Genomic DNA, 57,671 nt, shown 5'->3' with positions numbered 1-57,671 from the left:
CTTCGCCGTATTCAGCAAATAATAAGTATTGTTTTAAGAATCTTACTCCACGAGCTTCAGTTTTGTTTAAGTCAATATCATCCTGTGTAATTGATGAAACTAAAATGGTACATTCTTTTGCACGAGTAGCAGCAACGTTTAAACGTTTATAACCTTGTTGTTGGTTGATTGGTCCAAAACGCATTGCAAAATGTCCGCGTTCATTTGGACCATAACAAATACTCATAATGATGATATCTCTTTCATCACCTTGTACTGTTTCGATATTTTTTACAAAGAAAGGATCTTTAAGTTCTCTACTGAAAAATGGTTCTAAAGAACTATCTTTTCTTCTAAGTTTATTAATTTTATTTTCAATTAACATTTGTTGCTTTTTGTTAAATGAAACAACACCAACGCTTTTTGTTGTTCCGTATTTTTGGTAAATTGTTTTGATTAATTCAATTATTGTTTCTGCTTCAATTTCATTTTGATTATCAACAAATTTTCCGTTTACTTTAACAAACTTAACTCCTTCAAATTCCTGTGGTTTACGAAGTGAAGGGAAAGTTATTAAGTTATCGTTATAAATTTCAGCATTAGATGGTTGAATAAGCTCTTCGAATTTACTACGGTAGTGTCATTTTAATCTGATAGTTGGTAAAAAGTTTTTTACAGCATTAAGAATTGATTCAAAATCATCTGTTTCACCACGTTCATCTTCAGATAAATTATCATCTCCGTCAGCATTAAAGAAGTTTGTAGGTGGTAATTGATGTTCATCACCAACAATAATTCTTTGGTTAGCTCTAAATAATGCTCCAACTGCATTTTCTGGGAAAACCTGTGAGGCTTCATCAAAAATAACTGTGTCAAAAGTAATATCACTTGTTTTTAAAAATGAACTAACCGTTAAAGGAGACATCATTAAACAAGGTTTAATCATGAGAATTAATTCAGCAATTCTTTCAAAAAGCAATCTAAACGGAATTACCCTTTTATCTTTAGTTGCTTCTTTAGCTAAGATTTTGATACTTGAATTTAATCCTTCAATTGAATTTACGTTCGGCAAGCTTTCATAAAGTTTTTGAGCAACTTTTAATTCAGCAATTTTTTGAATAGATTTTTCAACTTCACCAAACTCTTCTTTCATAACTTGGATTGCTTCACCATTGAATCCAAAGTTTAAATTATCTTCTTCTAAGTAATGTTCAATTAATAAAGTGTAAAAACGCTTCATGAAAATTTCGTAATAATTTGTAGTAATTTTGTTTTCAATTAATAAATCAGCAAAATCTTTTAAATTAAGATCTACCATATCTGAGTAAGCTGTAATAAATTCAGAATAAGAATTTAGATAGTTAATATTTGAAATGTAAGAAGCAAGATTAAGTTTTAAGTTATTTAAAGGTAATAAACTAAAGTTCACTCTATTTTTTTCAAAATAAGATTGTAATTCTTCGAAGTTGTTTAATAAAGTTGTTGAACGAGCAATGCTTTCATCAATAATTGGGAATACATTATCTTTATTAAATAATCAACTAATTACTAATGAAATTTTATCGTTATCATAGAATAAAACATCTTTAGAAAGGTATAAAAATTTTTGATATCACTTTAAGTCATAAAGAGCATTTTCGATATCCGCTAAAGTTGTTGTATTTTTTGTATAAACCGCTCTATTGGTTAATTCTTGAATATTTGAATTTTTCTTTTGAATTTTTTCAATTAATTGAATTTCTACTACTAATTCTTCATAATTTGGTTTATCGTTTATACGATATAAACTTAAATCGTTTTTAATTTTACGGTACTCAGGTGAAAAAGCACGTTTAGCACCATTTTGTAGTTTATCTAACATTAAACGATATTTTTCGGCCGGAACATTATTAACTACTTCAACTTTATAAGTTTGAGCTAATTGCACTTTTAAAGCTTGTGCAACTTTAAATTCTGAAAGAATATTTTCAAAAATGTGAATTTCGTTATCTAGTTCATAAATTCTTTTAATTCTTTCATCAACAGTTCTAGCTTGCTTAACATGCTCTAAAAGAGTAACCAAACTTTTTAAAGTGTCTAAAAAAGGTGCGTTATCTTTAAAGTAAATATGTAATTTATTTTTTAAATTGCTATCAAGATATTGTTCTAAACTTTTAATATCTTTTTGGTTTATAGCTATTAAACTTTTAAAATGTTCCTTTTCTCTACTTGAATGAATAGCTTTAGTAAATCCAAATCAAGGATTATTATTAATATCTAAATCAATGTTGTTTGCTTTATTTTCAAGAGTTTCAACTTTCTTTTGAATTTCAAAAAGTTGATCTTGATTAATTTTTTCTACATCTTGAATGTTGAAAAATAAATCTTTGACTTTATCTTTTTGAGCAAATAATCCATAAAGTTGATATAAGCTTAAATTTAGTGGTTGACGTATTTGAGTAATTTTTTCATAATAGTCATTTAAATCAGCTTTTGTATTTTTATAACGATGAATTTTATCTTGAGCATAAAATTGCGGAACAGTAGGGATATCATCGGCACCTTTAAGTAAAGTTGTATATAAGTCTTTAATTACACCTTTTTTGTCAAATTCACTATCATGAATAGGAAGTGCAAAGGAACCTAAACCAATTTTATTTAAGTTACGTCAAACAACATCTAACGCTGCTTTTTTTTCTGCAACGAAAAGAACTTTCTTACCACGTGCAATTAACTCGGTAATAATGTTAGTAATTGTTTGAGATTTTCCGGTACCTGGAGGACCTTCAAGAACAAAGCTTTTTCCTAAAATAGCTGATTGAATTGCAGCTTCTTGAGAAGAGTCGGCATCAAGTTTATGATAGTAGTTTTGTGGATCTATATATTGATCTACTTCGGATTCACGTACTAATTCGCTATCAACTGGTGTTTGTTTGCTTGAAGTTAATTTTTGATAAAAATCACTTTCTAAAATTTTCTTTTCATTATCTTCTAAATCTTTAACTAAATTGATTTTGCTAAAACTAAATGTAGCTAATTCTAAATTATCTAAAATTTCTCAACGCTTATCTGAATGTTTTTCTAATTGAGCTAAAATTTGATTTTTATATTCTGTATAAACTTCATAACTTGATAATTCTTCGCTTCAATTTTTAAATTCAAAGTCTAAATCAAATTCAACTTTCATTTTTCTAATCAATGAGTGATTAAATAAAATTTCATCATCAACTATTTTAGCTGTAAATGTAGAATCAAAAGTTGTTTGAGAAAGTTCGGCATTTAAAAACATTAAGGGTGCATAGTGAGGTTTTTTGTCATTTGCATCATATCATTTTAGAAATCCGATGGCAAAGAAAAGCACATCGATTGCATTTTCTTCTTTAAAAAATTGTGAATTTTTCATCAAACTTCTTAAAACTTGTGTTTGTTTAGAACCACTTGCATTAGTAAAAAGTTCAATTTTTCCTTTATTTGCTTTTTTATTTTTGTATAAATCAATTATTGGTAAAAGTTCTGACTTATCATAATAATCTTTACGCGGTAAAACTTGACCTAAAACTTTAATTTCTTCTTTAACAGTTTTCTTAGATTTTGGTTCATCTTCTAAATCATCTTCATTATGATCGAATAAACGAGCAAAATTTACTGATTTATTAGTTACGACTTTACTAAAAAAATCTTTTAAGTCAGGAGCAATTATGCTGATAGTCCCTGACTTATTTTCTTTATGATTTAATGCTTTATTGTTTAAAGATAAGTCTAATAACTTTTCTTTTCAACGGTTTAAAGTAGTTGTATTTTTAGCCATAAATCACCTTTCATTTTGTTTAGTTTTTATATTATTTAAATTATATAAGTTTACTGATTAAATTAAGGTAAAAGATACTGAATTGAAAAATTTTTTCACTTAATAAAGGATTTAAATTTTTTCTTAAAATTAATATTCATTATTTTGAAAAATAAATTACCAAAATGTTTAAAACAAACAAATAACGAAAATTATTTAGTTGATAAACAAAAAATTGTAATTTTTTAATAAACAAGGTAAAATATAAGCGATTACATAAAGAGTTAATACTCTGGCAATCTAGATTAAATTTATAAATATATTTATAAAAGGGAGAAAAATAATGTCTGCAATTAAAAAAATTCATGCACGTGAAGTTTTAGACTCACGTGGTAATCCAACTGTACAAGTTGAAGTTTACACAGAAATGGGTGCTTACGGATCAGCTATGGTTCCATCAGGTGCTTCTACAGGTTCACGTGAAGCTCTTGAACTTAGAGATAAAGGAACAAAATACGAAAGCAACTGATTTGGTGGTAAAGGTGTTATGACAGCTGTCGATCACGTTAACAACGATATCGCTCCACATGTTGAAGGTATGGAAGTTACAGATCAACGTAAAATCGATTTATTAATGATTAAATTAGATGGAACACCAAACAAAGAAAAATTTGGTGCTAACGCAATTTTAGGAGTTTCACTTGCTGTTGCTCGTGCTGCTGCTGATGAATTACAATTACCACTTTACAAATACTTAGGTGGATTTAACGGACACCAATTACCAGTTCCTATGTTAAACGTTATTAACGGTGGAGAACACGCTTCAAACACAGTTGATTTCCAAGAATTCATGATTATGCCAGTTGGTGCAAAAACATTTAGAGAAGCTTTACAAATGGCAAACTTTGTATTCCACAACTTAGCTAAATTACTTAAAAAAGCTGGACACGGAGTTCAAGTTGGTGATGAAGGTGGATTTGCTCCAGATTTCAAATCACACGAAGAAGCTCTTGACTTCTTAGTTGAAGCTATTAAAGCTGCTGGTTATGTACCTGCTAAATCAGGTGAAAAAGCTGTTGCTATCGCTATGGACTGTGCTTCAAGTGAACTTTACGAAAATGGTGTATATACATTTGGTAAATTAAAAGCTGCTATCGATGAAAAAAGACCTGGTTTTGAAAACTTAACAGATGTTAAATTAACATTTACATCTGAAGAAATGGGTGAATACCTTAAAAACCTTGTTGCTAAATACCCAATTATTTCAATCGAAGATGGATTTGCTGAAGGTGACTGAGCTGGATTTGAAAGATTTACAGCTGAAATGGGAGATCAATTACAAATCGTTGGTGATGACCTTACAGTTACAAATACAGCAATTCTTAAACGTGCTATTGAAGAAAAAGCAATGAACTCAATTTTAATTAAAGTTAACCAAATTGGTTCATTAACAGAAACATTTGATGCTATTCAAATGGCTCAAAAAGCAAACATGACAGCAGTTGTTTCACACCGTTCAGGAGAAACAGAAGATACAACAATCGCTGATATTGCTGTTGCTATGAACGCAGGACAAATTAAAACAGGTTCAATGTCAAGAACAGACCGTATTGCAAAATACAACCGTCTTTTAGCTATTGAAGAAGAACTTGAAGATGCTGCAGAATTCAAAGGTATTAAATCATTCTACAATATTGTTAAATAATACAAACGAAATATAAAAAAGGCTTTTGCCTTTTTTTATATTGATTTAAAAAGTTAAAAATAATAAAGATAAAATTTAAAAGTTGTATATAAACTTTTATAATTTATTCATTCTTTTAGAAAGGAGTTCAATGCGCAAAAAAATAATTTGAGATTTATTTGGTGGTGGTTGCAACTCTTTGTCTAGAGCAATCATAGAATATGGTTTAGAAGAAAAATATCAAGTTTATACTTTCGATGTAGTTGAAACGCATAAAGAAAGTTTCAGAGGACAATTAGATTGTGATTTTCAAAAATATATAAATATAGATCTTAGTTCCAGTCATATTGTTACTGATTTTAGCAAACTTATAACTTTAAATGAAATAGAGTTACCGGATATTATTGTGAGTTCAACTTTATGTCAGTCTTTTAGCAAAGTTTTATCAATGACTGGTGGTGGAACTTGCTTTTGAAAACAATCAATTAGAGGTGATAAAACTTCACCCTTAATTGAGAGAAGTGTGGAAGAATTTGAACGTTTAAAAAGCGGATTTACTAAAAACTTAAAAGCAGATAAGCAACTGTTTATTAAGCGTTTGGGACAAAAATGTGCTGATAATTCTGTTAAACTGATTCGTCATTTTAAACCTCAATTTTGATATATCGAAAATCCAGATAGCTCAATGCTTTTCCAATATTTAGATGTAAATTTAGGTTTAAAAGGACATTTAAATGTTGCTTGTTATGGTTCTTACGGATTTGCACAAAATAAATCTGGTGGTTTTTATTCTAATTTAGAAATTCAACTTAAAAAGGAACGCAGACCAGCTACATATGAAACACAATGAGAAGAAGTTACCAAGGAATACTACAATAATTGAATAGCTCAAGTGAAAGAAAAAGCTAAAATAGGTGGTACAAACGATACTCGACATGTAAAAATTATTAATGGAAAATATTACCGCAGATGATACGTTGATAAAGGTTATAAAATAGGTGATAAAGGACATTCTTCCCTTAAGAAAACAACAATGACTTTGGGCAAGTTGGTTCGTGGTAAATATGTATTAAAAACAAAATCAGATTTTGATACTAAACAAATAGGTGAGGCAAATGAAACCTCGCATATTCCATCCGGTGTTTTTAAAGAGATTCTAGATGCTTTTGAAAATGCAGAAGTAACACGAAAAACTAAGACAAAAGCTTCTTGTATTCTTTCTGATGTAGAAGCTTTATAAAAAATAAAAAACGAATAACTTGAGAAATAAAGGTTATTCGTTTTTTTATTCTAGGTTTTGATATTTATTATAAATTTTGATTAACTGACTTTGAATTTCTTCTGTACATTCTACATTTAAAAATTTTGCGAATCTAAAAATTTCTTTTACGTTAGAACCGAAATCAAAAATACATTCTTTTCCGTATTTCTGTTTAAAATAATACATAAATAAAGGGTATTTCTTTTCTAACTCTTTTCAATAACCAGTCAAAATAACAATAGTTTTGACTTGAAGGTTAAGTAAATCGTTATAGAAAAAATCGTGATAACCAAAATTACATTCAAGCTTTTCTCAATCACTTCCTGAAATTTGTTTAAATTTACTTTCTAAAAAGAAATATTTAACATTTTTGTAAAGCTTAGAACCTGTTTTGGAATTAGCGATAATAAAATCAGGATACTGAGAAGTCTTATAATCTATTCCATTTTCGTAAATAAATCTTTTTTTGAATAAAGATAATTTTAAATCTTCAATTTGAAGTACTTCTAAAACTTCCTTAATGAAGTTTTCACCAATTTTTTGTCCTTCTTTCGTTCTTCCACCCTGTGTTTTTCCACTAAATTTTTTTAATCCTTGTTTCATGTCAAAATTATATTAAATTTGCAAGTAAAATATTAAACCTATTTTTTACGGTTAAATGTTTAAAAATCGTTTTAATTAACTTTTTAATATATTTGTTTAGTTATAAAGTAAATTGATTTATTTTATATAATTATTTTATATTCTATATTATAAAACATTAAAAACGTTAAGGATTTTATGAAAAAATTATGATTAACAACTTTTACAGTGCCAACATTAATTTTGCCAAGTGTTGCGATATCGTGTAATATAGCTACAAATAATGGTGAAATTAAAATTAATTATAATGATGATGCAAATATTACTAAGCAGGATAAAGAGGATACTAAAAAATCTTTAAAAACAATTTATTGGATGCGTAATTTTGTATTAAATTCAATAACTAATTTTAGTGAAACTTTCAAATTAACTATTAATATTACTAGCGATAATTATGTTGCTGAAAATAAGGTTTTAAATTTGCCTAGACAGTTTTTAATGAACTTTTTTGGTTATAATTCAATTATTATTTCAGATTCAAATCAAATTGATTCTGAGAGATTAAATCATTATAAAAATCTAAATGATCGAACATATAGTGAAGATTTAAATCAACTTGAATTTAATAGTGAATTAGAAGCACAAAGACAAATTCTAAGAAAAATTATTAAAACTGTAATTGATCTAAATACCAGATTTACCAATTCAAAACAATAGGAGTTAAAATGCAAAAATTAACAGAACAAGAAGAAATTAGACGTAAAAAATTAGATGTCTATAAAGAAAATAAAATTGAAGCTTTTGCTAAGGCTAAAAATTTACAAAAAATGGAATATTCTGATGAGTTAGCTCAAAAATATGAAGCTATAAGTAAAGAAGAACTTGAAAACAAGCACATTGAAACAGCTATTTCAGGTAGAATTATGACAATGCGTGGACCTTTTATTTTATTGCAAGATTACCACGGAAAAATTCAAGTTTACTTTAACAAAAAAATGGATGAAAACTTAACAAAGTTAGTTGATACTTTTGATTTAGGTGACATTATTTATGTTGAAGGTATTGTGATGAAAACCAATACTGGAGCAGTAACGGTTAAAGCTAAAAATATTAAGTTACTTACTAAAGCCCTTAAACCATTACCAGATAAATTCCACGGATTAACAGATGTTGAAGAAAGATATAGAAGAAGATACGTTGATTTAATTACTAATGAAGAATCAAGAAAAACTTTCTGAACTAGAACTAAAATTATTAGTGCAATTCGTAGATATTTTGATAACTTGGAATACATGGAAGTTGAAACTCCATTTTTACATGATTATCTTTCAGGTGCAAGTGCGCGTCCATTTAAAACACACCACAATGCTCTTGATCAAGAATTTGTACTTAGAATTGCAACAGAAATTCCTCTTAAAAAATTACTTGTAGGTGGAATAGATCGTGTATATGAAATTGGTAGAATTTTTAGAAATGAAGGTATCGATACAACTCATAACCCTGAATTTACTTCTATTGAGTTTTATGAAGCATATACTGATTTAGAAGGTATGATGAATCGTACTGAAGAATTAATTAAAGGTATTGCAAACCAACTTGGGAAAGAAAAAGTTATTAATAAAGGTGTTGAAATTGATTTAACAAAACCATTTAGTCGTATTGATATGGTTGAAGCGGTTTCTAGTGCTACTGGAATAAACTTTAGAGAAGCAACTTTTGAAGAAGCTGTAGCTGTAGCTCAAAAATACGGAATTAAAGTTCAAAAATTCCATCAATTAGGTCACATTATTAATGAATTATTTGAAGAGTTAATTGAAAAAAATTTAATTCAACCAACCTTTGTATATGGACATCCTTTAGAAATTTCTCCTTTAACAGCTAAAGGTGATGATCCAAGATTTGTCGAAAGAGCAGAGTTATTTATTAATACAAAAGAGTATGCAAATATGTATACAGAGCTTAGTGATCCGATCGATCAACTTGAAAGATTTGAATCTCAACTTGAAGAAAAAAATAATGGTAATGATGAAGCTAGTGATATTGATTGAGATTTTGTTGAAGCTCTTGAATATGGAATGCCACCAGCGGGTGGTTGTGGAATCGGAATCGACCGTCTTACAATGTTGTTAACTGAAAAAGATTCAATTCGTGATGTTTTATTATTCCCAACAATGAAAAGAAGATAATAAGTTAAAAAAGCAATTATAATTATTGCTTTTTTATTTTTTCTAAAAAATTTGAAAAAAATTTTATTAATTTTTGAAAAAATTTTTTTGAAGTACAATATTAGTGTTATGAGATTAGAAAATGCAATGCGTAATAAGATGAATAATAAGTTTTTTCATATTTTTGATATGGAATTTTTTCGCTTGCTATTTTAGAAATAATTTATTAATATAATTAAATTTTTCAATAATAGGTAAGTGATTACCTATTATTTTTTTAGTTTAATTTCATAACAATTAATTTAAAAACACAACAAAGTTAGATAACAAAAAATAAAATTGAAAGAATAAAATTTATATTATGGAACAAACATACAAGGAATATAAAAAAATTTTAACCAAAATCATTTCTAATGACGGTAAGTGGTTAGAAACTAAAAGTGATTACTTAAATGATTTAAAAAATTTAGATAACAATAATTTTAAAATAGATTATTCTTATGCAACTAAAGCTTTTGAGAATGCAATTGATTTGTATATTTTGGATGAAAAACAATTTAAAGAAAATTGAAACGATTTTTTATTAATTGAAAAATGAAATAAATTTTGAGCTAATTCAAAAAATTCTTTTAATGTACAGTTAGGATTAATTCTACTTAGTTTATTTGTAGGAAAATCTAAATTAAATAAAGCAGATAATTTAGATAACTTAATACTTTGAACAAGATATATTTTTGCAGAAAGAAAATGAAATGCTGTTTATTTAGATATTATTGAGAGTTTAATTTTTGACTCAAAAGATAATTTTTTAAATTATCAAAAAGATTTAAAAAACTGTAAATCGCAAGATATAAACAATAATGACTGACGCTTTAGAGAAAAAATAGAAACAATTTATGAAGAGCTTCTAAAACAAAATAATAAATTTCGATTTTCTGTAAGTTATGCAAGTCCGAATGTATTTTGAGTTTCTCATCATAGAATATTTTATTTTTTAATTAAAAGAGCTTCTAAAAATATGATTTATAAAAGAGAAGAAGAAAAAGAAAACACCACTCAAATTAATGTTTTTAATTCTAAAATTACTGTTTCTGGTACTTGAGATGAATCTACTTTTTTCAAAAATAAAGAATTCAATTTAATTTTAGAAAATATATTTAGTTCTAATAAAGATATAAATAAAGAAAATCTGGAAAAAGATATTGAAAATGTTCTAAGTCAAAAATTTAAAGTTTGATCAATTGATGATTTTGATTATAGTTTTAATAGTGGTTTAGCAGGAATTATTTTTATCATGCTTTTATTCAAAATAAAATTTAAATCAAAATATTTTGATACACGAATTTTAGAATTAACAAAAAAACTAACTGATATTTACACTTTAGATTTAAGTTTTCAATATGGACTTTTAGGAATTATTTGAACCCAAAAATTAGTAAAACAAGTTTTTAAGATTAAAGATTTTGATAATTTAATTCAAAAACAGATTAATAGTTTATCTTTAGCATATTTAGCGATAAATAAAAGTTTAAGTAAAAAAGATAAATTTTTCATTTATAAAACACTCAAAAATATAAAAATAAAGTAGGTAAAATGACAATATTTAAAAAAGAAAAAGGATTAACACTTGTAGTTATTTTTCTGTCATTATTCGTAACTTGTTTAACTATTGTTGAAACGTTATTTTTGGCAAGATTAGTTGATTTTTTAACAGCAAAACAGATTCAAATTAATCAGATTTATTTTTACTTAGGATTTTTTGCCTTAGTAGGATTAGGGATTGTCCTTTTTTACTGAATTAACGGAATTATTAAAAATAAACTGAAAGTCCAAATAGAAAAACATTTAAGAAGTAAATATTTGCTTAAAATTTTAAACTTAAAGCTTTCAATCAGGGAAGAAAACTCACAAAAACAAGAGTTTTATTTGCTAACAAAAGCTTTAGAGCAATATTTAGAAGAATATTTAATGAACTTTTTTAATGTTTTAACCGCGTTACTTACAACTTTATCTATTTTAATAACAATAACAGTTTTAGCGCCGATTACAATATCTTATATTTTACCTCTCCTGCTAGGAGCTGTATTAATACCAATGCTATTTAATAAAAAAAGCCAAGAAATTGGTGAAATAATGAATGTTTTATTTGAAATTCCACAATCAAAAGATTTAATGTATTTAGAAAAACTTTTAAGTCAATCTTATAGTGGAAATAATCAAACATTAATAAATTTATTTGCTAATGATTTTAAAACAAATTATGCTCCAAAAATTAAATTAATGGGTAAAAAATATTCTAGCTATATGTTTTTCACTAGCTCTATTACGGTTTTATATTATGTTTTAACAGTTAGTCTATCTATTGTGGTAATGATTTTACAACCAACATGAATTAGTTATTCTGTATTAGCTTTAATTTTAATTAAAGCAAATTCAATTAAAGATCAAACTGGATTAGTGATGAGAACATTAGTTTCAATGATTTCGACAAAACAAATTATTAAAAATACTCAAAATGAGCTTAAATTAGAAAATTTAGGTAATTATCAAAAAGCTATAAAAGATTCTAATTATTTTGAAAGCTTAAATGTAAGTAATTTAAATCTAGGATATGATGATTTAACTGTCTTTGAAAATTTAAATTTACAAATTAATAAAGGCGACAAAATATTAATTACAGGTGCTTCAGGTTCTGGTAAGAGTACTTTATTAAAATTTTTAACAAATTTAAAGCTTAAATATAGTGCAGAAAATATTTTATTAGACAAAAAAACAGGAACTATTGAGGAATTTGCTCAAAAGCTTTTTGTTATGGGTAATGAAAATATTTTCTTGCAAGAAAATATTCTTAATAACTTGACAATGCTTGATAATAATAAAGAAGAATTAGCAAAGAATTTATTAAATAAGCTAGATCTTAGTCACATTAATTTAACAAATGATTTAGAAAGTAGTGTTAAAGAATTTTCACAGGGTGAAGGCCAAAGATTAATGATTATTAAAGCTTTATTAACAGATAAACCAATTTTAATTTTCGATGAAACACTCAGCAATTTAGATACAAAGGTAGCTAAAAAAGTGTTGGAAGTTTTTAAAGAAACAGAAAAAACAATTATCGTAGTTTCGCATACCACTAAGGAAGAAGAAGCTAAATTATTTAACAAGCACTGAAAAATTGAGGAAGGAAAATTATATGAAAATGAAATGAAATAAATACTATTGAAATGCATATAAAGTATGAGTTCCTAATTTAATTGTGCAGATTTTAGTTTCTGCTTTAGTTGTTTCAACAATGTGAATTTCTTATTTTGTTTTAAATAAAATTCAATTAGATAATTTATCAGGCGTTTTTGTTGTTATTGGAATTTATGTAGCTTTCGGTTTTCTTACTGTTATTTTAGAGTCATTAAAACAAGGGCTATTTCTTTGAACAATTTATGGTATGCACCTAGAAATTAGGAAAGATTTATTTAATGAGTTAAATAAAGTTCATCCTAAAAGTCTTAGAAAACATTCTAATGAAGAACTTATGAATTTATTAGAAAACGATGGGAACATGGTTGCTCAAACATTGCTAGTTTGAAATTTTGGAACAGAAGTTATTTTTCTTTTACTAGGATTATCAATTTTATATAGCTTTATTGCTTGACAAATTTTAGTGGTTTTCTGAGTAGTCGGAATTATTCAAGTAGTAATTAATACTTTAATTAGTATTAAAAGCACAAAAATAGCACCAAAAATCAATGAAAACTACAATGTTTTATATAACAAAACAAACAATGTTCTTACTAACGCAAAACAGTTTATTTTAGCAAATAAAAAAGAACTTTTAGTTTCATTTTTATCAAAAAAACTTTGAGGTTTTTATAAAACAGAGCTAAGATTAAATAATTGACAAACAACATACAGTTCCTTAAATAAATTTAATTATTGATTTTTTCAAATATTAACTTTTACAATTAGTGTTATCTTATTTAATTACAATTATGTTAATTTAAGTGTTGTTATACTAACTTTTTTACATTATGAAACTTTTGTAAACTATCTTTTATCATTAAGTCGTGTTAGTGATGGTTTTATGCAACTTAAACAATTTGGTTTAAAAATTACTAACTTTTTTGGAAATTTAATTTATAAAAATGTTTTAGTTAAAACAGATTTTACCAGCTTAAAACTTAACTTAGCAAGTTTTGGGTATGAAGAGAAAAAAGTTTTTGAGAATTTTAACTTTGAGATTTTAAAAGGTGAAAAAATTTACTTACAAGGTAAATCGGGTGCAGGTAAAAGTACTTTCATTAAATTGCTTTTAAATTTAGAAAACCTAACCAGTGGCGAAATTAAATTTAATGAATTACCATATTCAAATGAATTGGATTTATCAAAAAATATTGGATTTGTCGACTTAGAAACTAAATTATTAGAAAGTGATAATATTAATAGCATTATTTCTAATTATGAAATTCATGAAGAAAACGATAAAATTAGAAAATTAAAAACAATGTTTAATATTGACTTTGATTCTAAAAAGAATCTTAGTGAATATTCAACAGGTCAATACCAAAGGTTGGTGTTAGCTAATGCTTTTTATCAAGATAAAGATTTTTATATTTTAGATGAAGCATTAAGCAATCTAGACGAAGCTAATAGAAATAATATTTTTAACACCTTAATAAATACAGATAAAACACTTTTATTTGTATCACACCATTTCAATCAAAATCATATTACTCAATTTAACAAAGTAATTGACTTAAACAAGAATTAAAAGATTTATAAAAAAAGATTCAAGTGAAATCTTGAATCTTTTTTATATTAAATTTCTAAAATTGAACTAGTTGCACTAAAAATTTTATCAAAAAAGTTAATAGCAGCATCAATTTGTTCGTCATTTAGTTTGTTCATTAAATTTTCTTCAGGTACAGCTTGGATTGATAGTTTAAGTTGTAAAAGAATGGTTTTTAATACAGCAAATGATAAATCATTATTTTCTGTAAGAAAATCACTTCCAAAATCACTTGTATTTAAGTTTTTAGAAACGGTTAAAGTAAAAGCTAATTTTCTGTTTATAGTTAAAACTGCTGAATCGTTATCTTCACCCATTTTTTGTTGAATTTCAGCAATTTTTGATTTTGTCTTTGTTAAAACGCTTTCGTAATCATTGATATTAAAAGTTCCTCAATCTAAATTAATTTTTACAGAATCATTTTCAATATTTGAATTTAGTCCATTGAATACAGAATTAAACATCGGAGAGCTTTGTGACTGAGCACCAGTTCAGAAAAATAACATAATCAAATTAGCTGGTAAATTGGTAAAAGTGTCAACAAGCTTTTGCATTTTAGGTGCTGTTTCTTCTACGTTTATATTAGCAATTGTATTTAACTGTTCTTTAGAAACAAGAGTTTTTGATGTAGCATGAACTGTAGCTTTTATTTGAAATTCTGTGTCATTAGATTTTAGTAATTCATAAGTTTTTAGGTATAAATCTTTAAGAAATTCTTTTGAGCTAGCGTATTGAGTGTTTGTGCTTTCAACTCCTTCAGTTGCAGCTGGTTGTTCTGTTTGTGATGCTTTAACTGTGTTTTCTTTTTCTTTATTTTGGTTTTCTGTGTGACCACAGCTTGCTGCAATAGGTAAAGTCGCAAGACCACTAATTGTACCAAGTGATAAAAATATTTTTTTGTTCATATTATCCTTTCATTCTTTAACATAAATTATAAATTAAAAAGCATTTTATTGTGTATGAATTTTGAGTTAAAAAATGAACTTAAAAAGTTCATTTTAATTATTAAAACCACTAAATAACCCTTCAATAAATTTATCAAATGTTTGTGGATTTTTACGAGCTGCAGAAGTAACAGATTTAGCTAATGAATCAAAAGAGCTACGTAAAGCCTCTCTGTAGTTATCTGATAATTCTGATGAGGGTTCTTCGAAAACAATTATATTATCATCATCTTGAGCTAGCTTAAAGCTATCAAAGGCTACTTTTAAAAATTCGTTATTACCGTATAGTTGATTTATTTCTTCTTTTGATTGAGTGTTAAATCCTTTTATAGGAGTAATGTAGCTAAAATATTTTTGAATAAATTCGATAGGAGTTAAAGTTACTTTTTCGTTTGGTTTTTTGCTGTCTAATATAAAATCATATTTTTCATTGCTTAAAAGTCATTTCGCAAATAATTTTGTAGCAATATCTGACTCTCGGTTTGATTTAATTCCTATTAGCGAAGGTCCTTGTGAGAATACTGAACCAACACGACTATTTTCATTTCAAAACATTGGTGCTTTTAAAGTTATCATTTCCTTTTCATTTAATTGTTGTTCAGTAGTTAATAAGGAAATAATGTATCCAAGAGATTTAATAAAATCTTCAAATGGTTTAGTCATTTGATTATTTTCTAATTCATTAGGTTTACCGTCTGGAATTATAAAAATTAAAGACTGGTTTTGATTATCTTTTTGCACTAATGTTCCGGCGTAAAAATTATTTTCTTTAAATTTATTAATAATTTCATCAGCAGGAGTCATTTGATCTGTCAGCTTAATCACTAAACTTAATGTATTGTCATTTATGTTTGCTATTTTGCTTTTAAGAAGAGTAGCATCAGCATCAGAAGCAACTTTGTAATCATATTTACCTAATTTTGACTTTTCAAAATTAACATCATAAATCGGAGTGTTGTATTTTCCTAATAAAAGTAATTGATTCTCTTTTTTAACATTTTTATTTATTGTCATTACATTTTTTCAATTATCTTTTAATTCATATTTAAATTCGAAAGCAGAAAGTTTTGAATGATTAAAAGTGTAACCTGTGTCTGCGTTATTAAAAAAAGTATAAGCATATCCAGCAGTAGAACTTAGAGAAAAAGCAAATTTATGAAGTTTTTGTGCATTAGAAGAATATGCACCACCAGGTTGAATTACTAGACCACCGCTTTGTACTGCTTTACTGATTAAGTTATAAATTTTTCTAGCATTTTTTGTTGCTTGATTATCGTGTTTTAAATTATCAAAACTAACAGAAGTAACTCCTTTACTAATATAAGTATAACTATTTAATTCTTTTAAATCTCCATTTGCAAGAGAAACCATTGCTGGTTCTAAGATTGCTGGAGTATCATCAACACCAAAAATATGAACACCAGCTTTAGCAGGATTATTATTGTTAACAGAATTAACAAAAAGTTTTTGCATGAAAGAAGAAAACTCTAATATATCAGTAATATTTTTAAAATAGTTAACATCAAAAATAGCGTATGACTTACTTTTTTGCAATTCATTACTAATTAAGTTTTTTATTTCAGCAACAGGTAAACCTCAGTTGTTTGAAACTCCCTCTCAATCTTGTTTTCCTTTTTCTTGAAGTTCTTTATAAAATTCTTGTGTTTCATTATTATTAGCCAATTGTCCACCGTTATCAATTAAATTCTTTATTAAGTAATAAAGAACAGGTCCATTTATTGATAAAACATTAGTGCTTTTAAAAATAGGTAAAGTATATGTGGAAGGATTATAAACATTAGCAAAGTTGAAGTTACTGTAGATAAATTCATCAGCAAAGTTACTGATATCTAAATCGTACTTTTCTTCTTGATCATTAAAAGATAGTAGCATGTTTTTATTTGCTAATTTAGCTGCAACTGAATTGTAGTTTAAAACTAAGTTTGGTATTGTATCAGCAGCAGAACTACCCGAATTAAGTGCTAGCTCTAGTGCATTACTAGCTGCTGGATAACCAGAACCTAGTGTTTTAATTTTCACTGCTTTAAGTTCAGGATTAGCTTCTTTATGTAAGTTTACGTAATCATTATATGTATTTACGAGAGCTGTCAAAGCTTTACCTTGAATACCTGTTGCTCCAAAGCTCGCTCCTAAAACAATCTCATCTCTTTTGGATACAGCAAAAGATTGTTTAGTTGGGTTTGCTCCAACTGTAGCTGAATCTCTTCTATTTTCAATTGTTGTCCCAAATAAAGTTTCTGAATTATTTTCTATATTTGTAGATGTATCTGTTTGTGTATTTTCAACTATTTCTTGACTTTTTTCTGAAACACAGCTAATTGCAGCAAGAGGCAAAGCCGATGCTAAAGTTAAATTCAAATATTTTGTTATTTTCATTATTTCTCCTCATTTTTATTTTTTAAAAAAAGTTGTGGATACTTATTATAACTAAAAAATAATTTGTTAAGAAAGTTTTATTAATTTTTCTTTTTAAAAATTTTTATATCTTATTTTAAGGCTTAAAAGTATAGAAAATAAAAAAATCGCTTACTGCGATTTTCATTATTTAATAGTTTGAAATTCGTAAAGTGTGATAACTTTCTTAGACATTTTGTTAAGTGTTTCTAACTCTTTTTTAAAATCTGGATTTGCGGTAAACTTACCGTATTCCTCTTGTGATGATCAACGTTCTACTAATATTACTTTATCATCATTTTGAATTCCATATTCAAATGATAAGTTCATTTCTAACATTCTAGTCTTTTTTGAAAACACATAGATATAGTCTAAAAATGGTTTCATTTTTTCTGGATTAATTACATATGTTGTTGCTTTAACAAAAATCATTTGTTTGCTCCTTAATTATTTTTTAATCCGTTCAAAAAACATGAAAGAATTTACCTGATTAATGTTATCAAATTTATTAAAGTTTGAAACTAAATCAAGGAAAAAACTTTTGACACCTAGAGCTTTAGCTACTTCATCAATTTTATTAGGAAGCACAACTTGTAAATAAGATGCTACAGCATAAATTCCGTTTAATAAAATGTTTAGCACTTGATTTAAGCGGTTTAAGTCTTCTTTTAAAGTTCATGGTTTAGTTTCATCAATATATTTGTTTAGCTCACTTGATAAGTTTATTGCAACTTTAATAGCTTTATCTACTTCAAATTTATCAAAATGTTCTGTAAATTGTGAAACAGATTTTCTTATTTTTTCCTCAATTTCTACATCAATTCCAAGTGTTGATGGAACATGTCTAAGTGGTTCAGCAAAAGAATTTGACTTCATTTTTAATGTTCTAGAAACTAAGTTACCAAAATTATTAATTAAGTCCGCGTTAATAACATCTATAAAACGATCGTAATCAAAAATACCGTCCTCACCAAGAGTTATTTGTGAAGCTAGATAATATTTAATCATTTCAGGATGAAATTTTTCTAATAAAGCGTATGGATCAACCACATTTCCTTTAGATTTTGACATTTTTCCTGTTGGTGTTACTAATCAACCGTGTGCTTGAATTTTACTTGGCATTCTTAAATCTAATGCTTTTAAGAAAATTGGTCAATAAATCATGTGGAAACGAGCAATTTCTTTACCTAGTAAGTGCACAATTTCAGTATTTTCATTTTCTCAAAAATCTTTAAATTTTTGAGGCTGCTCAATAAGTGCAGGATTATAACCTAAAGCTGTAATATAATTGCATAAAGCATCTAATCAAACGTATAAAGTGTGTTTTTCATCTTCATTAACTGAAATACCTCAACTAACATTTGTCCGTGTAACAGAAAGGTTATCTAATCCTTTTATTAAAAAATTGTTTAACATTTCTTTAACAATTTTTTCAGGTGCTACAAATTGAGTATTTTGAGTTAAATAATTAATTAATCAATCACTAAATTGTTTCATGTCAAAGAAATAGCTTTCTTCAGACACAGTTATTAATTCATGATCACTTGTTGGATGATAAAATTTATCACCTTTTTTAACTGCTTGAGTTTCTGTCAGAAATTCTTCATCACTAACTGAGTAAAGACCTGTATAACTATCTTTATAAATAATTTTTTTGCTTAAAAATTTACTAAAAATGTTTTTAACACTTTCTTTGTGCTTAGAATCTGTGGTACGTGAGTAAATATCATAATCAATCCCAAAATCTACCCACATTTGCTTGTATTTTAAAGCTAATTCATCAACAAGTTGATTTGGAGTTTTCCCTAGTTCTTTAGCTTTATTAAAAATCTTTTGTCCGTGTTCGTCACTACCAGTAAGCATTAAAACTTCGTAACCTGATATTTTTTTATAATTAGCAATCACTCAAGCTAAAGTTGTTGTGTATAAATGACCAATATGCAAATTACCACTTGCATAATAAATTGGTGTAGTAATATAAAAACGTTTTTGCATGTTTACTCCTATTATTAAACTTTTATAGGTTTATAAAGTTTTTTTATTTCAGGTAAATAATCATGATCTAAGTAATTTTCTGAATCATGTAAATATAAGTTAGGTAAAAAATGTACACCTCAGCCAGCTTGATAGCGAGCTTCAATTAAAACAAATTTAGGTTTGTCATTAACTCTGGGTAAAATTTGTTGAATTCTTTTGGGTTCAAAATTATATTGACGTAAAAGAACAAAAGCGTCAACCATTCGTTCAACTGGAAGCACCATTGTAAAGAATCCTTTTTGCTCAATAATTTTTGAAGCTCCTAAAATTAATTGCTCTAAATTTAAGTGAACTTCATGAGTAGCAATTAACTTTGATTGTGAAATGTTCTTTTTATGTTTTGTTTTATCAAAAGGATAAAAAGGTGGATTACAAAAAATGAATTGATATTTTTTGTTATTTTGTTTATTAAATGCTTTTCAATAGTCATTAAAATCACTAGTGATTACCTTAATTTGTTCTTCTAAATTGTTTAATTTTACATTATACTGAGCTAATTCACTAGCTTCAGCTTGAATTTCAACCGCATCTATTTTCAGTTGCTTATTACGTGAAGCTACAAAAATACTTAAAGCTCCATTATTTGTACCTATTTCTAAACCGCGTAACATTTTAGAGTTTAAGTAAATAAAATTACCTAATAAAATGGTGTCTACCGAATAATTAAACATTTCTTTATCTTGATAAACATATAAATCAGCATCAAAACCTAGAGAATTTTTTACTAAAATTCTATTTTCGTTTGTGAGTTTTGGTTTCATGTTTATTTTTTGTGTTAGTTTTATGGACTTTATTTTCTCTAGCTTTTTTCTGATTTTCTAAGAAAGTTGGATATAAATCAGCTAATACGCAATCCACTTTTCCTTCTACTAAATCTACACCAGTAACAATTACATCTACGTAATCACCTAATGTAAAAGTACGTTTTTCAGAAATTAATTTAGTAAGAGTTTCGTTAGCTTCGTATTCTCCGTCAAAAAGATTGCTACGGTGTACTAATCCACTAGCTTTAAAATCAAATTCAACAAAGAAACCAAATTGCATAATACTTAAAATTTGAGCTCTGAATTGTTTACTAACTTGGAATTTTAAAAATTCTGCAAATTTTAAATCATTAACATTTCGTTCGATTTGAACTGCTTTTTGTTCACTTTTTGTGTTTAAATCACCAAAAATTGGTAATTGTTCACGCATTAATGACACTTTATCCATTTCTTTGTTAATTAATGCGTTTCTAATAATACGGTGAATTACTAAGTCAGGATATCTACGAATTGGGCTGGTAAAATGACAGTAATATTCACTTGCTAGTCCAAAGTGATGTACGTTATCAGGTGAATAAACAGCTTTTTGCATAGTTCTTAAGAAAAGCAATTTAACAAAATCGTCATTTCTTGTTTCTTTAACTTTATTGACTAAAGCTGCAAAATTTTGAGGATTAATATTATTGGCTGTAATTCCGTCCATTGAAATTCCAATAACTGATAAAGCATTTTTTAATCCTTCTAACTTATCTGCATCAGGTTTTTCATGAACACGATATAAAACAGGAAGTTTATTATCAAATAAAAACTTAGCCACAGTTTCGTTAGCACGAACCATAAAATCTTCAATTAAAACTTCGCTAAATCCACGCTTATTAATGATGATTTCTTTTACTGAACCATCTTCATTTAATTTAATTTTTGGTTCATCAATTTCAAAATCAATGTAACCTTGTTGCATTTTATATTCGTGCAAGATTAAACTGAGTTCACGAGCTTGGTTAAGCATATTTTTAAGCTCTTCAACAGCAGGTTTATTTTGATGTTCTTCATTAATTAATCCTGTTTCGAAATATTTATCTACTTGTTTATAGGTTAAACGGAATTTTGATTCAATAATTCCTTGAAAAATATTAGTTTTAACAGTATTTCCGTATTTATCTATTTCTGTTTCACAAGCAAGCACAAAGCGATCTTCGTTTGGATTTAATGAACAAATTCCGTTTGACAGTTCAACAGGTAACATAGGGATAACGCGGTCAACTAAATAAATACTGGTTCCACGTGCTAAAGCTTCTTCATTTATTTTGGTTTCCTCGCGAACGTAGTAAGAAACGTCGGCAATATAAACACCTAAAAAGTAATTTCCATTATCTAATTTTTTAACAGTGATTGCATCGTCAAAATCTTTAGTATCATCACCATCAATGGTAACAATCATTTTATCTCTTAAATCAATGCGTTTAGATAAGTCTTCATTAGCAATTGTGTTTGGAATTAAATTTATTTCTTCCTCAAGTGTTTCTGGAAACTTACTTGGAGCTTTAATTTGCTCTAAGTAAGACTTAACAAACACCATTGGATCAGCTTCGTTAGTAATAACTTTTTCAATTTGAATAAGTACACTTTTTTCTTCGTATTTCACAACTTTAGCAACAACTAAATCATTTAGTTTTGTAGCAACAACTGAAGAGACTATTTTATATTGAATTGTTTTAAAACGCTCTTCTACTGGTACAAAATATGTAGTTGAGTTTTTTTGCTTAATAAAACCAATAATTTCTTGGTTTCCACGCTCGATAATTTTTGTAACTACACCATGTGTTAAATCACTTTGTTTATCTTTTGGATTAACGTAAACATTAACTTGAACAACATCATTATGAATGGCACTATTGAAGTTAAAGCTTTTAATAAAAACGCTTTTTTTAGTGTTATTAACTTCATCAATGTCGTAGTCAACAAATCCAAATGATCCTTTAGTTGAAACACTAAGAGTTCCAACTATTGTTTCTTTTAAAATTGGTGCATAATATTCATCTTTGTTGTTTTTAAAAATTTTGTATTCTTTTAGAAGTACTGACAAAATGTTAGTTAAATCTTTATTGTTTCGCATTGAAATACGAAAATGTTTAGCAATTTCTAAAAATGATCTTGAAACAGCCTGCTGAATATATTGATATATTTTTTCCTTATCCATCTTAATTCCTCACAATTTTTTGTTTTTCATATTATTTAATAATATGAATATAAAAATAATCATAGCATATTTATAGCTTTATTTGGTTATTGCCTATCCATTTAATAAAAAACATCTCGTAAGAGATGGTTATTATGAATGGTTAGCTAATACAGATAATAAAACAGTTAAAGTGATTAATGTTAAACCACCAATCATCATGCTATATTTTAAAAACTTTTTAAATCCTCTTTCTTTTGAGTTTTTAAAAAGATCTAAGTCATTTGAACCAACCAAAGCACCAGAAAAACCATTTGAATCTGGTGACATTAAAAACGAAATAACAACAAGAAAAAATCCTAAAATAATTAATAAAGTTACAATGATATACATGTTTTCCTAATCTAGATATTGTTTTAAGTAGTGAGCAACTGCACTTTCGTCGCAAGTTCTTTCTAAAACTTCATCTGCTTGTACTTTTAAATCGTCATGGGCGTTACCTACGGCGATTAATTTCCCAATTTTTCCCTTAGTTGATGCATCATTTAATGAATCACCAAAATGTATTGCTTTACTTGGATCTAAATTTAAATAATTACATAAAAATAATTCAGCATTACCTTTTGAAATTCCTTGAGGTGTAATTTCAATTGCATTATTTTTATCACCTGCTAAAGTAAGTTCTAAAACATCTTTATATTTTTCTTTTAATTTTGGAAAAGCTTTTTGTAATTTTTTAGCACTTCAAGGATTAGTAGGTAAAACAAATGCCTTTTGCATTTCAAAAGAATTAAAATCAATTTGTGAATAACTTTTTGCTCATTTACGGTAATGATTACTCATGAACATACGAGTAAAAAAGTTAGGTGTAAAACTAAGCTCTTGATTTTTAGAGTTAAAAATAACGTTTAAACCGAATTTTCTTAAATCATTACTTAGTTTTTTAACCACATCAGCCGGTGCTGTTGTTTTGTGAATTAATTGATTGTGTCAGTAAATTTCTGCACCATTTCAAGTTATATATGAATCTAATCCAATTTTTTCTACAATTCTACGTGTATTATTATTTGCACTACGTCCAGTACAAATCACTACTGGAAAAAGTTTATTAACTTTTGATAGAACATCACAAGTAAAATCACTAGGATCTTTCATAAATCATTTTGGAGCTGGTCCGTCTAATGTTGTTCCGTCTAAATCTAAAAAGACAATTGATGGTTTGTTCATTGAATTCCTTCCGTTTATTTTATATTTATTATTTAAATTTTAAACTATTTAATTTTAAAACTTAAAACTGTTTTCAAAAGCTTTAGAAAACTCTTTATGATTTTCTGTTTTTATTTATATAAAATTATAAACTATCTTAATTTTTAAACTTAGGTTTATTTATAATATGTAAAAGTATAAAAATGAAATATAATAAATAATATGAACTTAAGTAAGATTTTTGAAATGCAAAAAGCATTAGATCAAAAAATTAATTTAAAAAGACTCAAGAACCATCCTGAACTTTCAAAAAAAGATGTGGAAGTTCAAAAAACGCTAGCATTAATTATTGAGGCTGGTGAATTTATTAACGAAGTACAAAGCTTTAAATATTGAAAAGTTCATCGTGAAATTAAAAGCAATAATGTGACTGAAGAATTTGCTGATTTAATTCATTTCTTAGTTAATTTTGGTTATGAGTATCAAGTTAATCCTGAAATTGAGCCTGTGTATGTTAGTGATGACATTAATCGTCAATTTCAAGAATTATTTATTAGCATTACTAATTTAATGCAAAATATTTGTGCAGACACCATTTACCGTGCTTTTCAAATTGCGATAGGTTCATTTTTAATGCTTGGATATGGTTATGAAAATCTTTTTCAAGCTTACTTTTATAAAAATCAAAAAAATTACAAGCGTTATTACAGTAATTATTAGTTTTGATTATAATTTATTTATGCCTCAGTGGTGGAATGGTAGACGCTGCGGACTCAAAATCCGCTGGAGCAATCCGTGCAGGTTCAAGTCCTGTCTGAGGCACCAAATGTTAAAAAATAACACCAAAAGAAAGGTAAATAGATATGGATAAAAAATATGAAACATTAGCAAGTAGACTTGATAAATACATGTCAATCGAAGCTATTTCTAGATTTGAAGAACCAGTTGTTGATGAGTTAAAAGCAAACTTAGCATCTGATTACGAGGTTTCTCGTGATAAATTAGGTTCAGTAATTTTCTTCAAAAAATCAAAAGTAGCTAACGCACCAAAAGTGATGATTGCTGCTCACATGGATGAAGTTGGTTACATGGTTAGAGAAGTTAAAGACAACGGTAATATTTTAGTGACAACAATTGGTGGTGTATGACCAAATGTAGTAATTGGTACAAAAGCAATTGTTGTATCAGCAAAATTAGGGAAAAGATATGAAGGTGTTTTTGGACACACATCAATTCACATTTTAGATAGAGATAAAATGGGAAAAGCTATTACAGCTGATGAGCTTTTTGTAGATTTAGGTTTCAAAACTAAAAAAGAAGTTGAAGAAGCTGGAATTCAAATTGGTGACAAAATTTTTATGACAGGTGAAACAATTCACTTTGCAAACAATATCATTGGTGGAAAAGCAATGGATAACCGTGCAGGTGTAACTTCACTTGAAACTATTGGTAAAAATTTAGCTAAACTTGACTTACCTTGTGATTTATACTTAGTTGGAACAGTTCAAGAAGAAGTTGGAACACGTGGAGCTAAAACTTCAGTATCAATTCTTAATCCTGATGTTGCTTTCGCTCTTGATACAGGAGCAGCTCACGATACAACAGGAGCTAAACCAGGTACACCAGTATTAGGAAATGGTGTAAGCATTCTTGTTAAAGATGGTGGAACACTTCCTGATCCAAAATTAGTTGAAATGTTAATGCAAATTTCAAAAGAAAAAGAAATTCCTGCATATAAATATGTAGCTGGAGGTGGTGGAACTGATGCTGCTGAATTACAATTTGCTCCTGGTGGTGAAAGTGTTACAACAATTTCACTTCCGCAAAGATATCTTCACAGTCCAATTGGATTATGTTCATTAGTGGACATCCAAGCTGCAATTGATTTACTTACAGAATTTGTTAAATCATTTGACGCAAACGCATATGACTCAATTTCATATAAATAAAAAGTAGTGCCCTTTTAAAGGCACTATTTTTTTTATTCTAATATTCTATTTAATTCTTTTTTAAAATCATTTCCATGTCCCTGAGTATTAACATGAGCAAGCTCATGAGCTACAATACTTTTTAAAAAGAATTTGTCATAACAATATAATGCAGAGCTATATATAATAGTATTTGTTTTTTTAGAATGCGAAGCATAAGAGGTAGTTTTATCACGCATTTTTGACTTCTGTGAAGGAATATTATATTTATTTTCAATTTCTTTTTGCATTGTTTTTAGCAAGTTTAAAACATAATTACATACTTGATCTTTGATTGTTTCATGAAGGTTCTTTAAAACTTCAATTTCTAATCAAGATAAAGTATGTCCTAAAAGAACTTTATCATAAGATTCTTTCGCTACCTGTTTAAATGTACTGTTACTTAATTTTATTTCTAAAAAAACTTCATTACTGATAGTGCTTTTTATTTCTCAAGTATTACAGTCCAGGTAAGAAGGTATACCTAAAAAGTAAAAGCTATATTTGAAATAATTAAACATTAATATTTGTGAATTTATTATTTTTTGAGCAAATTTTTCTAAGAAGTTTCGAAGCTCAAAATCATTTCAGTTTATATCAGTGATTTTTCTCGCATGAATATACATTTTAGGAATATTTACATCATTTTTAATTTTATAAATTTTATTTAAAGTAGGAATAACTTCAAAAAATAACGTTTGATTGTTAATTATTATTTTATAGTAATTTGAGTTTTCATAAAAACTGGATAATTTCTCATGCTGATATAATAAAGGCTGAATTTTTAATTTGTTTATCATTATAAAAAAAGTAGTTTACACTACTTTTTTTCCTTGTCATTTTTATGCATTTGGGTATATGAATAAATTTTTTCAGCAAGTTCTTGTTTTGACATAGTTTCGTAACCGTAAATTTTTAACATTTTTGCTATTTCAAAAAGTTGTTCGTTAGGTAATTCTAATAATTTTTTAATTTCAGTTTTTTGTTCTTCGCTAACAGTTTGAGTTTCTTGAGCAGTAGAGCTCTCTTCTGTTTCTTGGTTATCACTAAATCCATCTTCTGTAGTTTGGTCTTGATTCATTTGACTAAAATCAAAGTTAAAACCAGCATTATTTTTTTGAAAATCATTTAAATATTGCATCATTTGACGTTGTTGCTCAATGATAGAATTTCTAATATGCACAGCATTAAATTGTTTTCTAATTCTTGAAACTGGAATTTGTACGCCTAATCAAATTAAGACTGTAAGAATAACAAAAACAATTTGAATAATTCAGAAAATTTGAAGAGTAGGAGCATCATCACTAAAATTATATGTTTGTCCACTTCCACTATTGAAAATAGCGTTTCAAAGAATTTGAAATAAATTGTAAAAACCTAAAAATGAAAGGGTAAGTAAAGAACCATTTGATAATTTAGAAAAATCTTTTGCTTTATAAGACGAAATAACACCTTTGATATAAAATGCAATAACTAATGAAAGTATTACTAAAATCGCAAGTGCATATCCAATTATATTAAAAATAATTTGACGAATAATTTGAGAGCTTTCAGGTTGAATTGCAAGTATTGTTTTGTAAGATTTCTCTATTTCAGCATAAATACTTTGGTAGTTAATTGCTGGATAAATTACCATTGCTATTGCAAAAGCTAAAAGAATCAAAATACCAATACCTAAAGTGATAATTCAAGGTCTATATTTTTGTTTTTCTGATTCTCAAAGCTGTGCGATAGTTGTATTGTCGTTAACTAAATTAAACATATTTCTCCTATTCTGAAGTTGCTAGACTTTGCTCGTTTTGAATAAATTCATCAAAATCAAAACCAGAAACTTCGAATTCTTTTGGCATTGGTGAGTATAATGTAATTCTTTTATTTAAAATTGGGTGAATGAATGTTAATTTATAAGCATGTAAACGTTGTCCGAAATCATCAATTTGCTTATTATAAATAGGGTCACCATAAATTGGATTTTTAATAAATGCCATATGTACACGAATTTGGTGGGTTCTTCCCGTTTCTAATTCACATTGAATTAAAGTTTTTGGAAGACCGTCTAAATAAAATGTTTTTAATAAAGTAGCGTAAGTTACAGCGTGTTTAGAATTTTGGTTAGTAACTGCCATTTTTTGACGATCTTTAACACTTCTTCCGATAGGCAAGTCAAGTTTGATTTTTTTATCTTGTAAAATACCATCACAAATAGCTAAATATGAACGATGAATGTCATGTTTAGCAAACATTTCTGAAAGTAACTTATGAGTATTATTATCTTTTGCAATAATTAATAATCCACTTGTATCCTTATCAATACGGTGAACTATTCCTGGACGAAGTACTCCGTTTTCATTTGATAAATTATTTTTAAAGTGATATAAGAGTCCATTGACTAAAGTATTTTCACTATGTCCAGGCGCCGGATGAACAATCATTCCACTTGGTTTATTAATTACACAAAGATAATCATCTTCATAAACAATATCTAGTTGCATTTCTTGTGGTTCGATATTAATTTCTTTATCAATTACTCTTTCAATTTTAATTTCTTGTCCCTCACGAACTTGAAATTTTGGTTTATTAACTATCATTCCGTCTACAGAAATTACATTTTCTGCAATTAATTGCTTAATATCATTTCTTGAAATTTCAGTATTATTGGCAATATATTTGTCAATTCTGTCTTTGTATAAAACTTTTAATTCAATCATATCTTAAATTATATATTATAAAGCGATATTTTAGTCGCTCGCAAATCATTTGAGAATAGCTTATTCACGGAATAATTTGTTTTGTTTTTTATATTCGTACTCTTTGACAGTTTCTTTTAGCATTTTAATGCAATATTCATCACTAAAAGGCATAACTTTTTGTGCATGTAATCATAAAATTGTTAAGTAATAAACAAGAATTTTTTGTTGAACTAAGTATTCTTCTCAGTAACTATCATATTCATTTAAAAAGATTTCTTCTTGTTCCTCAGTTAAAAATGATCCACAAATAAAGTAAGCTAAATCAAAATGTTTGTCACCCATTGAAGAATATTCTCAATCAATAAAAAATACTTTATCATTTTCATCTACTAAAATATTACCTAAGTATAAATCGTTGTGCAATGGACGATTATTTTCAGAGTTTTTTAAAATTAAGTTAATTCTTTTATAGTATTCATCAAGTACATCTATTTTTATATTTTTTTCTTGAAGTACTTTGCGATATTCTTTCACACGAGCCGCAATGTTTCTTTTAGGGAATTTTAGTTCTGAATCATGCAATTTTTTAAAATTGTTAGCAATTTGTTTAAGTACATTTGGTGTAAATTCTAATTTTTTAGTTTTGATTAACTCTCAAATCACCTCTGAATCATCGTTTTTTATTAATTTAGGAACAAAATCAAAATTTTGTAGGATTTCATAATTTAATTTATGATTAAAATTATTTTTAATCTTTTCTTGGTAAAAATATTTACCATCTTGGTAGGAAATATTAGTGTGTCCCTGTTCAATTTTTGTTTTCATTTTTCTCCTTTAACTTTATTAAATATAATTTTATTATAAATTGACTAAATTAAACTTTATAAGGGGAGAAATGAAACAAACCATAGTTTTAGATATTGGAAACACAACAATAGATGTAGCTTTTTTCAATGAAAATACACTATATAAAACAGCTAAGTTTTACCATGAAGATATTGAACAAGAATTTTTATATGCTATTGCTAGTGAGATTAGTTCTAATTCGAAGTTAGTGGTTGGTTATGTAAATAAAACAGCTTTTAATTTAGTTTATAAATACTTAAAAAACTTTTTTAGTTCAATTCAAATTATTAATGACTATACAAAATGAGATTTTAATGTAGCAGCCGGTTTAAAATTTGATGAATTAGGTATAGATATTAAAGCTATTTGTCAATATTTAAAAGATAATAAGATTGCAAAAAGTCATATTTTTATGCTCGGAAGTGCTAATGTAAAGCTAAATTACACTGATTTTAACCTAAAAAGTGTATCTATTTCACCTGGATTAGAACTACAATTTAATGCTTTAAAAGACTACATTTATGCCTTTAATTCACTCAATTTTAATGATATTTCACAGCTTATTACAGATGAATTAAGTAGTGGTAAAAACACAAAAGAAGCTATTGCTTTAGGGTTAAAAAACAGCTTAATTGAGCTTGTTTTACCATATAATTCAGATGATATTTTAATTACCGGATGTAATTTAAAATACCTACCTATAATAATAAAAAATAATCCAAATAAATATGATTATAACCTAGTGTTAAAAGCATATTTTTGAGTGTCAACCATTACCTATAAGAAATAATTTTATATATAATTGGAATATGAAAAATAATAGACAATATTCTGATGCAGAAAGAAATACTCTTTGACAAAAACGAATTATCCCTGCACTTATTTTAGGTTTAGGTTTCATTTTAGTCTTAGCTTTATTTCGTTTTTCGTTTTTTAATGCTACAGATTTATTCGAAAATCAAAAAGTACTATTTTGATCTTTCAGAATTATCAGCATTACAATTTTCCTTTTCTTATCATTGTGAATTTTTTATGAATTAGCAAAAGCATTTGTTGATCATAAATATTTCGCGATTTTATTATCCTTAATTTTAATTCTTAATGTTTTGTTAGGACCAAGTTGATTTACAAATATTTTATTAAATACTAATACTGAAATCAGATTTGCTAATAAACTGTTTTCAATGTATTTAATTTCAAGTGATTTTGGAATAAATCTTTGAGTAATATTATTATCATCTTTTGTTTTCTTTACTATTAGAATTATTGTTTTAAAAAATAATTTTGTTTTGAAAGAGCTTTTTATTAAAACTATATATTTTCTTATTAGTCTAGTTATTTTAAATTTCTTTTTACGTAGCTTTATTTTATTTTTAACATCCCAAAATGGACTTGAATACATTTTGCTTGTTTTAATTATTGCTATGAGTAGTGATATTGGTGGTTTTTTTGGTGGTCGCTTTTTAGGACACAAAATTTTTACAAGAAAATTAGCACCTACAATTAGTCCTAAAAAAACAATTGAAGGAGCATTGGTAGGATACTTTATTGCTTTATTTTTAGCTTTTATTTTTATTTTTACTTGACATGGAATTGCAACAGGAGTTGGTACAAGCCAAAATTTAGGAGTAGCATTACTTGATAGTGATAATAATTCAAATTTAAGAATTATTTTAATTGTATTTGCTATTTTTGCACCATTATTTGCAATTACTGGTGATTTATTCTTTTCATTAATTAAAAGAAAATTAGGTATCAAAGATTTTTCAAAATTATTATTAGATCATGGTGGTATTTTAGATAGAGTGGATAGCATTGCAACAATTTTTGCATTTTTATGTTTATTGTTATTTTTACAATAACGAGAGGGATATATGAATAAAAAATTTAAAGACCCTGCGTTTTCAAAATTGATGGAATTTATTGGTATTAAATTCCTATCAGATTTTGAATACGCATATGTTAAAGATTCTGCTATTAGTTTAGAATACGATGATGATAACAATCCATATTTTATTTGTACTATCTGTATTCCTCAAATCCCTTCGGTAGAACAATATTTAAAATTGCATGATTCAATTATTAACGGTAAAGCAACAATTAAAACGGAATATCAAATTATTTCTTATACAATTGAGCAACCTACAGTTGCTAAGTTTTTTAGTGATTTAATACTGTGTCACACTAAATTACAACCTTTAAGAAAGTATTTAAACAATATAAATTCTTTAAAGTATTCAGATTCTAAGCAAAAATGAATTTTTAATTATTCAGAACTTAAAGAAAATTTAAAAATTGATGAATTGCTTTATTTTGCTGAAATGATTATGCAAAAATTAGGTTTTAAAGATTTTTATGTTCAACCATTTTATGTTGGTACTCAATTTGATCATGATGAAACTTCTAAACTACTAGAACAAATCAATATTCAAATCGCAAATGATGAAAAGAGTAATTTGGATAATTCTAGCACTTTTGAAAAAGCTAAAAAGCAAGCTCTTAGCAACAATTACGAAAAAAACAAGTATCGTAAAGCAGAATTTAAAAGTACTACAATTACTGAAATTCAAAATCTACCTGAAGAAGCTTTCAATATGAGGGTAGCTTTTGAAGGGATGATTTATAAAAAAGATATCTCTACTTTTGGACAAACAAATTATTATCATTTTTATTTAACTGATTTTCATGAAGCTATTAAAGTTTCTGTTAAATCAAATAACCCTGAGACACACCTTCAAAATCTAAAAGAGGATGATTGAATTTATGCACAAGGTGAGGTTAGAAGTAATGTTTTTGATAACACAAAAACTATCCAAGTCTTTAGTGATGTTAATATTCGTAAAATAGAATCTCCTATTAAAAAAAGAGTTGATGATGCAACAGAAAAAAGATGTGAAATTTCTGCTCGTTCAAAAATGAGTACTATGGATGGACTTTTATCAGCTACCGAAATTGTTAATATAGCTAAAGACATGGGACATAAAGCTGTTGCTATTTTAGATTCCAATAGCGTGCAAGCTTTTCCTGAATTTGTCTCTGCTGCTAAAAAAGCTGGTATCAAACCAATTTATGGTGTAACTTTTGATGTAATTAATCAAAACAATAAAGCAATTTTAACTGAAAAATTTGTGAATTTAGATTTGTCTAAAAGTGAGGTAGTTTCATTTGATATCGAAACAACTCATTTATCACCAAAAATTGGAGATATTATTGAATTTGGTGGTTCTTTAGTGGTAGATGGAATTATTAAAGAAAACTATCAGTTTTTCATGAAAGCTAAAGAACAACTTAGAACCTTTACAATCAATCTTACAAATATTACAGACGAAATGTTAGCTGAAAAAGGACTAAGTGAAAAAGAGGGATTAGCTAAAATTTATCAAATTTTAAATAATCGTATTGCTCTTGCTCATAATGCTAATTTCGATATGCATTTTATTATGCAAAAATTTTTAGATAATGAAATGGAGCTTCCTAATACGGTATTTATTGACTCGTTAGTTATTTCACGTCTTGTTTTTAATGATAAAGCTAAGCATGCACTAGGAGACTTTTGTAAAAACTTAGGTGTTGAGTATGATTCTGAAGTCGCTCACCGTGCCGATTATGATGCTGAGGTACTTGCTAAAGCATGAGTTTCTGTTCTTGGTAATTTGCGTCAAATGGGAATTGTTGACTTAAGTAGTCTATATAGCTATGAGCAAGATGAACTAAGAAACAAAACACGTCCTACTCAAATTAGTGTTTTAGCAAAAAATCAAGAAGGAATTAAAGAGATTTTTAAATTAGTTACAAAATCTTTAACAGAACGTTTTTATAAAGCTCCAAAATTATTTTGAGAGGATATTCCTACAAACCATCCTAATTTATTAATTGGTTCTAGCGGTTTAAAAGGTGAATTAATCGATTCTGTTTTTTATTCAAGTGACTTTAAAATTAATCAAATAATTGATAAATTTGATTATATTGAAGTGCCGCACCCTGATGCTCTCACTCATTTAATTGATGAAAATGATTTTACAAAGCAGCATATAGAAAAGCTATTAACTGATTTAATTTATAAAGCAAAAAGAAAAAATAAAGTAGTTACTGCTATTGGAGATGTTCGTTACGAAAATAAAGATGATCAAATTTTCTATAAATCTTTAGTGTATTCAAAAGGGATTGGGAACGTTCCTCACTTTTTATTTAATTACACTAAAGCAAAGGCAGGAAATTTAAAAATTCCTAATTTATATTATTTAACAACAAAAGAGATGCTTCATCAGTTTAGCTTTTTAAACGATTTAGATTTAATCAAAGAAATTGTTATTTATAACCCAAACAAAATTGCTGATAGCATTGAAGAAAATTTAATTATTATTCATGATAAACTTTACACACCTATTTTTGATGATTCAAAAAATAAACTTAAGGAATTAGTTTATAAAAATGCACATGAAAAATATGGTGAAGAATTACCGCAAATTGTTGCTGAGCGACTTGAAAAAGAAATTACACCTATTTTAAAATACGGTTTTGATGTTGTGTACTGAATTTCTCACAAGTTAGTTAAAAAATCAACTGATAATGGTTACTTAGTTGGTAGTCGTGGTTCAGTTGGTTCTTCATTAATTGCAACTATGGCTGGAATAACTGAAGTTAATCCGCTACCACCTCATTATGTTTGTCCAAGTTGTAAACATTTTGAACTTTCAGAAATCGAAGGGATTACTTCTGGATTTGACTTAGATGATAAAAATTGTCCAAGTTGCGATGTTTTAATGACAAAAGATGGACAAACTATTCCTTTTGAAACTTTTTTAGGATTTAATGCTGATAAAGTTCCTGATATTGACTTAAACTTTTCAGGTGATTTTCAAGCTGAAGTTCATAATGAAGTCAAAAGACTTTTTGGTGAAAGCCATACTTTTAGAGCTGGAACTATTTCTACAATTCGTTCTAAAACAGGTTTTGGTTATATTAAAAAAGCTTGTGAAGATTACGGTTTTAAATATTCGAATAATTTTATGGACTTTTTATCAACTAAGCTAGAAGGTGTTAAACGTACAACAGGTCAGCACCCAGGAGGAATTATTATTATTCCGAAAGAATTTGATGTAGAGGATTTTACACCATCAAATTATCCGGCTGATGATATTTCAATTGACTGAAAAACAACCCACTTTGATTTCCATGCAATTCATGATAATGTTCTAAAATTAGATATTTTAGGTCACGTAGATCCTACTGCTATTAGAATGCTTGAAAAATTAACAGGTTTAGATGTTAAAAAAGATGTTCCTAAAAAAGATTTAAAAGTTCTTTCGCTGTTTTCTAGTACAAAAGAACTTAATATTACTCCTGAATCTATTGGTGGAGAAATTACAGGTGCACTCGGGTTACCTGAATTTGGTACTAACTTTGTTCGTCGTATGCTTTATGAAGCTTCACCAAAAAGCTTTGCGGATTTAATTTCTTTATCAGGTTTATCCCATGGAACTGATGTTTGAACAAATAATGCACAAGATTTAATTAAAAATAACAATATGACAATTAAAGATGTTATTTCTTGTCGTGATGATATTATGGTTTATTTAATGAATAAAGGTGTAGATCCGCTACAATCTTTTAAAATTATGGAACAAGTTCGTAAAGGTAAGAGTGTTAATGATGAACAAGTTGCCGAGTTAAAAAAACATAATGTACCTGATTGATACATAGAAAGTATGAAGAAAATTAAGTATATGTTCCCTAAGGCTCACGCAACTGCTTACGTTTTAATGGCGTGAAGAATTGCTTGATTCAAACTTTATTATCCATTAGAATACTATGCAACCTACTTAACTACGAGGGTTGAAGAATTTGATATCGTTGTTTTATCAAATGACTATGGATGTAAAAAAATTAACGCTAAATTAAAAGAATTAGAAGCTATATCATCAAAAGACCGTAAAGTAAAAGATACCGAGTTAATCCAAACACTAGAAATAGCTAGAGAACTATATGCTCGTGGTTTTGGAATTTCTAATATTAATTTAAATGAATCTTTAGCTAAAGAATGAACTATTGATTTTAAAGCAAAAACATTAATTCCGCCTTTTAGTTCTCTAAAAGGACTGGGAATTTCAGCGGCTGAAAAAATAGTTTTAGCACGTGAAGAAAGTCCTTTTAGATCTAAAGAGGACTTTAAGAAGCGTAGTTCAATTAATCAAACTTTATTTGGTGCTTTAGAAGAACTTGGAGTATTAAAAGATTTAGACGATACCGATCAAATGACTTTATTTTAAAGTTTAGTAAAATAATAAGTAAGGAGATATTAATGATTAAACAAAATATAACACAGTTTGTAACTGACAAAGAAGAATGATTAAAAGCTCAAAATGATGCTTTAAATTATTTACAAATGAAAGAAAAAGAAGCTGGTAAAACTAAAACAAAAGTTACACAGGCGGAAATTATTGGATTAGCTAAAAATGCTTATATTGAAATGAAAAAAGATGAAGTCTTTCGCTTAAATATAGCTAACCCTAAAATATTACCTTTTGTACCTGTCGTATCAGATGTTAAGTGTACTGTTGAAGAATTAAATTTTACTTTTACAACTTATTTTATTGATAATTTTTCAGACTTTAAAATTGACTTTCAACCAGAAGCAAAATTTGAATATGATTCTAATTACGAAACAAAAATTGCAGAATTTCAAAAAAGTTTTTTAAGTGCTTACACTTTTTATTTAGATAGCCAAAATCCAGTTCAAGAAAAAGATATGGTTGAACTTGAAGGAAGCTACAAAGATGTTACAGGGAAAGCACAAGAAGGAAAAGTGTCAGTTTTAGCCGACTCAAAATCTAATGTCATTCATGCTCAAAAGGTTTTAAATCACAAAGTTGGTGATGTATTAAGTTATGAACAAGACGGAAATGAAATTAGCTTAAAAATTACAGCTATTAAATCTCCAAAAGTGATGCCGATTACTGATGAAAATGTTTCACTTATGGGATTTGAAAAATTTAAAACACAGCAAGATGTATTAAATGAAGTAAAAGAGACAGTTTTACATCAAATTTTTTCTGATGAATTATTTAAATATGGACAAAAATTAATTACTGAAATTTTAAGAAAAAACGATCCAATTAAAATTCCGGAAGTAGTTATTACTCAAGCACTTGCTGAAACAAGTAACGGAGAAAAACCAACTAAAGAATTAATTGAACGTACTGAAAATATGATTTCACAATATTTTTGAATGAGTTTAATTTCAAAAACTTTAGATATTCAACCAACAGAAACAGAAATGGAAGCAGAAAAGAAATTAGTACAACAATTTTTAGGTCAAATGGACGATCGTAACCTGGATTTAGGTAGAATCGGATATATGATTATCAGTAAAAAACTTGCACTTTACTTTTTAAATAAATATGAAGCAGACAAATTTCAGTTTGTTACAAACTTAGTTCCTCATTTTTGATAATACTAAATATAAAACATACTTAATTTAAGTGTGTTTTTATTTTTAATTAAATTTAAAATATTTATACAGATTAACTAAATAAATATATATTCAAAAAATAAAAAAGTTTTATAATAAATGTAATGAAAAATATTACAAATAAAAAACAATGTTTTAGCGATTTTGTGATTGCAGTCCATTCATTAGTCTATTTAGCTCATAAAAAAACTTTTATATCTAGCAAAGAGCTAAGCGAAAATGTTAATGCAAATGCTGTGAGAATTAGAAGTGTTCTAAGTTTATTTATTAAACAAAAATGAATTGAAGTTCAAAAAGGACAAAATGGTGGTTACAAGCTGCTTGTTAGTTCTGAAAATATTACAGTAGATTTAGTTTTAAAAATAATGGATTTAGATTTAATTAATTATTCTTGAAGTAGCGGTAATATGGAACTAGAATGTAAAATTTCTAAAAATATTTCACAGTATATGCATTCATTAGTTTATTTACTAAATCAAAATGCAATGCAATTATTATCGACAGTTACAATTAGTAGTATTGAAAAAAAATTAACAACTAAATAAAAAGGAGAAGTATGAAAAAATATGATTTATTAGTTATTGGTTGAGGTAAAGGTGGAAAAACACTAGCTGCCACATTAGCTAAAAAAGGCTGAAAAATCGCATTAGTTGAAAAAGATCCTCTTATGTACGGTGGTACATGTATTAACGTAGGTTGTTTACCTTCTAAATCATTTGCTCACAGTGCTAAATCACTTCAAGAAATGCGTAAATTAGGACTTGAAACAAGTTACGAACAAAATGCATTTTTCTATGAACAATCTTTAGCTTATAAAAGAGCTTTTGTTAAAAAATTAAATGCTAAAAATCACGGAATTTTAGCTAACTCAGAAAACGTAGATTTATATTTAGGAGTTGCAAGTTTTACAAGTGAAAAAGTAGTTTCAGTAGCACTTGCTAACGGTGAAACACAAGAGTTAACAGCTGATAAAATTGTTATTAACACAGGAGCTAAGTCAAGAGAATTAGCATTTAAAGGTTTAGATACAACAAAAGGAATTATTTATTCAAATCAAGCTTTACAATTAGATAATTTACCTAGAAAAATGCTTATTGTCGGAGCTGGATTTATTGGTTTAGAATTTGCAAATTACTTTAATCAATTTGGTTCAAATGTTTCTGTATTTCAACATAACGAATCATTTTGTCCAACAGAAGATGATGAAGATGCAAAAGTAATGCTTGATACACTTTTAAAACAAAATGTAGATATTCAATTTAACGTTCAAGTTTTAGAATTCTCTAATGTTGATAACCAAGTTAAAGTTGTTTATAACCAAAATGGTGAGCAAAAAGAAGAACTTTTTGACAATGTACTTTTAGCAACTGGTAGAGTTCCTAACTTAGATGATCTTAATTTAGAAACAGCTAACATTAAAGTTGAACGTGGAGCAATTGTAGTTGATGATAAACTTGAAACATCAGTAAAAGATGTTTATGCAATTGGTGACGTTAAAGGTGGTGCAATGTTTACATACGTTTCCCTTGATGATAGTAGAATTTTATTAAGCCACTGATTAGATTTACCAAATAAAAGATATTTATCAGATCGTGAATGATTACCTTGATCAACATTCATCGATCCATCTTATGCACGTGCAGGTTACAACGAAAAAGAATTAAAAGCAAAAGGTATTGCATATTCAGTTAAATATGCTCCAACAATGTCAATTCCTAAAGCGCACGTAATTAACGAAACTGAAGGATTTACTAAAATTTTAATTAATGATAATGATGAAATTGTTGGTGCAGTATTATTCCACTATGAAGCACATGAAATGATTAACATACTTGCTCTAGCAATTAAATTAAAAATTAAATATACTTATTTAAGAGATTTTATTTACACACACCCAACATTTACTGAAAGTTTAAATGATATTTTAAAATAAATCGGTTAATGAAAAACACATCCAATAAGTAGGATGTGTTTTTTTATACTGGCATTATCTAATAAATTTTTGGTTATGTAAATTATAAATGACTCAAGAAGTCTTTTAATTTGTTAAATGTAATGTTGTCACTAGTGTTAGTCTTAATTTCTTTGTAAATAATTTTTCCATCTTTATCTACAACGAAAACGCTACGTGCGCATAAATTAATTTCTTCAATTAGAACACCTAATTCCTTAGCGAGAGCTAATTTTTGGTAGTCACTGTATAATTTTACATTACCTACTTCATGACTATCTTTATAAGCTGCTAAAGCACTTGGTAAATCAACTGAAAAAGCTAAAAAATTAATTTTTGGAAAATCTTTACTTAAGTCTCCCATAGATAAAACTTGTAGCTCGCAAACACGTGTATCTACAGATGGATAAGTAGTTAACACTGTATAGTCATGTTTAAGTTTTAATTCCTCTGCAAAAAATGTACCAGGAGCAACAGCTGAAGTTAAAGTAACTGTATCTCCTACATTTTTTTCATTTCCTAAAAGATTTAAATCTCTTGCTGCAAATTTAACTTTCATTTTTTCTCCTAATCTAAAAATTGTTCTAAATATTTTCCTAATCCAGATTCATTGCATGTAAATTCAGTAACGTCATCAGCTACTGCAATTAATTCAGGAACTGAATTTTTCATTGCCACCAGCTTACCAATTTTACCTTGACATGAAGCATCATTTAATGAATCTCCAATATGAATTGCATTTTTAGGATTTATCCCAACCATTTTGCAATAAGTTTCTTCTGCTGATCCTTTTGAAACATCAAAAGCAGTAATTTCTAAAATATTATTTGAACTTCCACTAATAGATACTTCTAGCTTTCCTGCAAATTTATTTTTTCATTCTTGTGCTAACTTAGCAATTTTTTTCTTTGAAACTGTTCAAACTAGTGCTTTATTAACATCAATATCATTTTGATATTGATTATATGTTCTAGCGGTAGCTTTGCCAAATTGCATTATCATTTTATAAAACTTCTTTTTAACAAATGCTTGTTGCTTGACGTTTGAATTGAAAACAACAAAGCAATTATTTTTAGCAATTTCATTGAATAATTCTTGTGCAATTTCACTTGGTATTGTGGCTTTTTGAACAACTTCTAAATTACGAACTATTTGAGCACCATTTCAAGCGATGAAATCTTTGGTACCTAGTAAATTCATTAAATTTAAAGTTGTAGCATTCATACCTCTACCTGTTGAAGGCACAATTTTAATTTCTTTGCTAAGTTTTTTAATTACACTAATTGTGTACTCTGAAGGTAATTTTTGGAATCATTTTTCAGCTGGTGCATCAAGTGCTGTTCCGTCTAAATCAATGAATATAATCTCTGGTTTTTTCATACTTTAATTATAACAATACTAAGCTAAATATTTAGTTAAGTTTTTAGCTTTTCTAAATAGAAAAAACGCCAAAATGACGTTTTATTTTTTACGAATTTTGATAATTCATTTAGCGAGCCCAAAACTAACTAAAGAAATACCACTAACGCTACCTAGAGCTATTCCTACTCATTTTCAAGGAGTACTTTGTTGTTTTTCTGGTTCTGCAGCCATGCTTTGAGAATTACTTGGAGTTTCTTGTGGATTTTCTAAATTAGGTTCTTCCTTAGCGGTAGGATTTTCTACTGGCGGATTTATAGGATCATCAGTTTTGATATCACCATTTTCTGTGTTTTCTTTAGGTTGATTAGAAAGATTATCTTTTGGTTGCTCTCTGTTATCGTTTAGATTTTCACTAGGAACATTTGGTAATGGATTTTCTTGTGTTGCAGGTTGTTTTGGAGCTGGTGTTATTTCTGGTTCGTTTTGAAGATTTTTGATTTTTTCTCAGAAGTTTTGATAACTTTGATTATTTTCTTGCAAGTTAGCATAGTCACTTAAATCTAAATTATCAGCTCTTTGCATAATTGCTTCAAACTCTTGATGTATCAAATTAAACTTCTCTTGTGTTAATTCTTGATTTTTTTGATTAATTTTTTGTCTTAACTGATTATTTTTTGTTGTTAAGTTTGCTTTTAATTCATTTAACTTAGTTTCATACTCTTGATTATAGTTTCTAATTGCAACATCAATTTGGTTACTCAAGGATGTTAGAATTTCTTTATTTTGTGTATTTTGGTTTACGTTTGTTTTTAAATCTTGATAAAGATTTAAATAAAATTTATTAACTTTGATTAACTCGCTTTCATTGTAAGTTTTATGCGTCTCTAAATTAGAATTTAAAATTTCTAATTTCTTTTTTATTTCTTCTAGCAATGTTGTTAAATCATCTTGCTGTTCTTTTTGTGAGTTTAAATAATCATTTTTAATTTTTTCTAGATAAAAGCTATGGTCATTAATTGTTTGTTTTAATTTCTCAACTTCACTAGTTTTAAAAATGTTTGCTCTAAATTGATCGTGCTTAATTTTAATTTCTTCTTTAAGGTTAGTAGGTAATTGTGAATATATTTGGTTTTCTTCAAATCTACTTAAATCAGTTTCAAGCTCGTCACGATAAATTTCTTGAACTTTTGTCATTTCTAGTTTTGCAAGTCATTTAGTAAGTTTTTCAATATGCTTTTCTAATAAGTTTAAAGTTTCTAATTCTGCATCTAAATAATTTTTTGCATTACTTAAGTCAGTTTTAAACTCTTGTTTTTGATTTTCTTCTCATTTAGATATCAGCTCAGAGTTTAAGTAATTAGTTAAATTCGTGTGTAATTTTTCTAAGGTAGCTGCTTTATGATCTAAACTTTGTGTTTCACTTACAATATCTAAAAAGTTTTTAACATTAATAGTGCTGTTTAACAAATTAAGATAATGTTTTTTGGTCGTTAAATTTAATGAAGCATTTTCTAATTTATTAATTTGAGTTAGAGGTTGAATATTGTTAAGCTGATCAATGTTTTGTTCTATTTTGTTAAACTCAGAAGCATCGTATTCATTTTCGGTTAGTTGTGTAATTTTTCTATAAAAAATTTGCTTTTGCTCTTCGGATAATTGATCTGCTTCCATGTTTTTGGTTTCTGCATTAACTACACTGTTTCAAAATACTTTAATTTTGCTGTCAATTTCTTTTATTTGACTAATAACTTGATTTAAATTAGCAATGTATTCACTAACTTGGATATCTATATTATTTTTTCTTGCTAGTTCTTGTTTTAAAAGATTAATAACTTGAGTATATTTTTCTACTAAATTACCATACTTGTATTTTTCGAATTTATAAGTAGATTGTAAGCTGGTGTATTCATTTATTTGCGCGTTAGCCAAAGAAATTGCGTTGACAAAATTATTAATTAAATTTAAAACGTTTTGTAATTGCACTTCTTGAGTATCTTCTAGATATGCATTAATTTGGTGCGCAAAAATATTTCCATTAGCAATTTGGTTAGAAGTTAATAAGTTGTTAATTTGTGTCAATCCGTTAATTTTTGCATCAAGATTACTACTGAAATTATTTAGTTGACTTTTTCAGCTTGCAAAATCAAAACTAAATAAATTTGAAATATCTAAAAGCTGGTTATTAAAATTTGAGACAATTGTTGTTAATTTTGCTTTTTTAGTTTCTAAGTAAGGTAAATCAAAATTAAAAATTTCTGATAATGTATTTTCTTTTGCTTTAGCAGTATTAACTACATTTTGAATTTCTTTTAAATTATTAATTAAATCATCATAGCTAGCAAAAAAAGAATTTAATGAAGCCAAGTCATCTGAAGTGTTAATTATTGAACCAATTGCTTGGTTATATTTTTCTGATATATTGGCGATTTTGCTAACATTTTCTTGTGTTAAAACAGTTAGGTTTGGTAAGTTATTTAGCTCAGCTGTTAGCTGAGAGATCTTTTCATTTTGCTGATTAACAGCATTATTTAATTGAGCAAATTTTTCTTTAAGCTGTTGCAACATTGCTACATGCTCTGGAGTTTCTTCTTCCATGGTGCTTAAAATATTTAAAAATTTAGCATCAAGATATAAAGCAAAATTACTGTAAGTATTTTGCTGAGCTTTGTAGTCATTAACAGTTTTTACAAATTGTTTGTACTCACTAGCGTATTGCGAAGGTATAGTAGTTGAACTAGATTCAAATTGATTTACATTACGAGCTTCATAAAAAGGATTAGCAGCAACAGTACGATACGCTTTAATTTTAACATCTTGATTTTCAGTAAACTTGTAATTATCTAAAGTCAAAAGAGCATTAGAGACATTCTCATTAATATGTTTTTGAGCTACCTTTGTGTAATTGTTTTGTCCTTTTGGTGAAACGTATACCTCAATATTGTAATCATATAAATTTCTACCTCTGATAGAAATTTTATTAGAGTTAGAAACAGGATTAGAGCTAATGTTTAGTCAGTCATTTCAAACTCAGTTGCGATAATAACCATTTTTTAATTCTTCATCAGTAAAGTAAAAATTACGTTTATAAATTGATTGAATTAATGAAGGACCAGGAAAATCCATATAAACAAAACCTAGTCTGGTTAATTGTTCATTATTTCGAAGGTATTCTAAAGCTTTTGGATTCATTCTTTCAGCATTATAATCAGGGTTACCACCAGAAGCAAAAGAAAGAAAGTTAGCAAAAAGTCAGTTTGTTTTTAAGGGTTCAACGTTTGATTTTTTTCATAGCTTATCAGCGACTATTAATTTATCATTTGCGTTATTAATATTAAATTCATCCTGAGTGGTATCTTTTCTGAATTTATATCAGTATCCTGAACCACCCATGTGGGAAGTATTTACCTTGTGGTGTCAAAAGTTCATAACGACGATTTTACCACGTAAATCTTTCATTTTTCAACTTAGCTTATAAGGATGAATACCTTCAGGATTATAGAGCATATTCTTGTATTTTTCTAAAACATTCATGTAGTTTTTAGATGCTAAGTTTGCAGAATATTGATCATTAACATTAATAGCATCAGCTTCATCTTTGATACGAAAAACAACAAATTCACTTGGATTTTCTTTTAAAAAACGTGCAAACTGAGACATGATGTTTTCAAAATTATCATTTAAAAAAGTAGGTCCATGACGCATATTTAAATCTCGATCGCTACGAAGATCAAAACCACGAATTCCCATATTTAACTGTCTAGTAATTGTTAAAGCTTGAGTTCTTGCTTTAGTTCAACCAAAAGTTCAGAAAAATCCATGTCCATTAAAAGCATCTGAATCGTGAGTAGATGGAATAGAAAGCTGTGAAAGTGTTTTTTCATCACTAACATTTTTCATTCAGTTATTAAAATGGTATTTTTCATATGGTTTAAAATTAGCGTCATTTCTCTCGTTAAAATTTACGTACGCTAAATTTTGTTTTCATACATTGTCTAAAGAAGCATCGCGGAATTCTCATTTACTACTAAATGTAGTTACCGTGGTAGCTGTTACTGTTGCAAGTGATAATAATTTTAAAACTGTCTTTCTTTTCATAGCTCTCCTTATTTTTATTTTATTGATTTTAGCACTATAATAGTTTAAACAAAATGAAAAATTAATTTTTTTATTATTAAGTAAAAAAGCACCAATTGGTGCTTTTTTGAAACAAAAACTTATTTTTTTCTTTTAATTAAAGCAATAAGATTTGCAACCAATCCTAAAATTGTAGCACCTAAACCAGCTCATCAAGGTCATTGCATTGTTTCTGATAAATTCGCATTATTGTATCTATCTTTTAATTCTTGTAATTTATATTCATATAATGATTTCATTACAATTGATAAACCGTTAGTCTCTACTGCTTCAAGTTTTTCAATATCACTAGGACTAATATCTGAACCTTGTTTTTTAAAGATATTTAATAACTCTTCATTAACTGGGTTTAAATCACTAATAAATTTATTATTGTTTGTGATGTTTAACTCATTTAATTTTTCGTTAGCAAGTTTAAGTAAATTAGTATCGTTTGTTTGCAGTGCTTTAAATAAATAAGCTGTAGCATCAGCAAGTTGACGAGTAGCTTTATTTTCGTCATTAGCTTTAAGAGTGGCTGCTTGTAAAAAAGAAACACTAGTTTCCACTTTTGGTGTTACAGCATTGTTTAAGTTTTCGAGTAATTTATCAATATTGGTATTACTAATATTCGCACTATCAAATTCTCTAATAGCTTGCTGAATATTATTGGTATTTATTAATTTATTTAATAAATTTGTTTGGTTTAAAGTATTGTTTGTGAGTTTATTTAATTTATCAATTTTATTTCTTAAATCACTAACTTTAGTTTCATCAAAGTTATTTGATAACTCATTTAAAGTGTCATTAACTATTTTTGCTAAATCGTTTGCAGCGATTGATTTATCAACAATATCTTGAATTTCTTGATCGCTGTGTGCATTAGTTTGCTTAATTTCATTAATAAATTTAGTTTTATCTTCTCTTGATAAATAACTGAGATTCTGAATTTTATCAATTTCTGTTTGTTTTTTATCGTTATCATTAACTGCAGTTTGAACAATTTTATCTTTTTGATCTGTATTAATGTGTAACTGATTAATTAAATTTCTTTTTTCACTTTGAGATAAATTAGGCAATTTATTAATTAAATTTTCAGCATCTTGTACATCTGCTGTCATTTTACTTTTAGCTTTTAGAATTTCATTATAAAGATTATCTAGCTGTGCATATGTGATGTTTCCACGTTCAAAACCTGTATTTTCTTTAACTTCTGTAGCAGTCGCAATTGCTTGGTTATAAAAATCTTTTAAGTCTTGACTAGCAGAACCAAATAATTTAGATTCGCGATAATCATCTTGATTTTGTAATTCAGCTTCCAGCAACCCTTTTAAATCATTAAATCTTGCATCACCATCGAGAGCTTGCTCTTTTTCTTTTGAATTTTTGAGTAACTGATTAGCTTGTTCAAGTGATAAATTACCTTCAGGAGTAAGTGCAGATACCACTTGCTCTAAAACATTATCAAATTGACTTTGATTTGGATTTATTGTTGCATCTTTATAATTTTCTGTTTCTTTAGTAGATTCTAAGTCAGTCTTAGTTTCTTCTAATTTTTCCATCGCTTTATCTAATTTTTTAGCATTATTTACTAATGCTTCTAAATCAGATTTAGTAGTAGCTGCTTGAATTTGCTCTAAAATTGTATCTTTTTGAGCTTGGGTTAAATGTGTAAGTTTAGCTAAGTCGCTATTAGCCAATTCTTTTGCAGCCTCTAATTGAGCTTCACCATCGAGAGCAGCTAGTGTTTTTTGTAATTTTGTAATTTCTTCATCAACTTTATTACTATCTAAGTTTCCACCTGTTTCTATATTAAGAATTTCTTTTGCATCAGCAAGAGCTAAATCGAAGTTTTGCTTATTTGATGCTTCAGTATATTTTGGAGTGCTTTTGGTTTGATTTGCTGTGTCAACCAAAGTACTTAATTGATTCATTTTTTCATTTAAATCTGTTGCTTTTTCTAACTGTGATGCTACTTGTTCATCGAGTTTAGCATTATTAATTGCTGTTTTAGCAGCTTCTTTTTGAGCATTATTTAAATGCGTTAAGTTTTCTAAATCATTTAACGCACGTTCTTTACTTTTTGCTAATTTGGTATCACCGTTAAGTGCGTTATAAGCTTCTTGTAATTCTGTTTGTAAGTTATTTACTTGAGCTTGATTTTGATTTTCACCTGTTTGAGCATTTAGTAAACTATTTACTTTATCAAGTGTAGTTTTAAATGTGTTTTTTAGTTGGTCATCTGCATTTAAATATTTTGATGACTCTAAAACTTTATTAGTATCTTCTAATTTATTTTTAAGGACTTTTAATCCACCCATTGTATCATTTAACTTGCTTGCTGATGTTCAAAGATCAGCAACGTCATTTTTAAATTTTTGTGAATCGATATTTTTAGCTAAAGCTTCTTTTTGTGCATTATTTAAATGTTCTAATCTATTAGCAATCGATTCTTTTGCAAAGGTTTTAGCTTTTTCTAATTCCTTTTTACCATCAAGAGCATCGTAAGCTTCAGTTAATGAGCTAGCTAAATTTTTAATTGTTTCTAAATTTAGCTGCGATTCTCCTAAGGTTTGATTAACTAAAGTATCAGCTTGATTTTTCTTGGTATCAAAGTTTTCTTTAATTGAATTTGAAGCATCAATTCAATTTTGATATGTTTCTGTATCTTTAGTTAAATAATTTGTATCATCAATTTTTTTGATGCTCATTTTTAATAAGTTCATTGCTTCATCGAGTTTTTTAGCTTCTTCGAGCTTTGTTTGAACTTTTTGAATTGTGTCAACTTCTTCTGCTTCAATTTGACTAATTAACTCTCTCTTTTGAGCATCGTTAAGATGAGTTAAGTTATTAATTTCTGCTTTTGCTTTATTTTTTTCTGCAAGCACTTGTGAATCACCATCAAGAGCATCATATTTTGCTTTTAAGTCTTTTATTAAAGCATCTACAGAAGCTTTATCTAAGTTATGTCCAGTTAATTTATTTTTAGTACTTTCGGCATTAGCTAATACTTTATCAAAATCAGCTTTATTACTTGCTTGTGAGTATTTAGGCTGACTGTTTTCTTTAACTGGTTTAACTTTATTAATTTCTTTAAGCAATTCACCCATTGAATCATTTAATTGATTACCACTTGTTTTTACTTCTTCTACTTGATTTAAAGTTTGAGATTGCTCTACTTTATCTCTTAAATCTTTTTTCTGAGAGTCATTAAGATTTGGTAATGAATTAATTTCATCAATAGCTTTAGTTTTTGCATCAGCAAGTCTTTTGTTTCCGTCAAGGTTTTCTCTAGCTTCATCTAAAGCACTAGCATGAGATAAAATAGTTTCGACACTAACATCTTGACTATCAATATTGTTTAAAAATTCTTGTGCTGTTTCAATAGCACTTACTAAATCATTTTGCGTGTCCTGACTTGCTTGCGTGTAATTTGGAGTATTCTTTTCTTGCTCGGCTTTATTTTTAGCATCTTTTAAAGTTTGCATTGCTTCATTAAGCTTTGTAGCTTTTTCTAAAGCTTGAGCAACTTCGGTTTTGTTTGTTTTATCGTTAATTAATTGTTTTAGTTTATTTTTTTGATTTTCGGTCAAGTTTTCAAATGCGTCAACCGCATTACTTGCTTGTTCTTTAGCTTTCACTAATTCTTCTATACCGTTTAAATCATTCTTTTTATTGTTTAATTCTAAAATTAAGTTTTCAATTTCTTGTGTTGTAATATTTTGATTACTTACTTTTGCATCAGCATCGGTAATTGTGCTGTCAAAAGCAGATTTTGTTTCTTGTGTTGAATCTAAATAATCTTGATTTGTTTTATATGACTTAGCATCATTAATCGCAGCTTTTAAGTCATTCATTTTTTGATCTAGCGTATTTGCATTTGTCTTTTGAGCTTCAACATCAGCAATTGAAGTAGAACTATTAATTTTAGCTTTTAAGTCACTTTTTTGAGCTTCATTGAGGTTTGTTAGTTCTTCGATTGCTGCTTGTGCTTCTTTCTTAGCTTGTGCAAGTTTGCTATCACCATTAAGTGCTGCTTTAGCTTCATTGTAAGTTTTTAATATTTCTTTAACTTCTTGTAAGCTAGGATTTGAACTAGCTTTATTAGCTTCAAGCGCACTTGTAACAGCTGCTTTATAATCGTTTTGTTTTTCTTCTTCAGCATCTTTATAGTTTGATGTTTGAATTATATTTTTTGTATCTGTACGAACATCTGTCAGTAATTTCATTTGTTCATTTAACTCAGCTGCAATTTTCATAATTTGTGCTAAGTCAGCTTTAGAGGCTGCAGAGTTAATCGCTTTTTTCAGATTTTCTTTTTGAACATCAGTTAAATATTTAAATTCTGCTTCCTCACTATCATGAGGTTCTAATTTCTTGAGAGCTTCATCTTTAGCTTTTTGAAGCTGTGCTTCTCCATCTAAAGCATCTCATTTTTGAGATAACTCTGAAATTAATTGAGTAACTGATTCATTATTTGAGTTTGAACCAGTTTCGATATTTAATAAGTTTTCAGCTTCTGTGATTTTGCTGTCAAATTCTTCTTTATTTGAAGCATCAACATATTTAGTTTCTGTTTTTTTCTTTTTTAATTCCTCAAATTTTTCCTTAAGCATGCCCATAGAATTATTTAATGTTGTTGCCTGTGTTTTGATTTTACTTACAGCTTCAACCGAATCAGCTTCTTGTACTTTTTGCTTAAGTGCAGTCTTTTGAGCGTTATTTAAATTTTCCATTTGATCGATGCTGCTTAAAACTTCATCTTTTTTATTTTTTAATGTAAGATCTTCGGTTAGATTATTTCAAGCAGTTTCGATATTTGTAAGAACTTGTTGACCTTTTTCGTCTGTATAGTCTAAACTTTTGAATTTATTATTGTCATCTAAAAAATCATTTGTAAATGAGTTATCAAAAGCTTGTTTTGTTTCAGTAGTTGCTTTTGTATACTTATCTTCTGATTTTTTGCCATTTCAAGTTTTAACTTTTTCTGCAAAAGTTTTAAGCTTTTCTATTGTTTCATTTACAGTGGTTTGATATTCGCTAACTAATGTAATATTAGTTTTACCATTTACTGTATTTTTTATATTGTTATATAGGTCATTGGATAATAAATCTTTTTTACTTTCTAAAAAAGTGTTGATAAAATCATTTTTTGCATCTTGAAGATTCTTATCAGCAACTTTAATTAATTCTTGTACTGATGTTTTTGCTTCAGTAATTTTGTATCCTAATGGTTTACTTACTGTTGAAGTAGGTGTTCCAAAAAGTACATCAATAAAGTTTGTAAATTTACCCAAACCATTAACGGTTTCTAATGTAGAAAGAGTAGCGTTAGGATTTTTAGTTATATTAATAACATTTGTAAAATAAGAAATAGGAGATTTTAATTTATTTTTATTTTCCTCTGTTTTTAAATTAAGATAAAAATCTGATTTTTTGTATTCTTCTTCTTTTAAACTTTTTGTTTTTTCAAGTAAAAGCTTTAAAGCATCTTTGTACATCGGAACAGCTTTATTGATTTTTTGGATATTTTCAGATCCAACTGATTGAACTAAATCTGCACCATTAACATTTCCTTGTAATCCAATTATATATAGTGCCAATTGAGCTAGAGGCCCAACATGAGTATTATATGTTGCGTCAACTTCTGTTGAAATGGTGTCTAAGTGAGTATTTAGTTTTCTTAATGGTTGAACTAAAGTAGAATTGTATGATTTTCCGCCTCTTCACTCAGTAAAAGTATTTTTATTAGTACTTGGATTAAAATCTTTGATAAGTTGATCGTATTTTTGCTTAAAGTTATTATCAGTTCAATCTTCACCAATATTATTATTAGTTGCTTTTTCATCACTATAAAAGAATGATAAGTAATGTTGCATTAAGTTTACTAATCTATCTTTATTATTATAATCTGTTGATAATTTTCCTCATTTACCTTCACTATAAGTTATGTCGTTGTTTCTATAACCAGGAATGCTATGTGCTTTAAAATAAATTCTTCAGTTAGGATCTCCAAATGTAAACGATCAAAAAGCACCGTATCACTTCGTTAATAAAGCGTTTCACTTATCAGCAAGTGCCTTAACTTCTTCTCAGTTATCATGTTTATCAATTTTATCATTCAGGTATTTAATTGCATAGCTATTTAAACCACCTTTACCATAATCAAAAGCAAGACTCTGAATGTATTGTTTTTGCTGTTCTACACTTGGAGTACCTTGATTTTGACTGTTATCAATTGAAGTTGATAAAGCAATAATAGATGTTGTACTTAGCACCGCTAGAGGAAAGCTAAGCAAAATTTTCTTCTTCATACATTATCCTTTTTTATTTATAAATAATCCTTTAAACCTATATTTAAATTGCTGTTTAAACTTTGTTTATTTTGGTTAAATCAAAATTATCGTTAATTCTGATTAACAATTTTAAATTACATCTTACTTCATATTCCTCCTTAATTTTATTTTATTCATTTTAGCACGATAATTCTAAAAATGGAATATTTTCCATATTTATTTTTTCTAAAAAGTGATTTTTTAATGCTTTTTATTACTTAAAAGCTACTTTTTGGTTTTAAATAGACCTGCAATTGTGGCGATTAAAGCTGCAATGGTAGCTGCTAAACCAGCTCATCACGGTCATTGTAATGAATCTTTTTTATGAACTTTTTCAAATGCGTCTTTAAGGTTGTCAAGTTTATTTTTATAAAGAGTTTTCAATACATTAGAAATATCTTCTGTATCAACAGCTGCAAGTTTCTCAATATCTTCTTGCGTAACATCTAGGATATCTTTTTTGAAAATATCAAGTAATTGTTCTTGCTCTGGATTTAAATCACTAACAAATTTATTGTTGTTTGTAATATTTAATTGATTAAGTTTTCTGTTAGCTTCTTTTAGAAGATTGTTGTCATTTGACTGCAATGCCTTAAATAAATCAGCAACAGCTTTTGATATTTCAAGGTTTACTCTTGCTTTTTCGTTAACCTTTTGGGTAGCACTAGATAAAGCTGGAATGCTTGTCTCTAAATTATCAATCACTAAATTATTAAGTTTTTCTAAAAGTTCATTAATATTAGTGTCATCAAAGTTTGTATTATTAAAAGTATCAATTAACTCTTTAATGTTGTCAACTTCTATTAACTTATTTAATAAAGCATTTTGATCGGAAACATTACCTGTAAGGTTATTTAATTCGTTTATTTTATCTCTTGTTTGATTTGCTTTATTTTTATCAAAGTTATCAGCTAAGCTGTTAAGTAAATCATTAATTTCTTTAGTTAAATTATCAGCAGCTATTGCACTATTTAAAATGTGATCAATTGCTACTTGATCTTTAGCGTTTGTATTTATTAATTGATTAATAAAATTATTTTTATCTTGCTCTGATAAATTAGTTAAGTCTTGAATTTTATCAATTTGAACTTGCTTGTCATCATTAGTTTTTCTTGCAATTTGAACAATTTCATTTTTTTGTTCTGGATGAGCATGAAGCTGATTAATTAATGATTGTTTTTCAGATTCTGAAAGATTAGGTAGTCTTCTAATTTCACCTTCAGCATCTAAAGCATCATTTAAAATAGCTTCTTTAGCCTTAATGATATTGTCATAAAGATTCTTTAATTCTTGGTATGTAACTTGCGAGTGATTAAAGTTATTTTGATTTTTTACCTGATTAGCGTTATTAATTGCTTGTTTGTAAGCTTCTTGTAACTCAGTCTTGGCTAAGTTATATAACTGAGAATTTTTGTAACTTTGGTCATTTGCTAGCTCATTTTCTAATTGTCTTTTTAAACTTTCAAATTTTTCATCACCATTAAGAGCTTGAGTTTTATTATTAAATTCATCTAAAACATTTTTAATTTCTGCTGGATTAATATTATCAGTAGATTTTAATGTTTCAACACTTTGAGAGTAAGCTAAGTCATAAGCAGCTTTTTTATCAGCATCAGCATCTTTGTAATTCGTGCTTTCTTTTATCTTGTTTTGATCTACTTGCTTAATTGCATCAGAAAATTGTTTCATTATTTCATTTAAGCTTTTAGCTTGTTCAAGAATGTTAGATACTTTTGCTTTTGTGTTTGTTTCTGGAGCATCAATTTTATTTTTTAAAGCTTGCTTTTGAGCATTAGTAAGATTTTGAAGCTGATCAATAGCATTTTTAGCTTTTGTTTTTTCAGCTGCAAGTAAAGCATCACCGTCTAAGTTACTAATTGCATTGGCTAAATCTCTTAAAATTTGATCAATTTGTGCAATTGATTTATTTTCACCAGCTGCTTTGTTGTCACCTGAGTTAAATGCTCTATCAAATTCTTGAATTTTTGGTTCAGAAGCTTCTGTATAATTAGCAGTTTGCTTAATTCTATTTGCTTGTCTAATAGCATTAGCTAAAACTAACATTTTAGCATCAAGGTCTTTTGCTTTTTGTAATTCTGACTGAATGTTTGGAATTGTAACAGCTTCGTTAATTGCATTTTTTAAAGCTGTTTTTTGTGCCTCATTAATATTCTGTAATTTTTCTAGTTCTCTTAAAGCGTTTTCTCTAGCTTCGATAAGTGCACGGTCACCATCAAGTTCACTTAGTGTGTTAGAAAGTTTTCCAGTTAAAGCTAGAACTTCTGCTAAGGAAGCATTTTGATTATTATCAGAAGTAGTATTAGTTAAAGCTGTAGCTTCAGATAATGCATTATCAAAAGCTTCTTTTTTCTCTTGAGATGCATTTGTATACTTTTGCATTGCTTTAACATTTTTGTCTTGAATACTTTTTACTTTTTCGGTTAAAGTTTTCATAGCATTATCAATCTTTTTAGCATTATCTAAAAGAGTTTGTAATTCACTTTTACTTTTGGCAGAATTGATTTTATCTTTTAAATTATTCTTCTGTGCTTTATTTAAATGAGGGTAGTTTGCGTCAAGATTGTCAATTGCATTTTTCTTAGCAAGAGCTAGCTGAGCTTCTCCATCCAGTTTTTCTTCAGCAGTTTTAATTGCTTCAATTTGTTCTTTTACTTTTTCTAGCTCAGTTAAGTTTGTTCCACTAGTAAGATTTGCGAATGTTTCAGCAGTAGAAACCGCTTCATCAAAAGCATCTTTTTTATCTTGCTGTGCATCAATATATTTTTGCAATTCTTTAGTTGTATTATTAGCTCTAGTAATGGTATTTTTAAGCTCATTCATTTTCTCATTTAAGATTTTAGCTTTATCAACTAACTTTTTAACAGCCTGATTAGTTTGAACATCATCAGAATCAATAGCATTTTTTAAAGCTGTTTTTTGATTTTGAGTTAAGTTATTTAAACCATCAATTGTACTTTTAGCTTCTTTTTTTGCTGCTTTTAACGATGCATCACCATTAAGGTTTTCATAAGCTTGCTTTGTAGAGTTAATTAAATTTTGAACCGCATTAATATCTAAATTTGTTCCTTGCGTTTTATTTGTTGCGTTTTCTGTTTCTTTCTTTTTGGTATCGAAAGCCGTTTTTAATGAAGTTTCTGAATTTGTATATTTGACAGTATTAGTAACATTTTTATATAACTCTTTTAAATTACTTAGATCTTTCATCTTGTTGTCAAGATCGGTATACTGAGTTTTTAAACTTGTTAGTTGCTCAATTGTTGTAGCTTGTGTAATTTTTGATTTAAAATCATTAATTTGAGCATTATTTAAGTATTTTTTAGTTGCTAAATCTTGATTTAACTCTTGTCTTTTATTTTCTATTCTTGAATCTCCGTCTAAAGCTTTTAATTCATTATTTAAGTTATCAATAGCTTGTTGAACTTGAGATTGATTTAAATTAGAACCTGTTTGTTTTGCAATCGTATTAGTAGCTGTTTGCAATGCAGTATCAAAAGCATTTTTGTTTGTAGCTTGTTTGTAATTGCTTGTTTCTTTAGCTTTATTAGCTTTATCAACAAGAGCCTTTAATTCGCCCATTTTTGTATCAAGCTTAGTACCTTCGTTAATTTTGTTAGTAACTTCACTTTCAGTTTTAACCATGTTAATATTATTTCTAATATTTTGACGTTGAGCGTCATTAATATTGGTTAGACTAGCTAATTTTCTTAATGCGTCTTCCTTGCTTTTAGCAAGCTGTGTATTTCCATTAAGAGCTCCGTAAGCATTAAGTAATTCAGTTTGTAATTGCATTACACCTGCATTATCTTTGTTTTCACCAGTGCTCTTGATAAGATTTTCAACTTCTGTTACTTTTTGATCAAAAGCATTTTTTTTAGCTGGATCGGATTGTGTGTAATTTGTATTAGTCTCTAAACCAGATTTTAATCCTTCTAATTTTTCTTTTATAGATTTCATTGAATTATCTAAAGTTCTTGCTTTATTAGTAATTTCATTTACACTTGTGATATTTCTTGCACTATCAACTTCTGAAATTAAATTGTGCTTTTGCTTGTTATTTAAATTATTTAAAGCATTAATAGTACTTTTTGCACTATTTTTAGCTTGATTTAAACGAGTAGTTCCGTCTAATGCATTTTTTGCATTTTCTAAGTTAGTTTTAAGTGTAGATATTTCGCTTGGATTAATTGTATTATTGTTTGAATTTGCTAAAGCTTGCTCTGCTGCTGCTAATTTTTTATCAAAATCTGTTTTATTAGATGCATCTTCGTAATTTTGAGTTGCTTTTGCAGTTTTAGCTTGTTGAACTGCATCTTTTAATACACCCATATTAGTATTTAATGTATTTGCAATATTTTTAATTTCTTCTAATTTATCAAAAGTTCTTGCATCATCAACCATTTGTGATAATTTTTGCTTTTGATTTTGAGTAAGATGCTGCATTCTATTAATTTCATCTTTAAGTTGTCTTTTTGCTTCTGGTAATTTAGAATTTCCATTAAGAGCTTTTTTAGCAAGATCAAATTCAGTTAAAGCATTATCTAAATTAGCAGTATCTTCTTTTTTAATTTTGTTATCTGTTCCGGTATATTCTTTTAGTTTATTTAAAGCATTATCAAAAGCAGTTTTTAAGTTTTGGTCAGAATGTTTATAATTATCTGTTTCTTTAACTGTTGCAGCGTCTTGGATATCAAAATATAAATTTCTTCCATAACCATCTAATTTGGTAATTTTAGGGATTAAGTCTTCTAGTTGTTTTATTCTGGTTGCACTTTTAATTTCTTGTTGTAATTTAGGTTTGAGTTCATTATCAGAAATTCAATGAGCAGTGTCAAAAATAGCTTGTGTCTTTCTTCTTTGTTCTTCTAATCTTTCTACACCATCTAACTGATTTATAGCTCTAACAGCGTCATCAAACTGCTTTTTCATTTGTTGACCATTTAATTGAGCTATACCAGAAACAGCGAGTCTAGTTCCGTTATCTAAATAATATGATCTTAATCCGCCTAATAAATTATCTAATGCTCTCTTTTTTTCATCTGAAGCATTGACATATTTTATTTGATTTTTTATTGCTTGATTATCACCAGAGTCTTTGTCAAACTTTTGCAAAATATCATTAAAAATTTTTCCTGTATATTCAGATTGTAGTAAGTAGTTTGAAATTGTAGATTTTTGTCTTAATTGTTCTGGAGTTTCTGTTTTTGAACCGAATTTTAATTCTCCGCTATTTCTCATTGCACTAACTGCTGAATCTCTTCTGCCTTTATTTCATCCAGGAGTATTTGATACTTGTGAAATTATTCTATTTTTTTCTCTGTATCAGTCATTACTAAATCAAAAATTAAAATTATTTGAGTATTTTCCAGTTGTTTCATCTAAACTAGGAACAATCTCTAAATAAAAGTTGTCAGCTTTTTCTTTATCATAATATCTAAACTCATTTTTAATATTTGAATCTGAAGGATTAAATAAAGCATATTTTTCTCCGTCAAAAGAAAAATTAGCAGTTTTAGTGTTAGAGTTTAAATAAGATTGATCGGTAAATTGCATGCTGCCGATAGGATTTTGTAAATCACCATAATAAAACTTATACTCAAATTTAGGTGTTCCTAGTTCTGAAGGTATTTGTCCACCTTTTACTTCTTTTGCAATTACGGTATTTTTCAATTGAGCTTGACGATATTTACTTCTGTCATATCATTGAACTGCCATTCTTTTGTGGAACCCAGGCGTTACTCTACCTGAATTATCCACGTTAATATTAGATCAATAAACTCCTATGAAAGATCTAGGTGATTTATTAGTAGGTTTTAAGTTACCTTTTTCATTAAGTAGTCCTGCAGTTGTAGTTTTTTCGATTTTTTTTCTAACATTTATAACTAAATCCGTTACAGGTCTATTGTTTCCGTTGAAGTTCGATCCTCTTCTATTATTTTGAAAAGCAATAACTCTACCTAGACCGCTAAAGTTATCTCTAAAATATCTTTTTTGATCATCGCTAAATCCCATAATTTCATCTTCAAAGAATTTTTTTGGATCTCCACCATTATTTGAGTTTGAAACTGCAATTTTAGAAATAAATCTTTGAATATTATTTTGATCAAAGAATAAATATTCATTTTGTTTTTCTGGTCTTATTTGTGTGTTAAAAACATATGAATGACCTTTCAATACATTTGGGCTTGTAAGTTCAGCAATTTGCTTAGAATATTTCGGGTTACTATCCCATTTATTATTTCATCCTTTTGATCAATTACTATTAGGAACATATTCTAAATCTGAAGATAGTACTAATCCTCATTGTCAATTATCAACTTCAGTTCCGTGTGGAGGATCGATATTAAATTTTGCGTAGACTGTATAATCTTCAGCATCGTTATTAAGAATTGAATTTTCTATTTTTCCTTTTTTTGAAGTAATCTCTAAAGAAACTGGTGAATTTATAGTGTCATCAAAAAATACACCTCTATCATCAAAGTTAGGTAAAACAGGGTTTCTGTTTTGCTGTTCGTAAGTTGTAACACTAGGAGCTGTATCTGAGTAAGTATATTGTCCAGACTTAATTCAGTTAATTGTTTCGCTTGAAGAACTTGGACTAGGTACTGTCCTAGTATTAGCACTAGTTTCAACGGTTTGGGCTGAAAATGCTAATGAAGTTAGAGAGCCGAGCGTGGCAGTTGCACTTATTAGTAAAAGTGTCCTTTTATTTTTCATTTTATCCCTTCGTAAATTAAACAAACAATCTTGATTAATTTTTTATATTTAATATTTAATTTTTCTGATACTAAAATGTTTTAAACTTATATTTTTAATATCTTGACTACTATTTTTAATAGTGCAAGAATTTTAGCACAATATTTTTTATTTATTTCATATATATATATATATATATATATTCAAAAAAATTGCTTTTTAAGGTAAATTTAGTTAAAAAAAGCACAAATTCCATTTTTATGAATAGAATTTGTGCTAAAAATATGCAATTATTTTTTAAATTTTTCACGAAATTCTGATAACTTTTTATCGATTTCGTCAAAATTAATATCTTCAATTTTTTTAGTATTTTTTACAAAAACTGTCTCTTCAGTTTCTTGTTTTTCTTTAGTAAATAATTCTGATTTATTCACTTTAATTTTTTGATCACTATAAT

The 57,671-nt window shown here is 27.4% G+C and carries 34 protein-coding genes and 1 tRNA gene (1 of these 35 running past the window's edge); 16 read left to right on the top strand and 19 right to left on the bottom strand.

Annotated elements, in window-relative coordinates:
- Window positions 1-3,766, bottom strand: partial view of a DUF4011 domain-containing protein gene (locus tag EI91_RS01915; RefSeq protein ID WP_036452466.1) — the 5' portion only. Its footprint begins 1,058 nt before the window's first position; the window shows 3,766 of its 4,824 coding nt (coding positions 1-3,766); its start codon is at window positions 3,764-3,766; its stop codon lies off the left edge, out of view.
- Between the two features lie 322 nt (window positions 3,767-4,088).
- Between EI91_RS01915 and eno the strand changes: the two genes are divergently transcribed.
- Together eno and EI91_RS03525 are read left to right on the top strand one after the other, a co-directional pair.
- The gene (eno, locus tag EI91_RS01910; protein WP_036452465.1) at window positions 4,089-5,450 is read left to right on the top strand and encodes a phosphopyruvate hydratase; all 1,362 of its coding nucleotides are present in this window, start codon (window positions 4,089-4,091) and stop codon (window positions 5,448-5,450) included.
- A gap of 130 nt (window positions 5,451-5,580) precedes the next feature.
- Window positions 5,581-6,669 carry a hypothetical protein gene (locus EI91_RS03525; protein ID WP_051789166.1) on the top strand — a complete coding sequence of 363 codons (1,089 nt, stop codon included), beginning with the start codon at window positions 5,581-5,583 and terminating at the stop codon, window positions 6,667-6,669.
- Window positions 6,670-6,714: 45 nt separating this feature from the next.
- Here the strand turns inward: EI91_RS03525 and EI91_RS01900 are convergent, their stop codons facing one another.
- Complete coding sequence (locus tag EI91_RS01900; protein WP_036452463.1) at window positions 6,715-7,293, bottom strand: hypothetical protein; 579 nt, start codon at window positions 7,291-7,293, stop codon at window positions 6,715-6,717.
- 177 nt (window positions 7,294-7,470) lie between these two features.
- On the opposite strand from EI91_RS01900, the gene EI91_RS01895 reads away from it, so the two are divergent.
- The 5 genes from EI91_RS01895 to EI91_RS03520 all read left to right on the top strand — a co-directional run bounded on the left by EI91_RS01895 (window position 7,471) and on the right by EI91_RS03520 (window position 14,202).
- Entirely contained in the window at window positions 7,471-7,989 is a 519-nt protein-coding gene (locus EI91_RS01895) for a hypothetical protein (RefSeq protein WP_036452460.1), read from the top strand.
- Between the two features lie 8 nt (window positions 7,990-7,997).
- Complete coding sequence (gene lysS, locus EI91_RS01890; RefSeq protein WP_036452459.1) at window positions 7,998-9,458, top strand: lysine--tRNA ligase; 1,461 nt, start codon at window positions 7,998-8,000, stop codon at window positions 9,456-9,458.
- A 340-nt stretch (window positions 9,459-9,798) separates the two neighbouring features.
- The gene (locus tag EI91_RS01885; RefSeq protein WP_036452457.1) at window positions 9,799-11,025 is read left to right on the top strand and encodes a hypothetical protein; all 1,227 of its coding nucleotides are present in this window, start codon (window positions 9,799-9,801) and stop codon (window positions 11,023-11,025) included.
- A 5-nt stretch (window positions 11,026-11,030) separates the two neighbouring features.
- Window positions 11,031-12,650, top strand: a complete 1,620-nt coding sequence (locus EI91_RS01880) for an ATP-binding cassette domain-containing protein (protein WP_036452455.1) — start codon at window positions 11,031-11,033, stop codon at window positions 12,648-12,650.
- On the top strand, window positions 12,631-14,202 hold the full coding sequence (locus EI91_RS03520) for an ATP-binding cassette domain-containing protein (protein WP_051789165.1): 1,572 nt from the start codon (window positions 12,631-12,633) through the stop codon (window positions 14,200-14,202). Before EI91_RS01880 ends, EI91_RS03520 begins: the two co-directional genes overlap by 20 nt.
- A gap of 47 nt (window positions 14,203-14,249) precedes the next feature.
- Here EI91_RS03520 and EI91_RS01870 read toward each other — a convergent pair whose 3' ends face one another.
- From EI91_RS01870 to EI91_RS01835, 8 genes are all read right to left on the bottom strand, one after another.
- Complete coding sequence (locus EI91_RS01870; protein WP_036452452.1) at window positions 14,250-15,125, bottom strand: variable surface lipoprotein; 876 nt, start codon at window positions 15,123-15,125, stop codon at window positions 14,250-14,252.
- 93 nt (window positions 15,126-15,218) lie between these two features.
- Window positions 15,219-17,561 (bottom strand): P68 family surface lipoprotein, encoded by a 2,343-nt coding sequence (locus EI91_RS01865; protein ID WP_036452451.1) that lies wholly within the window; start codon window positions 17,559-17,561, stop codon window positions 15,219-15,221.
- 165 nt (window positions 17,562-17,726) lie between these two features.
- Window positions 17,727-18,011 (bottom strand): putative quinol monooxygenase, encoded by a 285-nt coding sequence (locus EI91_RS01860; protein ID WP_036452449.1) that lies wholly within the window; start codon window positions 18,009-18,011, stop codon window positions 17,727-17,729.
- A gap of 15 nt (window positions 18,012-18,026) precedes the next feature.
- On the bottom strand, window positions 18,027-19,574 hold the full coding sequence (gene metG / locus EI91_RS01855) for a methionine--tRNA ligase (protein ID WP_036452447.1): 1,548 nt from the start codon (window positions 19,572-19,574) through the stop codon (window positions 18,027-18,029).
- 14 nt (window positions 19,575-19,588) lie between these two features.
- Window positions 19,589-20,377 (bottom strand): tRNA1(Val) (adenine(37)-N6)-methyltransferase, encoded by a 789-nt coding sequence (locus EI91_RS01850; RefSeq protein ID WP_036452444.1) that lies wholly within the window; start codon window positions 20,375-20,377, stop codon window positions 19,589-19,591.
- Window positions 20,349-22,610 carry a ribonuclease R gene (gene rnr, locus EI91_RS01845; protein WP_245597288.1) on the bottom strand — a complete coding sequence of 754 codons (2,262 nt, stop codon included), beginning with the start codon at window positions 22,608-22,610 and terminating at the stop codon, window positions 20,349-20,351. Before rnr ends, EI91_RS01850 begins: the two co-directional genes overlap by 29 nt.
- Before the next feature lie 102 nt (window positions 22,611-22,712).
- Window positions 22,713-22,952, bottom strand: coding sequence for a preprotein translocase subunit SecG (gene secG, locus EI91_RS01840; protein WP_036452438.1), 240 nt, complete (start codon window positions 22,950-22,952; stop codon window positions 22,713-22,715).
- 6 nt (window positions 22,953-22,958) lie between these two features.
- Window positions 22,959-23,786: an HAD-IIB family hydrolase gene (locus EI91_RS01835; protein ID WP_051789164.1), complete on the bottom strand. Its 828-nt coding sequence runs from the start codon at window positions 23,784-23,786 to the stop codon at window positions 22,959-22,961.
- A 201-nt stretch (window positions 23,787-23,987) separates the two neighbouring features.
- Between EI91_RS01835 and EI91_RS01830 the strand changes: the two genes are divergently transcribed.
- From EI91_RS01830 to EI91_RS01820, 3 genes are all read left to right on the top strand, one after another.
- Window positions 23,988-24,485 (top strand): dUTP diphosphatase, encoded by a 498-nt coding sequence (locus EI91_RS01830; protein WP_036452432.1) that lies wholly within the window; start codon window positions 23,988-23,990, stop codon window positions 24,483-24,485.
- Window positions 24,486-24,506: 21 nt separating this feature from the next.
- Window positions 24,507-24,590, top strand: a tRNA-Leu gene (locus EI91_RS01825).
- Between the two features lie 38 nt (window positions 24,591-24,628).
- A complete protein-coding gene (locus tag EI91_RS01820; protein ID WP_036452429.1) occupies window positions 24,629-25,714 on the top strand; it encodes a zinc-binding metallopeptidase family protein in 1,086 nt (361 codons plus the stop codon).
- A 32-nt stretch (window positions 25,715-25,746) separates the two neighbouring features.
- Here the strand turns inward: EI91_RS01820 and EI91_RS01815 are convergent, their stop codons facing one another.
- The 4 genes from EI91_RS01815 to EI91_RS01800 are packed head-to-tail and all read right to left on the bottom strand — an operon-like array spanning window position 25,747 to window position 29,247.
- On the bottom strand, window positions 25,747-26,532 hold the full coding sequence (locus EI91_RS01815; RefSeq protein ID WP_036452427.1) for a YgjP-like metallopeptidase domain-containing protein: 786 nt from the start codon (window positions 26,530-26,532) through the stop codon (window positions 25,747-25,749).
- 20 nt (window positions 26,533-26,552) lie between these two features.
- The gene (locus EI91_RS01810; RefSeq protein ID WP_036452424.1) at window positions 26,553-27,494 is read right to left on the bottom strand and encodes a hypothetical protein; all 942 of its coding nucleotides are present in this window, start codon (window positions 27,492-27,494) and stop codon (window positions 26,553-26,555) included.
- A 7-nt stretch (window positions 27,495-27,501) separates the two neighbouring features.
- Window positions 27,502-28,440 carry an RluA family pseudouridine synthase gene (locus EI91_RS01805; RefSeq protein WP_036452419.1) on the bottom strand — a complete coding sequence of 313 codons (939 nt, stop codon included), beginning with the start codon at window positions 28,438-28,440 and terminating at the stop codon, window positions 27,502-27,504.
- 60 nt (window positions 28,441-28,500) lie between these two features.
- Window positions 28,501-29,247 (bottom strand): phosphotransferase, encoded by a 747-nt coding sequence (locus tag EI91_RS01800; RefSeq protein WP_036452418.1) that lies wholly within the window; start codon window positions 29,245-29,247, stop codon window positions 28,501-28,503.
- Between the two features lie 70 nt (window positions 29,248-29,317).
- Here EI91_RS01800 and EI91_RS01795 point away from each other — a divergent pair, with 70 nt between their 5' ends.
- From EI91_RS01795 to EI91_RS01770, 6 genes are all read left to right on the top strand, one after another.
- Window positions 29,318-30,058: a type III pantothenate kinase gene (locus EI91_RS01795; protein WP_036452417.1), complete on the top strand. Its 741-nt coding sequence runs from the start codon at window positions 29,318-29,320 to the stop codon at window positions 30,056-30,058.
- A 19-nt stretch (window positions 30,059-30,077) separates the two neighbouring features.
- Entirely contained in the window at window positions 30,078-31,130 is a 1,053-nt protein-coding gene (locus tag EI91_RS01790; protein WP_036452414.1) for a phosphatidate cytidylyltransferase, read from the top strand.
- Window positions 31,131-31,142: 12 nt separating this feature from the next.
- Window positions 31,143-35,537: a PolC-type DNA polymerase III gene (locus EI91_RS01785; RefSeq protein ID WP_036452412.1), complete on the top strand. Its 4,395-nt coding sequence runs from the start codon at window positions 31,143-31,145 to the stop codon at window positions 35,535-35,537.
- A gap of 32 nt (window positions 35,538-35,569) precedes the next feature.
- Entirely contained in the window at window positions 35,570-36,721 is a 1,152-nt protein-coding gene (locus EI91_RS01780) for a trigger factor-related chaperone (RefSeq protein ID WP_036452410.1), read from the top strand.
- 122 nt (window positions 36,722-36,843) lie between these two features.
- Window positions 36,844-37,284: an Rrf2 family transcriptional regulator gene (locus EI91_RS01775; RefSeq protein ID WP_036452408.1), complete on the top strand. Its 441-nt coding sequence runs from the start codon at window positions 36,844-36,846 to the stop codon at window positions 37,282-37,284.
- An 11-nt stretch (window positions 37,285-37,295) separates the two neighbouring features.
- Window positions 37,296-38,672 (top strand): dihydrolipoyl dehydrogenase family protein, encoded by a 1,377-nt coding sequence (locus EI91_RS01770; RefSeq protein WP_036452406.1) that lies wholly within the window; start codon window positions 37,296-37,298, stop codon window positions 38,670-38,672.
- An 82-nt stretch (window positions 38,673-38,754) separates the two neighbouring features.
- Here the strand turns inward: EI91_RS01770 and EI91_RS01765 are convergent, their stop codons facing one another.
- The 5 genes from EI91_RS01765 to EI91_RS01745 form a co-directional block, all read right to left on the bottom strand.
- The gene (locus tag EI91_RS01765) at window positions 38,755-39,249 is read right to left on the bottom strand and encodes a redoxin domain-containing protein (RefSeq protein WP_036452404.1); all 495 of its coding nucleotides are present in this window, start codon (window positions 39,247-39,249) and stop codon (window positions 38,755-38,757) included.
- Window positions 39,250-39,257: 8 nt separating this feature from the next.
- Window positions 39,258-40,070 carry a Cof-type HAD-IIB family hydrolase gene (locus tag EI91_RS01760; RefSeq protein ID WP_036452402.1) on the bottom strand — a complete coding sequence of 271 codons (813 nt, stop codon included), beginning with the start codon at window positions 40,068-40,070 and terminating at the stop codon, window positions 39,258-39,260.
- Window positions 40,071-40,151: 81 nt separating this feature from the next.
- A complete protein-coding gene (locus EI91_RS01755) occupies window positions 40,152-44,147 on the bottom strand; it encodes a hypothetical protein (RefSeq protein ID WP_036452400.1) in 3,996 nt (1,331 codons plus the stop codon).
- Between the two features lie 119 nt (window positions 44,148-44,266).
- Complete coding sequence (locus tag EI91_RS01750; protein ID WP_036452398.1) at window positions 44,267-50,479, bottom strand: Smc domain-containing protein; 6,213 nt, start codon at window positions 50,477-50,479, stop codon at window positions 44,267-44,269.
- 246 nt (window positions 50,480-50,725) lie between these two features.
- Entirely contained in the window at window positions 50,726-57,235 is a 6,510-nt protein-coding gene (locus tag EI91_RS01745; protein WP_036452397.1) for a rhoptry family protein, read from the bottom strand.
- Between the last annotated feature and the right edge of the window lie 436 nt (window positions 57,236-57,671).

This window comes from Mycoplasma buteonis (assembly GCF_000733865.1).
Classification (GTDB): Bacteria; Bacillota_I; Bacilli_A; order Mycoplasmatales; family Metamycoplasmataceae; genus Mycoplasmopsis; species Mycoplasmopsis buteonis.
This window is presented reverse-complemented; position numbering and strand designations above follow the sequence as displayed.